This window comes from Neorhizobium tunisiense, from assembly GCF_039631515.1.
In the GTDB taxonomy this organism is placed as follows: Bacteria; Pseudomonadota; Alphaproteobacteria; order Rhizobiales; family Rhizobiaceae; genus Neorhizobium.
In genome coordinates, this window is record NZ_JBDIUU010000007.1 from 173015 (window position 1) to 230685 (window position 57671).

General features: G+C 62.1%; 50 protein-coding genes and 1 pseudogene (2 of these 51 running past the window's edge). 35 read left to right on the forward strand and 16 right to left on the reverse strand.

Annotation, left to right across the window (positions count from 1 at the left end; all coding sequences use genetic code 11):
• The 9 genes from ABCW43_RS20610 to ABCW43_RS20650 form a co-directional block, all read left to right on the forward strand.
• Positions 1-560: the 3' portion of a siderophore ABC transporter substrate-binding protein gene (locus ABCW43_RS20610; RefSeq protein WP_345927876.1), read on the forward strand. 340 nt of this gene lie to the left of the window's left edge; 560 of the gene's 900 nt are visible here — the last part of the coding sequence; its start codon lies beyond the left edge, outside the window; the stop codon is at positions 558-560.
• Positions 557-1534 carry an ABC transporter permease gene (locus tag ABCW43_RS20615; RefSeq protein WP_345927878.1) on the forward strand — a complete coding sequence of 326 codons (978 nt, stop codon included), beginning with the start codon at positions 557-559 and terminating at the stop codon, positions 1532-1534. Before ABCW43_RS20610 ends, ABCW43_RS20615 begins: the two co-directional genes overlap by 4 nt.
• A 10-nt stretch (positions 1535-1544) precedes the next feature.
• The gene (locus ABCW43_RS20620) at positions 1545-2486 is read left to right on the forward strand and encodes an iron chelate uptake ABC transporter family permease subunit (RefSeq protein WP_345928189.1); all 942 of its coding nucleotides are present in this window, start codon (positions 1545-1547) and stop codon (positions 2484-2486) included.
• Complete coding sequence (locus ABCW43_RS20625) at positions 2483-3241, forward strand: iron ABC transporter ATP-binding protein (protein WP_345927880.1); 759 nt, start codon at positions 2483-2485, stop codon at positions 3239-3241. The genes ABCW43_RS20620 and ABCW43_RS20625 overlap by 4 nt, the downstream gene beginning before the upstream one ends.
• Before the next feature lie 332 nt (positions 3242-3573).
• Positions 3574-5406, forward strand: coding sequence for an ABC transporter ATP-binding protein (locus ABCW43_RS20630; protein ID WP_345927882.1), 1833 nt, complete (start codon positions 3574-3576; stop codon positions 5404-5406).
• A gap of 37 nt (positions 5407-5443) precedes the next feature.
• Complete coding sequence (locus ABCW43_RS20635) at positions 5444-6979, forward strand: ABC transporter substrate-binding protein (RefSeq protein ID WP_345927884.1); 1536 nt, start codon at positions 5444-5446, stop codon at positions 6977-6979.
• Positions 6980-7043: 64 nt separating this feature from the next.
• Positions 7044-7967 (forward strand): ABC transporter permease, encoded by a 924-nt coding sequence (locus ABCW43_RS20640; RefSeq protein WP_345927886.1) that lies wholly within the window; start codon positions 7044-7046, stop codon positions 7965-7967.
• Positions 7968-7972: 5 nt separating this feature from the next.
• Positions 7973-8818 (forward strand): ABC transporter permease, encoded by an 846-nt coding sequence (locus ABCW43_RS20645; RefSeq protein WP_345927888.1) that lies wholly within the window; start codon positions 7973-7975, stop codon positions 8816-8818.
• Positions 8815-10551, forward strand: coding sequence for a M14 family metallopeptidase (locus tag ABCW43_RS20650; RefSeq protein ID WP_345927890.1), 1737 nt, complete (start codon positions 8815-8817; stop codon positions 10549-10551). The genes ABCW43_RS20645 and ABCW43_RS20650 overlap by 4 nt, the downstream gene beginning before the upstream one ends.
• A gap of 35 nt (positions 10552-10586) precedes the next feature.
• Here ABCW43_RS20650 and hutC read toward each other — a convergent pair whose 3' ends face one another.
• Positions 10587-11315 carry a histidine utilization transcriptional repressor HutC gene (gene hutC, locus ABCW43_RS20655; RefSeq protein ID WP_345927892.1) on the reverse strand — a complete coding sequence of 243 codons (729 nt, stop codon included), beginning with the start codon at positions 11313-11315 and terminating at the stop codon, positions 10587-10589.
• Complete coding sequence (locus ABCW43_RS20660) at positions 11312-12658, reverse strand: formimidoylglutamate deiminase (RefSeq protein WP_345927894.1); 1347 nt, start codon at positions 12656-12658, stop codon at positions 11312-11314. Before ABCW43_RS20660 ends, hutC begins: the two co-directional genes overlap by 4 nt.
• A gap of 97 nt (positions 12659-12755) precedes the next feature.
• Here ABCW43_RS20660 and hutI point away from each other — a divergent pair, with 97 nt between their 5' ends.
• The 5 genes from hutI to ABCW43_RS20685 are packed head-to-tail and all read left to right on the forward strand — an operon-like array spanning position 12756 to position 18640.
• Positions 12756-14009 carry an imidazolonepropionase gene (hutI, locus tag ABCW43_RS20665; protein ID WP_345927896.1) on the forward strand — a complete coding sequence of 418 codons (1254 nt, stop codon included), beginning with the start codon at positions 12756-12758 and terminating at the stop codon, positions 14007-14009.
• Positions 14006-15541, forward strand: a complete 1536-nt coding sequence (gene hutH / locus ABCW43_RS20670) for a histidine ammonia-lyase (protein ID WP_345927897.1) — start codon at positions 14006-14008, stop codon at positions 15539-15541. Before hutI ends, hutH begins: the two co-directional genes overlap by 4 nt.
• Positions 15542-16360, forward strand: coding sequence for an N-formylglutamate deformylase (gene hutG / locus ABCW43_RS20675; RefSeq protein ID WP_345927898.1), 819 nt, complete (start codon positions 15542-15544; stop codon positions 16358-16360).
• Positions 16361-16373: 13 nt separating this feature from the next.
• Positions 16374-18047 (forward strand): urocanate hydratase, encoded by a 1674-nt coding sequence (gene hutU / locus ABCW43_RS20680; protein WP_345927899.1) that lies wholly within the window; start codon positions 16374-16376, stop codon positions 18045-18047.
• Between the two features lie 5 nt (positions 18048-18052).
• Complete coding sequence (locus ABCW43_RS20685; RefSeq protein ID WP_345927900.1) at positions 18053-18640, forward strand: HutD/Ves family protein; 588 nt, start codon at positions 18053-18055, stop codon at positions 18638-18640.
• Between the two features lie 2 nt (positions 18641-18642).
• Here ABCW43_RS20685 and ABCW43_RS20690 read toward each other — a convergent pair whose 3' ends face one another.
• From ABCW43_RS20690 to ABCW43_RS20715, 6 genes are all read right to left on the reverse strand, one after another.
• Complete coding sequence (locus ABCW43_RS20690; protein ID WP_345927902.1) at positions 18643-19401, reverse strand: SDR family NAD(P)-dependent oxidoreductase; 759 nt, start codon at positions 19399-19401, stop codon at positions 18643-18645.
• Positions 19398-20417 (reverse strand): ketopantoate reductase family protein, encoded by a 1020-nt coding sequence (locus ABCW43_RS20695; protein WP_345927904.1) that lies wholly within the window; start codon positions 20415-20417, stop codon positions 19398-19400. The genes ABCW43_RS20690 and ABCW43_RS20695 overlap by 4 nt, the downstream gene beginning before the upstream one ends.
• 470 nt (positions 20418-20887) lie before the next feature.
• The gene (locus tag ABCW43_RS20700; protein WP_345927905.1) at positions 20888-21304 is read right to left on the reverse strand and encodes an organic hydroperoxide resistance protein; all 417 of its coding nucleotides are present in this window, start codon (positions 21302-21304) and stop codon (positions 20888-20890) included.
• Between the two features lie 175 nt (positions 21305-21479).
• On the reverse strand, positions 21480-22799 hold the full coding sequence (locus tag ABCW43_RS20705; protein WP_345927907.1) for an ATP-binding protein: 1320 nt from the start codon (positions 22797-22799) through the stop codon (positions 21480-21482).
• On the reverse strand, positions 22796-23536 hold the full coding sequence (locus ABCW43_RS20710; protein WP_345927909.1) for a response regulator: 741 nt from the start codon (positions 23534-23536) through the stop codon (positions 22796-22798). Before ABCW43_RS20710 ends, ABCW43_RS20705 begins: the two co-directional genes overlap by 4 nt.
• A gap of 114 nt (positions 23537-23650) precedes the next feature.
• Positions 23651-24703: an alpha/beta fold hydrolase gene (locus tag ABCW43_RS20715; RefSeq protein ID WP_345927911.1), complete on the reverse strand. Its 1053-nt coding sequence runs from the start codon at positions 24701-24703 to the stop codon at positions 23651-23653.
• Positions 24704-25037: 334 nt separating this feature from the next.
• Here ABCW43_RS20715 and ABCW43_RS20720 point away from each other — a divergent pair, with 334 nt between their 5' ends.
• Together ABCW43_RS20720 and ABCW43_RS20725 are read left to right on the forward strand one after the other, a co-directional pair.
• Entirely contained in the window at positions 25038-26813 is a 1776-nt protein-coding gene (locus ABCW43_RS20720; RefSeq protein WP_345927913.1) for a cytochrome c biogenesis protein DipZ, read from the forward strand.
• Between the two features lie 48 nt (positions 26814-26861).
• Entirely contained in the window at positions 26862-27617 is a 756-nt protein-coding gene (locus ABCW43_RS20725; RefSeq protein WP_345927915.1) for an alpha/beta fold hydrolase, read from the forward strand.
• A 157-nt stretch (positions 27618-27774) separates the two neighbouring features.
• Here ABCW43_RS20725 and ABCW43_RS20730 read toward each other — a convergent pair whose 3' ends face one another.
• Positions 27775-28683: a helix-turn-helix domain-containing protein gene (locus ABCW43_RS20730; protein ID WP_345927916.1), complete on the reverse strand. Its 909-nt coding sequence runs from the start codon at positions 28681-28683 to the stop codon at positions 27775-27777.
• Between the two features lie 165 nt (positions 28684-28848).
• Between ABCW43_RS20730 and ABCW43_RS20735 the strand changes: the two genes are divergently transcribed.
• From ABCW43_RS20735 to kduI, 9 genes are all read left to right on the forward strand, one after another.
• Positions 28849-29001, forward strand: coding sequence for a hypothetical protein (locus ABCW43_RS20735; RefSeq protein ID WP_345927918.1), 153 nt, complete (start codon positions 28849-28851; stop codon positions 28999-29001).
• Positions 28998-29882, forward strand: coding sequence for a carbohydrate ABC transporter permease (locus tag ABCW43_RS20740; protein ID WP_345927920.1), 885 nt, complete (start codon positions 28998-29000; stop codon positions 29880-29882). Before ABCW43_RS20735 ends, ABCW43_RS20740 begins: the two co-directional genes overlap by 4 nt.
• A gap of 2 nt (positions 29883-29884) precedes the next feature.
• Positions 29885-30793 carry a carbohydrate ABC transporter permease gene (locus ABCW43_RS20745; protein ID WP_345927922.1) on the forward strand — a complete coding sequence of 303 codons (909 nt, stop codon included), beginning with the start codon at positions 29885-29887 and terminating at the stop codon, positions 30791-30793.
• A gap of 4 nt (positions 30794-30797) precedes the next feature.
• On the forward strand, positions 30798-31907 hold the full coding sequence (locus ABCW43_RS20750) for an ABC transporter ATP-binding protein (protein WP_345927924.1): 1110 nt from the start codon (positions 30798-30800) through the stop codon (positions 31905-31907).
• Between the two features lie 32 nt (positions 31908-31939).
• On the forward strand, positions 31940-33196 hold the full coding sequence (locus ABCW43_RS20755) for an ABC transporter substrate-binding protein (RefSeq protein ID WP_345927926.1): 1257 nt from the start codon (positions 31940-31942) through the stop codon (positions 33194-33196).
• A 4-nt stretch (positions 33197-33200) separates the two neighbouring features.
• Positions 33201-34715 (forward strand): polygalacturonase PglA, encoded by a 1515-nt coding sequence (gene pglA, locus ABCW43_RS20760; protein WP_345927928.1) that lies wholly within the window; start codon positions 33201-33203, stop codon positions 34713-34715.
• 6 nt (positions 34716-34721) lie between these two features.
• Positions 34722-35870 carry a glycoside hydrolase family 88/105 protein gene (locus ABCW43_RS20765; RefSeq protein ID WP_345927930.1) on the forward strand — a complete coding sequence of 383 codons (1149 nt, stop codon included), beginning with the start codon at positions 34722-34724 and terminating at the stop codon, positions 35868-35870.
• Between the two features lie 143 nt (positions 35871-36013).
• On the forward strand, positions 36014-36640 hold the full coding sequence (locus ABCW43_RS20770) for a class I SAM-dependent methyltransferase (RefSeq protein ID WP_345927932.1): 627 nt from the start codon (positions 36014-36016) through the stop codon (positions 36638-36640).
• Between the two features lie 84 nt (positions 36641-36724).
• A complete protein-coding gene (gene kduI, locus ABCW43_RS20775) occupies positions 36725-37573 on the forward strand; it encodes a 5-dehydro-4-deoxy-D-glucuronate isomerase (RefSeq protein ID WP_345927934.1) in 849 nt (282 codons plus the stop codon).
• Between the two features lie 42 nt (positions 37574-37615).
• Here the strand turns inward: kduI and ABCW43_RS20780 are convergent, their stop codons facing one another.
• Positions 37616-38665, reverse strand: coding sequence for a LacI family DNA-binding transcriptional regulator (locus ABCW43_RS20780; protein ID WP_345927936.1), 1050 nt, complete (start codon positions 38663-38665; stop codon positions 37616-37618).
• A gap of 171 nt (positions 38666-38836) precedes the next feature.
• Here ABCW43_RS20780 and ABCW43_RS20785 point away from each other — a divergent pair, with 171 nt between their 5' ends.
• The 8 genes and pseudogenes from ABCW43_RS20785 to ABCW43_RS20820 form a co-directional block, all read left to right on the forward strand.
• Positions 38837-40762 (forward strand): ABC transporter substrate-binding protein, encoded by a 1926-nt coding sequence (locus ABCW43_RS20785; protein WP_345927939.1) that lies wholly within the window; start codon positions 38837-38839, stop codon positions 40760-40762.
• An 88-nt stretch (positions 40763-40850) separates the two neighbouring features.
• Entirely contained in the window at positions 40851-42959 is a 2109-nt protein-coding gene (locus ABCW43_RS20790) for a family 10 glycosylhydrolase (RefSeq protein WP_345928191.1), read from the forward strand.
• 106 nt (positions 42960-43065) lie between these two features.
• Positions 43066-44052 carry an ABC transporter permease gene (locus tag ABCW43_RS20795; RefSeq protein WP_105429641.1) on the forward strand — a complete coding sequence of 329 codons (987 nt, stop codon included), beginning with the start codon at positions 43066-43068 and terminating at the stop codon, positions 44050-44052.
• A 10-nt stretch (positions 44053-44062) separates the two neighbouring features.
• A complete protein-coding gene (locus ABCW43_RS20800) occupies positions 44063-45253 on the forward strand; it encodes an ABC transporter permease (RefSeq protein ID WP_345927942.1) in 1191 nt (396 codons plus the stop codon).
• A 10-nt stretch (positions 45254-45263) separates the two neighbouring features.
• Positions 45264-46970, forward strand: coding sequence for an ABC transporter ATP-binding protein (locus tag ABCW43_RS20805; protein WP_345927944.1), 1707 nt, complete (start codon positions 45264-45266; stop codon positions 46968-46970).
• 11 nt (positions 46971-46981) lie between these two features.
• The gene (otnI, locus tag ABCW43_RS20810; protein WP_345927946.1) at positions 46982-47773 is read left to right on the forward strand and encodes a 2-oxo-tetronate isomerase; all 792 of its coding nucleotides are present in this window, start codon (positions 46982-46984) and stop codon (positions 47771-47773) included.
• A 109-nt stretch (positions 47774-47882) separates the two neighbouring features.
• A complete protein-coding gene (locus tag ABCW43_RS20815) occupies positions 47883-49991 on the forward strand; it encodes a beta-galactosidase (protein WP_345927948.1) in 2109 nt (702 codons plus the stop codon).
• 269 nt (positions 49992-50260) lie between these two features.
• A pseudogene (locus tag ABCW43_RS20820) lies at positions 50261-50398 on the forward strand (nucleotidyltransferase); the annotation flags it as partial.
• An 817-nt stretch (positions 50399-51215) separates the two neighbouring features.
• On the opposite strand, the gene ABCW43_RS20825 reads toward ABCW43_RS20820, so the two are convergent.
• From ABCW43_RS20825 to ABCW43_RS20835, 3 genes are read right to left on the reverse strand one after another with little or no spacing between them, the layout of a single operon-like run.
• A complete protein-coding gene (locus ABCW43_RS20825; RefSeq protein WP_345927950.1) occupies positions 51216-52058 on the reverse strand; it encodes a type 1 glutamine amidotransferase domain-containing protein in 843 nt (280 codons plus the stop codon).
• A gap of 49 nt (positions 52059-52107) precedes the next feature.
• On the reverse strand, positions 52108-52410 hold the full coding sequence (locus tag ABCW43_RS20830) for a putative quinol monooxygenase (protein WP_345927952.1): 303 nt from the start codon (positions 52408-52410) through the stop codon (positions 52108-52110).
• A 13-nt stretch (positions 52411-52423) separates the two neighbouring features.
• A complete protein-coding gene (locus tag ABCW43_RS20835) occupies positions 52424-53215 on the reverse strand; it encodes an SDR family NAD(P)-dependent oxidoreductase (RefSeq protein ID WP_345927954.1) in 792 nt (263 codons plus the stop codon).
• Positions 53216-53312: 97 nt separating this feature from the next.
• On the opposite strand from ABCW43_RS20835, the gene ABCW43_RS20840 reads away from it, so the two are divergent.
• Entirely contained in the window at positions 53313-54233 is a 921-nt protein-coding gene (locus ABCW43_RS20840; protein ID WP_345927956.1) for a LysR family transcriptional regulator, read from the forward strand.
• 48 nt (positions 54234-54281) lie between these two features.
• Here the strand turns inward: ABCW43_RS20840 and ABCW43_RS20845 are convergent, their stop codons facing one another.
• On the reverse strand, positions 54282-55073 hold the full coding sequence (locus ABCW43_RS20845; protein ID WP_345927958.1) for an aldolase: 792 nt from the start codon (positions 55071-55073) through the stop codon (positions 54282-54284).
• A gap of 16 nt (positions 55074-55089) precedes the next feature.
• Positions 55090-55791 carry a haloacid dehalogenase type II gene (locus ABCW43_RS20850; protein WP_345927960.1) on the reverse strand — a complete coding sequence of 234 codons (702 nt, stop codon included), beginning with the start codon at positions 55789-55791 and terminating at the stop codon, positions 55090-55092.
• Between the two features lie 87 nt (positions 55792-55878).
• Here ABCW43_RS20850 and ABCW43_RS20855 point away from each other — a divergent pair, with 87 nt between their 5' ends.
• Positions 55879-56736, forward strand: a complete 858-nt coding sequence (locus ABCW43_RS20855; RefSeq protein WP_345927962.1) for a LysR substrate-binding domain-containing protein — start codon at positions 55879-55881, stop codon at positions 56734-56736.
• Between the two features lie 243 nt (positions 56737-56979).
• Here ABCW43_RS20855 and ABCW43_RS20860 read toward each other — a convergent pair whose 3' ends face one another.
• Positions 56980-57671 carry the 3' portion of a glutathione S-transferase family protein gene (locus tag ABCW43_RS20860; protein ID WP_345927964.1) on the reverse strand. Its footprint extends 358 nt past the window's final position, so 692 of the gene's 1050 nt are visible here — the last part of the coding sequence; its start codon lies off the right edge, out of view; the stop codon is at positions 56980-56982.

Below are 57671 nucleotides of genomic sequence, written 5' to 3' on the forward strand. Positions count from 1 at the left end.
AGGTTGCGCAGACCATCGACATGACCATGGATGGCGACAACCTCGTCGCCCAGGCCAAGGAGCGGCTGGCTGCCTATGGCGCGCTCTTCGGCAAGGCGGAGGAGGCCGCGTCTGCCCGAAAGGAACTGGATGCTCGCATAGAAGCCGCCAAGGCAGCGGTTGCCGGCAAAGGCAAGGGTCTGATCATCATGACCAACGGGCCGAAAGTCACGGCCTATGGTCCCGGCTCGCGTTTCGGCTGGGTGCATGCCGCGCTGAACCTACCGGCGGCGGTGCCGGATATCGAAGCCGCCAATCACGGCGAAGCGATCTCCTTCGAGTTCATCGCCAAGGTAAATCCCGACTGGCTTCTGGTGCTCGACCGCGCCGCCGCGATCGGTTCCGGCGAACAGAGCGCCAAAACGACGCTCGACAACGAATTGATCGCCGAGACAACGGCCTGGAAGAAGAACCAGGTGATCTATCTGCCGGCCGCAGAATTCTACATCGCCGCCGGCGGGGTACAGTCGATCCAGCGGGTCGTCGCGACCGTCGCTGAGGCATTCACCGCCGCCAGATGAGCATTGCGGCCGCCAAGCAATCGTCGAAAACGGGGTGGATCGCCGGCCTGATGCTCGCGATCCTTTTTGTTTCCAGCCTCTGTGTCGGGGTCGGCGACATGCCGGTCACCCTTCTGTTCTCGGACGGGCAGGTGCTGGAACTCCTGCTCGTCAGCCGCCTGCCCCGCACACTCGCGGCGATCCTTACCGGCGCCGGCCTGGCGATCGCCGGGCTCATCATGCAGACGCTTGCCCGCAACCGCTATGTAGAGCCCGCAACCGCCGGAACGGCGCAAAGCGCCGAACTTGGGATCCTGCTCGTTACCCTGCTCTTTCCCGCCACCAGCCTTCTGTTCAAAAGCCTGGCGGCGAGTGCCGCCGCTCTTCTCGGAACCTCGCTCTTCCTGATGACGGCGCACCGGCTTCCGCCGACGCAGCCCTTCCTCGTGCCGCTCTTCGGGCTCGTCTATGGCGGTGTGATCGGCGCGGCAGTCACCTTCGTCGCCTGGCAGGCCGACCTTCTGCAATATCTCTCGGTCTGGACCAATGGCGACTTTTCCGGCGTCCTGCGCGGGCGATACGAACTGCTATGGCTCGGGGCACTGATGGTGGTGGTCGCCTGGATCGTCGCCGACCGGCTGACGATCATGGCGCTCGGCCGCGACGCCAGCATCGGGCTCGGCCTTGACTATGCGCGCATGCTGCAGCTCGGGCTGATCATCGTTTCTGTCATTTCGGCCCTGAGCGTCGTGGTGGTCGGCATGATCCCCTTCGTCGGGCTCGTGGTGCCGAACATTGTCTCGAGGTTAATGGGCGACAATATGCGCGGCACGCTGCCTTTCGTGGCAGCGAGCGGCGCGATCCTGGTGCTCGGCTGCGACATCCTCGGGCGATTGATCCGCTATCCCTACGAAATCCCGGTTGGAACGGTGATGGGTTGCGTCGGCGGGCTGATCTTCCTTTGGCTTCTGTTCCGGCGGCCCTCCCATGTCTGAGCGTCGGCACATGCCCGATCGTCGGCTTTTCTTTCTTGCCGGGGCGGCCCTCCTCTGCATCGTCGCCTTCATGACGATCGGGCTGCGCGGCAATATCGGCTTCGTGCTCGCCCTGCGCGCCATGAAGCTTGCCGCCCTTCTGCAGGTGAGCGTGGCGATCGCCGTCTCGACGGTGATCTTCCAGACAGTCACCAACAACCGTATCCTGACCCCATCGATCATGGGTCTCGACGCGCTTTACCTGTTCGGCCAGATGCTGCTCGTCTTCCTGCTCGGCGGCCTCGGTTATGCGGCGCTCGACGCGCAGCTCAAGTTCGGCGGCGAGATCGTTGTACTGATGGCACTGGCAACCGGCCTTCTCTTGCCGACGCTCCGCCGCCGCGCCGACATGGGTCTGATGCTGCTCGCCGGCATCATCTTCGGCATCCTGTTCCGCAGCCTGCATTCGCTGCTGGCACGCCTGGTCGATCCCAATGACTTCGCCGTCGTCCAGGGCGCGAGTTTCGCCAATTTCAACGACGTCCGCACCGACCTTCTCGCCTTTGCCTCCGTCCTGACAATCGCCGGCATCGTGATTGCCTGGAGGACGCGGCATGTGCTCGATGTCATTGCACTCGGCGCCGATACGGCGACCGGGCTTGGGATCAGCTGGTCGCGCACCGTCACCGGGCTGTTGCTGCTCGTCTCGGCGCTTGTCGCCGTTTCGACGGCGCTGGTGGGGCCTGTCGCATTTTTCGGCCTCCTGGTCGTGGCGCTCGCCGAACGCCTCGTCGATACGCGTCGTCACGCGGTTCTGCTGCCGGCCGCCATGTTGACGGCCGTCATCATACTCGTCGGCGGACAGGCGCTGTTTCAGCATGCGCTGGGCAGCAGTTCGACACTCGGCGTCGTCATCGAGTTCGTCGGAGGCCTCGCCTTTCTTGTTCTGCTCGTTTTCGGGAGCCGCAAATGATCCGGATAGAAAATGTCTCCCTGCGGCACGGCAAGACGCAGATCCTCCACGACATTTCCCTGACGATCGCGAAGGGCGGCATCACCGCTCTGGTCGGCCCGAACGGCGCAGGCAAATCCTCGCTCCTGTCGCTCATCGCCAGGCTGCAGCCGTTGCAGGCCGGAAGGATCAGCGTCGACGGTTTCCCTGTCGACACGACACCGAACCGCGATCTCGCCCGGATCCTCGCCATCCTGCGGCAGGATTCGATCGTCACCAGCCGGCTGCGCGTGCGCGAACTCGTGGGCTTCGGCCGCTTTCCGCATGGACGCGGACGCCTGACGCCCGCCGACTACGCGATCATCGACCAGTCGCTGCGGCAGTTCGACCTGACGGACCTCGCCGACCGCTTTCTCGAAACCCTTTCCGGCGGCCAGCGGCAGCGATCCCTGGTGGCGATGGCATTTGCCCAGGAGACCGACTACCTGCTGCTCGACGAACCGCTCAACAATCTCGACATGTATTTCGCGCGGGAACTGATGCGTTCGCTCCGCAGGATCGCCGACGAAAACGGAAAAACCATCGTCATCGTATTGCACGACATTAACCAGGCGGGTGCCCATGCCGACCGGATCGTGGCCATGAAGTCCGGCCGAATTGTCGCCGATGGCGCACCTTCCGACTTGCTGACGCCCAAAACCCTGCAAGCAATCTTCGGCTTCGAGATGCAGGTGGAAACGGTCGACGATATGCCGGTTGTCCTGCATTTCCGCTAGCCTGGGGTCCTCAACGGGGCCGAGACAAGTGAACTTCCCTGCGTCGAGACCATCTGAACCTTCTCCGTCCGACCGTCGGGAATATCAGCTCGTTGCGCCGTTGACAAATTGTCGACAAAGTGATGACATATTCTTATCAAGGCAGGGATGAGGCATTTGACGGAAAGACCGAAAGAAATTCGGAGCCGCCATAGACGGGAGAGCAACCGGATACCGATGGGGGTGGCTGCCAGCAGCCGCCACGCCAGACGTCGCGCGCATCTCGTGGATTCCGCTGCCGATGCCTTCAATCAGGCGGTCTGCGCCGCCGCCATCGGTAGGGAGTTTCCCGCGTGACGCCAACCGCCTCCACCCCTCTTCTGGCCGTGGACGACCTGTCGGTCGAGTTCGGCGCCTCGCGCGTCATCGAGAACCTGAGTTTCTCCGTCTCGGCCGGCCAGACGGTCGCAATCGTCGGCGAATCCGGTTCGGGCAAGTCGGTGACCTCGCTGTCGATCATGCGGCTTGCCGACATGCTCGGTGCCAGCTATCCGACCGGTCGCATCCTGTTCCAGACCGCAGGCGGCGAGATCGATCTCCTGAAACTCGACCAGAAGAGGATGCGCAGCATCCGCGGCAAGGAGATCTCGATGATCTTCCAGGAGCCGATGACCTCGCTCAACCCGGTCTTCACGATCGGCGACCAGGTGGCCGAAATTTTGAAGCTGCACGAGGGCAAGTCGAACAGCGCAGCACTCGCCGAGGCAAAGCGCCTGCTCGACATGGTCCGTCTGCCCGATGCCGCGGAACTGCTGACCCGTTATCCGCACCAGCTTTCCGGCGGCATGCGCCAGCGGGTGATGATCGCCATGGCGCTCGCCTGCCGGCCGCGGCTGTTGATCGCCGACGAGCCGACGACGGCGCTCGACGTCACCATCCAGGCGCAGATCCTCAATATCCTGCGCGACCTGCAGAAGGAACTCGGCGCCGCCGTCATCTTCATCACCCACGACATGGGCGTCGTCGCCGAGATGGCGGACGACGTCGTGGTCATGTGGAAGGGCAAGGCGGTGGAAAAGGGCAAGGCGCTCGATGTTTTCGAAAGGCCAACCAATGCCTATACGCGCACGCTCCTCGCAGCCGTGCCGAAGCTCGGCAGCATGACCGGCGAGGAGTTTCCCAAGCGCCTGCCGTTGACGGTGCTCGAAGACGGAGAACCGAAGCTCTCCGGCATCGAGCGCATCCAGGATACCGCCCGCTACGACGCCCCTCCGCTGCTCTCGGTGCGAGATCTCGTGGTGCGTTTCGACATCAAGAAGGGCCTGCTCGGCAAGGTCACCCACCGCGTCCACGCGGTGGAAAAGGTGTCTTTCGACATCCATCCGGGCGAGACGCTGGCGCTGGTCGGCGAATCCGGATCGGGCAAGTCGACGATCGGCCGCACCATCCAGCAGCTTCAGAAGGCGACGGCCGGCAATATCACATTCTCGGGCAAGCCCTTGTCGGCGATGAGCATGGCCGAGCGGCACAACCTGCGCCGGGACGTGCAGTATATCTTCCAGGATCCGTTCGCCTCGCTCGATCCGCGCAAGACGGTCGGTTTTTCGATCGCCGAGCCGATCCGCACCCACGGCCTTCTCGACAGTGAGAAGGAAATCGCAAAAACCGTCGATGCCCTGCTCGAACGGGTCGGCCTCACCTCCGCGCATGCCCGCCGATATCCGCACGAGTTTTCCGGCGGCCAGCGCCAGCGCGTCTGCATCGCCCGGGCGCTCGCCTCGAAGCCGAAGCTCATCATCGCCGACGAGGCGCTTTCGGCACTCGACGTCTCGATCCAGGCACAGATCATCAACCTTTTCATGGACCTGCAGGAAGAGCGCGGCCTCGCCTATCTCTTCATCAGCCATGACATGGCCGTGGTTGAGAAGATGAGCCACCGGGTGGCGGTCCTCTATCTCGGGCAGATCATGGAATTCGGCAATCGCCGCCAGATCTTCGAAACGCCGTCGCACGACTATACCCGCCGGCTTCTGTCGGCTGTGCCGGTCGCCGATCCGCGCCGGCGCAAGCCGCTGGCGATGATCGAGGGAGACATCCCAAGCCCGGTCCGGGCTGTCGGTAACGAACCGGCGCTTCTCGCCCGCGAGGAAATCGCGCCCGGACATTACGTGGCGCGCGGCGCGTGACGATTTGACATTCGGTTTTTCAACAGGAGCAAAAAAGATGATAAAAATGCAGAGGGGTTTGCGGACGGCATTCGTGGCGCTGGCGCTGGCAGGCGCGGCGTTCGCGCCGGTCTCGGCTCTCGCCGCCGGCAAGCTGACGGTGTCCTCGCCACAGGATCCGGGCAGCTGGGATCCGATCGACACTTTCCTGGTCAACTGGGCCTCGGTCTCGACCAACATCTTTGACGGCCTCACTTATCGCGGCCCCGACCTGAAGCTCGTCCCGGGTCTCGCGACTTCCTGGGAAGTGCTCGACAACGGCATGCGCATCCGCTTCAAGCTGCGTGAAGGCGTGAGATTCCACAACGGCGAGGCCTTCGACGCCGAAGCGGTGAAGTTCACCTTCGACCGCCTGCTCGGTCCGGAAGGAGCAAAGGGGCCGCAACAGTCCAACTACAATTCGATCGGCAGCGTCGAGATCATCGACGCCAACACGGTCGAATTCAAGATGAAGGTCGCCGATCCGGTCATCCTCACCAAGCTCGCCGGTTACGGCGGCATGATCGTTCCGCCGAAATACATCGCCGAAAAGGGCGACGCCTATTTCAACGCCCATCCGGTCGGCACCGGCGCCTTCAAGTTCGTCTCCTATGAGCCGAAGGTGAACATCGTTCTTTCCGCCAACCCGGATTACTTCGGCGGTGCTCCGAAGATTTCGGATCTTGAATACAAGTTCATCTCCGAGCCGGCGACCGCCGTTGCCGAACTGCAGGCAGGCCGCGTCGATCTCGTTATCCCGCCGACCATTCCGATCGGCATGATCCCGACCATCCAGGGCAATGCCAAGCTCGCCGTGGTCACTTCTCCCGGCCCGACGGTCTATGCATTGCGCTTCAACACCCGCGACGGCATCACCAAGGACCCGAAAGTCCGCCAGGCGCTGATCATGGGCGTCGACCGCGATGCGATCATCAAGTCGATCCTCGGCGGCCAGGCACAACCGATCGCCAGTTTCCAGGGGCCGCTGTCCTTCGGCTTCGACAAGGCCATGAAGCCGCTTCTCTACGATCCGGCCAAGGCCCAGGCTCTTCTGAAAGAAGCCGGCGTCGCTCCGGGCACGGCCCTGCAGATCGACCTTCGCGGCAATGAGGCGACCTTCATCGAAGTCGCCCAGGCGATCTCCGCCTACCTGCAGACGATCGGCATCACCGCGACGATCAAACCCTATGAGACCAACGTTCTGCTGAACGACATCATCCCGAATGGCAAGACGGGCGCGATGTTCCAGCAGTCCTGGGGCGGTTGGACACTCGACTACGACAACACTGCGGTCGCGATGTACAAGACCAAGGAAAAGTGGAACCCCTACGACAGCGACCCGAAAATGGACGAACTGCTCGCCAAGCAGCGCACCATCACCAATGTCGCCGAGCGCGAAAAGGTGCTGCAGGAAATCGCCCGTTACGCAGCCGACCGGGCGCTGGAAATGCCGCTCTACAACTTGAACGCCATCTTCGGCATCAACAAGCGCGTGAAGAATTTTACGCCCGTGCCGGACAGCCGTCTGAAGTTCACCGACGTCACCGTCGACTAAAATTTCGCGGCCGCCGCCTTCGTCTGAAGGCGGCGGCTCGAACAAGAACAAGGGAACGAGAGATTTGGCCGCATTCCTGATTAAACGCCTGGCTCAGGCGGTTTTCGTCGTGATCGCCGTGACGCTGACGGTTGCCTTCGCGATCCGCCTTACCGGCGATCCGGCGCTGATGCTGACGCAGGGTGCCGGCAGCGTCACCGAGGCTGATCTCGTGAAAATCCGCGAGGGATTGGGGCTCAACGAACCGTTCCTCGTCCAGTATTTCAATTTCCTGAAGGGCATCTTCACGCTCGATTTCGGCAACAGCTTCCTCGGCGGCACGCCGGTGTCGCTGCTGATCGGCAAGGCGCTGCCCGCGACGCTTGCGCTCGCCTTCACCTCACTGATCGTCTCGATCGTGATTTCCATTCCGCTCGGCATCAAGGCCGCCACCGCGCGCGGCAAGTGGGCCGACCAGATGATCCGCATCCTGTCACTCGTCGGCCTGTCATTCCCGAATTTCTGGCTGGCGACCATGCTGGTGCTGCTGTTCGCGATTGCCGTGCCCCTGCTGCCGCCAAGCGGCATGGACGGATTTGAAAGCTTCATCCTGCCGGCAGTCACCATGGGCATCATCCTGACGGCGACCAATGTCCGCCTGGTGCGCACCACCATGCTGGAGACGCTGCGCTCGCAATATATCATGGTCGCCCGCGCCAAGGGCCTCAGCGAAAACGCAGTGCTCTACAAACACGCGCTGCGAAACTGCGCCATCCCGCTGATCACCTATTTCGGCTTGCAGTTCGGTGGCCTGCTGGGTGGTATCGTCGTCGTCGAGCGCGTCTTCAACTGGCCGGGCCTCGGCACGCTCGCCTTCGACGCCGTCGGCGCCCGGGACTATCCGGTGCTGCAGGCGGTCATCACCGTCCTGTCGCTGATGATCATCGGCATCAACCTTCTGGTCGACATCGCCTACGGCCTCGTCGATCCCCGCATCCGGACGGAGTGAGAGCCATGGCTTCGCGTGCTGCTTCCTCGAATTTCCTGAAGCTCGAATTCGTCCTCGGCGCATTGCTCGTCGGCGTCATCGCGCTGGCGGTCATCTTCTCCGGCGTGATCTTTCCCGGCGGCGCGGAAAAGATCGACCTGATGTCGCGGCTGGTGCCGCCATTCACGAAGCCGGCACATGTCCTCGGCACCGACCCGCTCGGCCGCGACGTGCTGGCGCGTGTCATGGCCGGCGGCAAGATCTCGCTGCTGGTCGGCTTCGTGTCGGTGGCAGGCGGCGTTGTCTTCGGAACCGTCATGGGCCTGGTCGCCGGTTACTACCGCGGCATCTGGGACATGCTGGTGATGCGCTTTGCCGATATCCAGCTGGCAATGCCCTTCATCCTGCTCGCCATCACCTTCATCGCCATCGTCGGCGGCGGGCTGGCGAACACCATCATCCTGCTGATCGTCTCGCAATGGGTGCAATATGCCCGCCTGGTGCGCGGGTCGGTGCTGACGCTACGCGAGCGCGAATTCATCCTTTCGGCGCGCGCCATCGGGGTCAAGGACTGGCGCATCATCGTCCAGCACCTGCTGCCCAACCTGATCGGCCCGGTCATCGTGCTGATGACGCTCAATGTCGCCACCAATATCCTGCTCGAATCGAGCCTCACCTTCCTTGGTCTCGGCATCGACCCAACCATTCCGAGCTGGGGCGGCATGCTGGCCGAAGGCCGCACCTATCTGCAGACCGCCTGGTGGGTCAGCGTCTTCCCGGGCCTTGCCATCCTCCTCACCGTCCTTGGCCTTAACCTCCTCGGCGACTGGCTGCGCGACAGTCTCGATCCCACAGGCAGAACCTCCGCATGACACTGATCCACGAACGGCAGGTCGAGCGCACGCTCGACACCCTCATCGCACGTTTTTCCGGCGCCAAGGGTACCAAGCTCGAAGCCTGGGTCTTCGACGACGAGAAGAGCCGCAGGCAAGCCGAGGCGATACTCGCCGCCACAGGCGTCGATGCGAAGTTCCGGAGCGCCTACAAGCCGTTGCTGCATTTCCTTCTCGAAGAGGTCGATTTCGAGGACCTTTCGACTCTGCATATCGTCTACCCCGTTCATCAGGCTTGCCCGAAAAACCGTTTCCTGCTGGAAGCCTATCCTCTGGCCGGCCTCGCCGGCGAAGCACAGCTGACCTTCGAAGCGGGGAACGAGGATGCCTTCTACACGGTGACGCTGACCGCCAAGGGCGGGGGCACCGAAACGCACAAGGTCTTCGCGCCGAACCGGCTCCATACGGATTTCATCGGCGAAACCCTGCTCTCGCCGACCGGCTGGCTGAACCTCGACGGCGGCACCGGCGAACGGCTGGAGACCGACTACGAACTCATGTTCTCTTCGGCCGTCGAAGCCGTCGCGGCCCATGACTGGGGGGCGAAGGAGCCTTATTTCGACGAGATCAACATCGCTGTCACCCTGCCGGCCGAAGATCGGCGCCTGGCCGTGGGCGAGGAGGTCGTCAGCCTGCGCGAGGCGCTGCACGAGGATTTCTATTTCACGCTTCTGGAAATCTTCCAGAAAAAGTCCGGCCGGCCGATCGGCGACCGCGGCCTGCAACCCGGCCAGATCATCCCGGAAATCCGCCAAGGGGAGACCATCTCTGTCCGCATCGAAACGCGGCCGTTCTGGACCTCTGAGGCGGTGGCCGAACGGCAGCGCCTCGCCTCAGCGGTGTCGCCGGTCTCGACGGCGCAGATCCGCCGGGAACTTGCAGCCATAAAAGGCGTCGCATTCGAAGCCCGCTCCCGGAGCGGTCGAGCCATCGAAGCCCGTTATCACGCCGGCGCCGACAGGCCCGTCATCATCAGCGGCGGCCAGCATGCCAACGAGACCACCGGCATCGTCGGCGCATTGCGCGCCGCACAGACGCTCGCCGCCAGATCGGGCGCGCATTTCGTCATATCTCCGCTCGAAAACCCGGACGGTTACCAGGTGCATTGGCGCCTTCGCGCCGACAACCCGCTGCACATGCACCATGCGGCGCGCTACACCGCGCTCGGCGACGATCTTGAATATCGCTCCGGCAAGGACCTCTTCGAAAAAGCGATCCGCATCGAGGCCGAGAGGCTGAGCGGCGCCAAGCTGCACGTCAACCTGCACGGCTACCCTTCGCATGAATGGACGCGGCCGCTCTCCGGCTACGTGCCGCGCACGTTTGCGATGTGGACGGTGCCGAAGGGCTTTTTCCTCATCATGCGCCATCACGCCGAGTGGACCGCGCAGGCCGAAATCCTGATCGACCGCGTCAGCCGCCACCTCGCCGCCATTCCGGGCCTCGTCGCCTACAATGCTGCGCAGATCAGGCTGTTCGAAACCCATGCCGGCGAAACCGGTTTCCGCATCATCAACGGCTTCCCCTGCCTGATCTCGATCGACGACCGCCATACGGTTCCGCTGACGCTGATTACCGAATATCCGGACGAAACCATCTACGGCCCGGCCTTCATCCAGGGCCACACGGCCCAGATGGAAACAGTGCTTGCCGCCTATGAGGCGATGCAGACGATCGAGGAGCCGGCTCCGATCTCGAAACTCGGGGTATAGGCGCCCAGGGTCTGCACCCCTAGCCATCCAGCGCCCTAACTCTGTCCCCCAGGCGTGAAGCGGGCGACCAGCGCATGCCGGTCGCCCGGATAGGTGAAGCGCACGAATGTCACCGGGCCGCCGCTGCCCCAGGTCCGCCGTTCGATGACGAGGCAAGCCGCGTTCCTGGAAATGTCGAGCATCTTTGCAACCTCCGCACTGGCTGACAGCGCATAGATCCGATGTTCCGCGGTGCTCCACGGGATCTGGCTGATAAGCCAGGTCCCCGGAGCCGATTTCGAAAAATCCTCGCCTGTCGCTTCGGGCACGGTCGCAAGGTTGATCAATCGCTCTTCAAGGCAGAATGGCCGCTCACCGGCATGGTGAAGGCAGACGAGATCGAGGATCGGAGCCGTTTCCGAAAGCTCCAGATGCCGCCGGTCGATGGGGCTTGCCTCGCGTAGAAACCGCTTTTCCAGCCGGTAGGAATAGGGAAGTTTGAGGGAACGGACTTCCGCCTCGATACTATGGATTTCGAGCACGGCGGCCTGCGTCGCCGGTTGCGCCACGAAACTGCCGGACTTCTTGCGCCGTTCGATCAGCCCGGCCCTTGCCAGATGCGTCAGCACCTTGTTGGCGGTCATCCGGGAGCAGCCATATTGTACGGCAAGATCGACCTCGAAAGGCAGGCGATACCCGGGAGGCCATTCGCCGGAGACGATCCGCCCCTCTATGTCGCTCAAAATGCGATGGTGGAGGGTGGCTTCCTTGCCGCCATTGGTCATAGTGTCAGCAATTCCTGCATTACCGTCCTGAACCGCCGGCCGATCAGATCCCGCCGGATATGCCGTCCGCCTTCGACCTGTTTGCGGCCAAGCGCCCAGACACAATCCACCGCAATGCCTCCCGAAAATATCCAATGATCGAGAATCTGATCGGCCGCAAGGTAGGGAACCTGCTCGACATCGAGCGAAACGATGTCGGCGTAATTGCCCTGAGCCAAGCCGGGGGCCGCCTTGAGCGCCATTCCGCCGCCCGAAAGCGTCGCTTCGAACAGCCGCCGCCCTGTCGAACCCTCCGGCTTTGCCAGGACGTTGCGCCTCTTCAGGCCGAGGCGCTGGGAGTATTCAAGCTGACGCAGCTCCTGCGCCACGGAAATCAGTATGTTCGAATCCGAGCCGATGCCGACGCTGCCGTTCTGGCCGAGGAAAAGATCACCGGGGAATATCCCATCGCCAAGATTGGACTCGGTGATGGGGCAAAGCCCGGCGACGGCACCGCTGTCGGCCATGCGGCGCGTTTCATCCTCCGTCATGTGCGTTGCATGGATGAGACACCAGCGTTCGGTGACCGGCATGTTCGCCAGCAGCCATTCGACAGGGCGGGCACCGGACCAGGCAAGGCAGTCCTCGACCTCTTTCACCTGCTCGGCGACATGGATATGCACAGGCCCGTCACCTGCCATCGGCACGACCTGCTTGAGCTCCTGCGGGGTTACGGCTCGGAGGCTGTGGGGAGCAACGCCAAGTTCCGCACCGGGCATGGAGTCGGTCAAGCGACGGCAGCCTTCCATCGTCTTTGCGAAATCGTCCACCGAATGAATGAACCGGCGCTGGCCTTGGATCGGCGCAGCACCGCCGAAGCCCGAATGGGCATAGAAGACCGGCAGCAGGGTCAGGCCAATTCCCGCCTCCGCGCTTGCAGCCGCGATGTGTTCGGCCATCTCGGCGATATTGGCGTAATGCCCGCCATCCCTGTCGTGGTGGAGGTAGTGAAATTCGCCGACCCGCGAAAAGCCGGCTTCCAGCATTTCCGTGTAGAGCTGTAAAGCGACCGCCTCCACCTGCTCCGGCGTGATCGAGAGCGCGAATTTGTACATCAGCGTCCGCCAGCTCCAGAAGCTGTCGTCGCCGGGACCACGAACTTCCGTAAGGCCCGCCATGGCGCGCTGGAAGGCATGGCTGTGCAGGTTCGGCATCGCCGGCACCAGCACCTTGTGACGCTCATCTTCTGCCGCGGCCTCGACACCAATCTCCACCCGGGCGAGCCGGTCGGCCTCGATCGTCAGCCTTACATTCTGCCTCCAGCCTTCCGGCAACAGAGCCAATTGCGCATGAAGCGTGGCCATGGGCGCCTTCCCTTTTCCTCGCGGAGACCAAAATTCTTCTTGTCACTCGAATTATTATGTATATACATGTTCCTCCATAAGGAAAGGCAAAAAGCTTATGGATGGGGAAGAATCTTCAAAAGCTGCAGCGGGTTCCGCATCGCTTTGGCGCAATGCGCGGATCGCTACTTTCGCTCCCACGGCATCCGGCCTCGGCGTAATCGAAACCGGCGCGCTCGCCGTGCGCAACGGGCGGATAGCCTTCGTCGGCACACTGGCCGACCTGCCTGCCGAATTCAAAGATTCCAAAAACCAAACCGATTGCGAAGGGCGGTGGATTACCCCGGCTTTGATCGACTGCCACACCCATCTGGTATTTGGCGGCGACCGTGCGATGGAATTCGAAATGCGCCTTGCGGGATCGACCTACGAGGAGATCGCACGGGCGGGCGGCGGCATCATCTCGTCCGTGAAAGCAACCAATGCGCTTTCGGAAGACGAGCTTCTGGAGCAGGCACTTCGCAGGCTGGACGCACTGCTGGCCGAAGGTATCTGCACGGTCGAAATCAAGTCCGGCTATGCGCTGAATATCGAGGGCGAGCTGAAGATGCTGCGGGTTGCCCGCAGGCTCGGCGACGTCAGGCCGGTGCGGATCGTCACAAGCTGGCTTGCCGCACATGCGACACCGCCCGAATACAAGGGCCGTAACGGCGACTACATTACCGACGTGGTCCTGCCGGGTCTTGAGGCTGCCCATTCGCACGGGTTGGTCGACGCGGTCGACGGTTTCTGCGAAGGCATCGCCTTCTCGCCCGCCGAAATCGGCCGGGTTTTCGACAAGGCGAAGGTGCTTGGCCTTCCCGTCAAACTTCACGCGGAACAGCTCTCCGATCTTGGTGGCGCGCGCCTTGCCTCCTCCTATGGCGCATTGTCGGCCGACCACCTCGAATATCTTTCCGCACAAGACGCCAAGAGCATGGCTGAAGCCGGCACGGTCGCCGTGCTGCTGCCGGGTGCCTTCTATACGCTTCGGGAAAAGCAGGCGCCGCCTATCCAGGCGTTGCGCAACGCCGGCACCCGTATTGCGCTGGCGACCGACAGCAATCCCGGCACATCACCACTGACCTCACTGCTCATGACCATGAACATGGGCGCGACCCTGTTCGGCCTGACGGTCGAGGAATGCCTTGCCGGCGTTACGCGGGAGGCCGCGTACGCCCTCGGTCTTCAGGCCGAAACCGGCACGCTTGAGGTCGGCAAATCCGCCGACTTTGCGATCTGGGATATCGAGCGGCCGGCTGAGCTTGTCTATCGCATCGGCTTCAACCCGCTGATGGCACGAATCTTCAAGGGCGAGAGGGTTTTCGCATGAGCATCGTTCTGACACCTGGCTCGGTGAGCCTTCGCGAGCTCCAGGACATCTACTGGAACGGCACGCCGGTACGGATCGATCCTTCGTTCGACGCCAGGATCGAGAAGGCAGCGGCCCGGATCGCCCAGATTGCCGCAGGCAACGAGCCGGTCTACGGCATCAATACCGGCTTCGGAAAACTGGCCTCGATCAAGATCGACAGTGCCGACGTCGCCACACTCCAGCGCAACCTGATCCTGTCGCATTGCTGCGGCGTCGGCGCACCGCTTGCCGAGAATATCGTTCGCCTGGTCATGGCGCTGAAGCTCATCTCGCTCGGGCGCGGCGCATCCGGCGTCCGTCTCGAACTGGTGCGCCTGATCGAGGCGATGCTGGAGAAAGGGGTGATCCCGCTTATTCCGGAAAAGGGTTCAGTCGGTGCCTCGGGCGATCTCGCGCCGCTCGCTCATATGGCGGCCGTGATGATGGGCGAAGGCGAGGTCTTTTATCAAGGCAATCTGCTACCGGCTGCCGAGGCTCTTGCGAAGGCCGAATTGAAACCGGTCGTGCTTGCCGCCAAGGAAGGCCTTGCGCTGATCAACGGCACCCAGACCTCCACGGCATTGGCATTGGCCGGCCTGTTCCGTGCTCATCGGGCCGCCCAGGCCGCGCTGGTGACCGGTGCGATGTCGACGGATGCCGCCATGGGCTCGTCCGCGCCTTTCCATCCGGATATCCACACACTTCGCGGCCACAAGGGCCAAATCGATGCGGCCGCGGCTCTGCGCGCCCTGCTGTCGGGTTCGGTCATCCGCGAAAGCCATCTGCAAGGCGACGAACGGGTGCAGGATCCCTATTGCATCCGCTGCCAGCCCCAGGTGGACGGCGCGTGCCTTGACCTCCTGCGCTCGGTCGCCCGCACGCTCGAGATCGAAGCCAATGCGGTGACCGACAATCCGCTGGTGCTTTCGGACGAAACCGTCGTTTCGGGCGGCAATTTCCACGCCGAGCCGGTGGCCTTTGCCGCCGACCAGATCGCGCTCGCCATTTGCGAAATCGGCGCGATCTCCCAGCGCCGCATCGCGCTGCTCGTGGACCCGACCCTCTCCTATGGGTTGCCGGCCTTTCTCGCCAAGAAGCCGGGGCTGAATTCCGGGCTGATGATCGCGGAAGTCACCTCCGCGGCCCTGATGTCGGAAAACAAGCAGATGTCGCATCCGGCCTCGGTCGATTCCACGCCCACCTCCGCCAATCAGGAAGACCACGTTTCTATGGCCTGCCATGGCGCGCGCCGGCTTCTCCAGATGACCGACAACCTTGCGACCATCATCGGCATCGAAGCGCTGACGGCAGCTCAAGGCGTGGAACTGCGCAAGCCGCTGACGACCAGCCCGGAACTTCAGAAGGTGATCGCTACCATCCGCGCCGCCGTTCCGACCTTGGAAGAGGACCGCTACATGGCAAACGACCTCAAGGCCGCCACCGATCTCGTCGCCACGGGCGCGCTCGCCGCCTCCGTTTCACCCGATATCCTGCCGGCTCTGGAGGCTTGAATGGCTGTGTTCGAAGTCAGACAGGGCACCTCCCCTGTCATTCTCGGCTTTCCGCATACGGGAACCGACATGCCCTCGGCGATCTGGGACCGGCTGAACGACAACGGGCGCCTGCTCGCCGATACGGACTGGCACATCCATGAACTCTATGACGGACTTCTGGCGGATGCGACGACGGTGCGCGCCACCTTCCACCGCTACGTGATCGACGCCAACCGCGATCCGCAGGGTACGAGCCTCTATCCCGGCCAGAACACTACCGGCCTGATCCCGGAGACGGATTTCGACGGCAGAAGCATCTGGAAGTCTGGCGCCGCGCCAACCGAGGCCGACACCGCCGACCGGCTGCGCGATTTCCATGTGCCCTATCACGCGATGCTTGCAGCCGAAATCGGACGGGTAAAATCCATTCATGGCATTGCCGTGCTCTACGATTGCCACTCGATCCGTTCGTATATCCCGTTCCTCTTCGAAAGCACCCTGCCCGATTTCAATATCGGCACGGACATGGGCCGAACCTGCGCTCCGACGATCGAACAGGCGGTGCTCGATGTCGCGGCCGCGGCGTCGGACTACACCAGCATCCTCAACGGCCGCTTCAAGGGCGGCTGGACGACGCGGCATTACGGCAAGCCGGAAACCGGCGTCCACGCCATCCAAATGGAACTTGCACAGGCCACCCATCTCGCCACGGAGACCCTGCCCTTTGCCTACGACGCGGCCAAGGCAGAGCGACTGCGCGTCCATCTGAAAGATATCCTGACGCGGATCGAGCGCATCGCCCTCGACCTCGCTTCAGAGAACAACAACAACCGATAAAGGGAACGTTCCGATGACCAATCCCCGCCACAATATCCGCGAAATTCGCGTCCCCCGCGGCAACCAGCTCAACGCCAAAAGCTGGATGACGGAAGCGCCGTTGCGCATGCTGATGAACAATCTCGACCCGGACGTGGCGGAAAATCCCAACGAACTGGTCGTTTATGGCGGCATCGGGCGCGCTGCCCGCACCTGGGACGATTTCGACCGGATCGTTGCGACGCTGAAGACGCTCACAGAGGAGGAAACGCTGCTGGTGCAGTCGGGCAAGCCGGTCGGCGTCTTCCGGACCCATAAGGATGCGCCGCGCGTTCTCATCGCCAACTCCAACCTCGTGCCGCACTGGGCGACCTGGGACCATTTCAACGAACTCGACAAAAAGGGCCTTGCCATGTACGGCCAGATGACCGCCGGTTCGTGGATCTATATCGGCACGCAGGGCATCGTGCAGGGCACCTATGAGACGTTCGTCGAGGCCGGACGCCAGCATTACGGCGGCAATCTCAAGGGCAAATGGATCCTGACCGGTGGTCTTGGCGGCATGGGCGGCGCCCAGCCGCTTGCCGCCGTCATGGCCGGCGCCTGCTGCCTGGCGGTCGAATGCAATCCGGACAGTATCGATTTTCGGCTGCGCACCCGCTATGTCGACGCGAAGGCGGAAACGCTCGACGAAGCCATGGAGATGATCACGCGCTGGACGGAAGCGGGCGAGGCAAAGTCTGTCGGCCTGCTCGGCAATGCCGCGGAAATCCTCCCCGAAATGGTCCGTCGCGGCATCCGTCCGGACATGGTCACCGACCAGACGTCGGCCCACGATCCGATCAACGGCTATCTGCCGAAGGGCTGGACGATCGCCGAATGGAAGGCGAAACGCGAAAGCGATCCAAAGGCGGTGGAAAAAGCCGCCCGCGCCTCGATGCGCGAACATGTGGAGGCAATGATCGCCTTCTGGAACGCCGGCATCCCGACACTCGACTACGGCAACAATATCCGCCAGGTCGCCAAGGACGAAGGGCTGGAAAACGCCTTCGCCTTCCCGGGCTTCGTACCGGCCTATATCCGCCCGCTGTTCTGCCGCGGCATCGGCCCATTCCGCTGGGCAGCCCTTTCCGGCGATCCGGAAGACATCTACCGTACCGACGCCAAGGTGAAGGAGCTGCTGCTGGACAACACGCATCTCCACAACTGGCTCGACATGGCGCGCGAGCGGATTTCCTTCCAGGGCCTGCCGGCGCGCATCTGCTGGGTGGGCCTCGGCGTCCGCCACAAGCTCGGCCTCGCCTTCAACGAGATGGTTCGCAATGGCGAGCTGAAAGCGCCGATCGTGATCGGCCGCGACCACCTGGACTCCGGATCGGTCGCCTCTCCCAACCGGGAGACGGAAGCGATGAGGGACGGTTCGGATGCGGTGTCCGACTGGCCGCTGCTGAATGCGCTCCTCAACACTGCGTCCGGTGCGACCTGGGTATCGCTTCATCACGGCGGCGGCGTCGGCATGGGTTATTCGCAGCATTCCGGCATGGTCATCTGCTGCGACGGCAGCGAGGACGCCGACCGCCGGATCGAACGCGTGCTCTGGAACGACCCTGCCACGGGCGTCATGCGCCACGCGGATGCCGGTTACGAAATCGCCGTGGATTGCGCCAAGGAAAACGGACTTCGCCTGCCCGGCATTCTCGGAAACTGATCCCCATGAAAATTCTGCGCGCGTCCGACTACAGGCGAATGCCGTGGAAAAACGGCGGCGGCGAGACGGTGGAAATCGCCGTCTTTCCCGTCGGCGCGTCGATAGAGGACTTCGACTGGCGCGTCAGCATGGCGACCATCGCTTCAGACGGGGCTTTCTCGACTTTTCCGGATGTGGATCGCACCCTGTCGATCCTTTCGGGCGGCGGGATAGAGCTGACGATCGAGGGCCGCAGGCCCGTTTCTCTCGATCTTCGTTGCGAGCCCTATCCGTTTCCTGCCGACACGGTGGCTGCGGCCAAGCTGCTCAATGGCGAGACAACGGACCTCAACGTGATGACGCGGCGCGGCCGGTTTTCCCACCGCGTCATCAAGCATCCGACGCCCGTGTCGCTGCCGGCATCCTCGGATCTGAGATTGGTTCTTGCCACCGCGGGACACACGATCGCGTTCGGTTCGGAGAAAGCAGATCTCGGACCGCTTGATTGCCTGGTCTGCGGTGCCGAGGTGACGAGCGACCTCGTTATCTCCGGTGGTTCAGCGGTTCTCGTGATTGAGCTCAATCCGGAAAGTGGGATATCCCCCTCTGCCTGAACTCACTTGCCGCCGTCCACGCTGATGACCTGCCCGGAAATCCAGCCGGCGAAGTCGGATGCGAAGAACATCACCATCGCCGCAATGTCGTCAGGTGTACCAAGGCGTTTCAGGGCAATATTCTGCAGGAGCCGCGCCTGCCCCTCCTCGCCCATCGCCTCCCATTGTCGTTCGGTCGCCGGGTTCGAGCGCACGAAGCCGGGCGCGACATTGTTGACGGTGATGCCCCACGGTCCCAGTTCATGGGCGAGCTGACGCGTCAGCCCGATCTGGCCGGCCTTGGCGCTGGCATAGGCCTGGATGCCGGTCAGCGAAATCCCGAGACCGGCACCGCTGGAAATATTGATGATGCGCCCGGCATTTTTCCTCTTCATGCCCGGCGCGACCGCCTGGGCCATGAAGAATGCGCCGGACAGGTTGACGTCGAAGATCGTCTGCCAGTCGCTTTCGGATATCTCCTCGATCGGCCGGCCCACCTGCCCACGCACGCCGCCGGCATTGTTGATCAGGACGTCCGGCGCGCCGGAGGCTGCCTCGATCGCCCGGACGGTCTCCTGTACGGCACTGCGATTGCCGACATCCAGTACATGCGCTTCGGCCCTGGGCCCGCAGAGCCCGACGGTTTCATCGAGCCCCGCCGCATCGACGTCGCAGAGATGGACCGCCGCGCCGCGGCTCGCGAACCCTTTCGCGATCGCCCGTCCGAAGCCGTGGGCGGCACCCGTGACAATCACCACTTTGCCGTCAAACGAAATGTTCATGCCGTCACCGTCGCCAGTTCTTCGAGATTGGCCATGGCGAGCGGCCGTTTGCCATCCTCGATCTCGTGGATCATGGCGATCAGGCGGGCGGCAAGCGGCGTCGGAACACGCGATTCCATGCCGATCTCGACGACCGGCATCACCTGCGCGTCCACCTCGGTCTTGCGCTTGCGCACGGCAAGATCGCGCCAGATGCCTGAATGCGATTTTGCCGACCTGCGGTTATGCGCCACCATGTCGTCGAACGACTTGTCAGTCTGTTCCGGTGAGGCCAGCGGCCCGAAGGCGGCTGGATCGAACCCGTCGAAGGCTTCCGGCTGGATGTTGTTGATAGCCGCCACCGTCGCCACTTCCAGCGCAAGCCGGCGCAGAACCGGGCGGGCGATTGGACTTTCGAGCACATCGGCGATGCTGTCATTGGTGAGAGCCGTGCCGAACAGCAGCGCGCCATAGATGAGCTTGCCCCACAAGAAGCCCCAGATATTGCTGGTGATCAAAGCCTTCGGCTCGACCTGCCGCATCAGCTGATAGATATCCTCGGCCCGATCGGTGAAAAGCCCGTCGAGCTCGCCGATCACTACGGCGCCATGGCCACTATACTGCACGACGCCCGGCTCCAGATAATCCGCCCCGAAATTGACGAAGCAGCCGATGACGCGATGTTCTCCGACGATGCGGGCAATCACCCGTTCGTTGAGCCCGTTCTGGGCGGAAACCACATATCCGTCGGCGGGGAGATGCTGGACGAGAGACCTTGCCGCGGCCTCCGTATGATGGGCTTTGACGCAGAGAAAAGTCCGCCGATATTCGCCTTCCAGCTCTTCCGGCAGATACGCTCTGGCTTTGACGACGTCCTCGAAGATCGGACCGACGATCTTCAGTCCCCTCTCGTTGATCGCATCGACATGTTCCTTGACGTTATCGACGAAGATCACATTCTCGCCCGCACGTATGAAAGCCGCACCCAGCGTGCCGCCGATCGCGCCGGCGCCCCAGATCAGAATTGGCTGGCTCATGCCCAAGATCCCTCCAAAAACGCCCGCATCCCTGCGAGCGCAACATGCCACATTGCCTAACGTGCGCTCGTTGCAGTTTGCTTAAAACTACAGGGCTCCGGCATGACGATATTCGACCATCGGCATGCCGGACTACGCGCATTCAAGGAGTAGACCACTACGGTCGCGTGGTCGAGTACGGGTCGAGATCGAGAAAGCGTGGGGCGACGGCGACCGGGTTCGTGCCTACGGTCGCCGCTTTTCCGAATGGGATTTCAGAACGAGGAACCTGCGGCCAGGAGGCCTGCCAACGCCGAAGGCTCCAGTGAGGTTAGGTCGTATATGCAGGGCGCCGCAAAGACGGCCGCCCCCAGGATGCAGATGATCACCAATTTCATGGGGTTCTCCGGGGACGAGGCCCCTGCCTCGTCCTGTTAGCAGTTCTTACCTGTCGTCGCGGCCGATCCGGCGCGAGGCGCAATCGCGATTCCTCAGGCGAGGATCAGCTCGACATTGATGTTGCCGCGGGTCGCCTTCGAATAGGGGCAGGTCTGGTGAGCTTCTTCGACAAGCGCCCTGGCAAGTTCCGGATCGATGCCCGGCAGACTGATGTTAAGGCGGGCCTGCAGGAAGTATGCGCCCGCGGTGGTTCCGAGGTCCACCTCGGCATCGACCGCCGTCTCAGCGGGAAGCTTGATCTTCCGCTTGCCCGCGGCGATGCCCATCGCGCCGATGAAGCAGGCCGACCATCCGGCTGCGAAGAGCTGCTCGGGATTTGTGCCGGCATGGGCGCTGCCGGGAGGCGAGAGCTTGACGTCGAGCTGCGCATCGTCGCTGCGCGAGAACCCATCGCGCCCGCCGGTCGTGTGCGTCTTGCCGGTATAGAGAACCTTGTCGATCGTGGTCATGGAACACTCCTTTGTTCGTGTCGCCGATTGCGACATCCGTTGACAGGGAGTGGTTTGACGAGGCGACGTATCCGGCATGTTTCCGAAATCGCAGGAAATGTATCGAAGCGTAGCGCAGGCCTCGCCGGACATTCTCTCTTACAAACGCTTCGATAATTTCAGCGGCTTTCGGATATCAGCGGATAGTGATTTCGGCAGCCAGCCCGCCGCCGGCGCGATTGTAGAGCCTCACCGAACCGCCGATGGCCGCAGCCAGTTGCTGGGCGATGGCAAGACCAAGCCCCGTGCCGCCGGTTTCGCGGTTGCGGGATTGCTCCAGCCTGAAGAACGGCTGCATGGCCGGCTCCAGCATGTCTTCCGGAATCCCCGGCCCGCGATCGAGGACCGTAATGACGATGTCGCCCTCGCCCCTTCGCTCGACGCTGATCTCGGCGCCGCCGGCGAATTTCACGGCATTGTCGATGAAGTTCGAGAGGATACGGCGCAGTGCGTGCGGTTTGGTGGACGCGGTTCCCTGGACAATACCGAGGACCGTCACCGACTTGCCGGTGTCCTGGTAATCATAGGCAATGCTGTCGATGAACGAGGCAAGGTCGATCCGGGAAACCTTCTCGCCATTGCCATGCGCGCTGCGCGCATAGGCGATCCCGTCCTGCACCAGCCGCTCGATTTCACCGAGGTCATGCACCAGCTTGTCCCTCTCGGGCGAGTCGTCCGCCATGTCGGCGCGCAGCCGCATGCGGGTGATCGGCGTCTGGAGATCGTGGGAGATGGCGGCGAGAATCTGCACCCGTTCCTCGAGATAGTGGGCGATCCTGTCGCGCATGGCGTTGAAGGCCCGCGCGGCATGGGCGACTTCGCTCGGGCCGGTCTCGCTCAACGGCGGGCTTTTCCTGTTGGGGTCGAGCGCATCGGCGGCAGCCGCGAGGTCTCCGAGCGGGCGGATCGCCTGCCGGACCGCAAACCAGGTACAGACCACCAGAAGCGCCATCTGGATGGCGAACACATAAGGAAGCCATTCCGCAATCGGCATGACACCGGTCGGCGTGACGTCGATGGTGAGTGGAGAGCCGTCGGAGAGCGTCAGATGACCCTGCAGCCGCCTGACGTCACCGGGGATGGACTCCACCCGCAGCGGGAACCGATGCCCCACCGCCTCCTGAATCTTGCCGGTAATCTCGGCGCCCCGGCCCGAGACTTCCGGCACGCCGGCAATTCCCGGGCCGAGCACCAGGCGGTAGTTGCCGCGGCTCAACCGATCCAGCCAATCGGCCCGCTCGCCGGCCGGCAGCCGATCGAGGATGGCGATCGATGTCGCAAGATCGTTTTCAAGCGTGCCGAGCATGACGGCCTTTGCCGACATGTAACGTTCGATAAAGAGGATGCTGAAGGAGAGCCCGTAGGCGATCGCGAGGCCTGTAAACAGGATGAGGAAAAGCCGGTCACGCAGCGTGCTCGGCCACCATTTGCCGGAACGGGCGACGCTGGCACTCACGGCTTGGGCTCCGATATCTCGACGGGAACCGAGAAGACGTAACCTTCGCTGCGCACGGTCTTGATATAGGTCGGCTCGCGCGCATCGTCGCCGAGCCGCTGGCGAAGCCGGCTCACCAGAAGGTCGATCGACCGGTCGAACAGATCCGCATCGCGGCCTTGCGTGAGGTTGAGGATCTGGTCGCGATTGAGCACGCGCTGCGGATGGTCGATGAAGACACGCAGCAGCCGGTATTCGGCACCGCTCAGCGCGATTTCCGTACCCTGTCCGTCGAGCAGATGGCGGCCCACCGTATCGAGCCGCCAATCGCCGAAGCTCAGCAACTGGCCTGCCTCGCTGATCTGCAGGTTGGGCGGCAGCATGCGCGTCCGGCGCAGGACGGCCTTGATGCGCGCCAGCAACTCACGCGCGGCAAACGGCTTCGGCAGATAGTCGTCGGCACCCATTTCGAGCCCGATGATCCGGTCCATCTCGTCGCTGCGGGCAGTCAGCATGAGGATGGGCGTCGCCTTGTGCTTGCCGGCCCTGAGTTCGCGGCAAAGAACGAGCCCGTCATCGCCCGGCATCATCACGTCGAGCACGATCAGGTCCACCGTATTGGCCTCGAGAAAACTGCGCATCTGGCGGCCATCGGCGGCCACCGTCGCCCGAAGACCGTTCTTCTTCAGATAACTCGACACCAGTTCGCGGATTTCGCGGTCGTCATCGACGATCAGGATATGGTCGACATGATCCATTTTCGGGCTTCAAATCCTTGTCCGATGAGAACGGTATCGCACCGCCCTTTCTTCTTTAAACCGCAGGATGGCTGCCGCGAAGCCAAGAAATATCTCCGCGGCAGCCATTGGGGCTCAAAACCGGTCGACGTCCAGAACAGCCTGGGCAAAAGCCTGCGGTGCCTCCTGCGGCAGGTTGTGACCGATGCCGCCGGTGATGGTGCGATGCTCGTATTTTCCGGAGAACTTGCCCGCATAGGCGGAAGGGTCGGCATGCGGCGCGCCGTTGGCATCGCCTTCCATGGTGATCGTCGGCACCGAGATCATCGGCCCCATGGCAAGCTGCTGTTCGAAGGCATCGAACCGGGCCTCGCCTTCGACAAGACCCAGCCGCCAGCGGTAGTTATGGACAACGATCTCGACGTGGTCGGGATTGTCGAATGCGGCGGCCGATCTTTCAAAGGTCGCGTCGTCGAATTGCCAGGTGGGCGACGCCGTCTGCCAGATAAGCCTGTTGAAATCGCGCCGGTTCTGCTCGTAGCCCAACCGGCCGCGCTCGGTGGCGAAATAGAACTGGTACCACCATGCAAGCTCGGCTTTCGGCGGCAGAGGTTTTTTGTTGATTTCCGGGCTGCCGATCAGGTAGCCGCTCACCGACACCATCGCCTTGCAGCGTTCCGGCCAGAGCGCCGCCATGATGTTGGCGGTCCTGGCGCCCCAATCGAAGGCTGCGACGATCGCCTTGTCTATCCCGAGCGCGTCGAGGAGCGCGATCATATCGGCCGCAATGGCCGACTGCTGGCCGTTGCGTGGCGTATCCTTCGACAGAAAGCGTGTCGTGCCGTAGCCCCTGAGATACGGCGCGATGACCCGGTAACCGGCAGAGGCGAGCAGCGGCGCGACATCCATGAAGCTGTAGATGTCGTAGGGCCAGCCATGCAGCAACAGGACGACGGGGCCGTCTGCCGGACCGGCCTCGGCATAACCCACATCGAGCACGCCCGCTCTGACTTGCTTCAGCGTTTCGAAGGACGTGTTCGTGCCGGCCTTGACGGCGGTCAATGGCGTCGCGGCAGGCGACGAAGACTGGGCGCCGGCGGTGCCGGTCATTCCGAATTCGACAGCTGCAACGGTCATGGCGGCAACGCCGAAGAAGCGGCGACGCTGGTGGTTGATTGGGTCGGACATCGATCTCTCCAATTCGTGTTGATCACGATCGGAAGGAAGCCGCAGCCATGTATCCCCGATATGTCCCGAGCCGCGGGTTTTGAATGCGGATGTAGCATCCGGCCGCCGGGATACGTTCTGATACAATTCAGGCAGCGCCGATCCGAGCACCTTTCGTAGCGGCTGGCGATTTGTGTCGCTCTGTAGCGCACCGGGCGGTTTCCTACACTTCGGTACATTTTCCCTCCAACCCGGACACATCCTGGATACGTCGCGCCGACCAGATTGGCTCCGTTGCTGGTCGAGCCGCACCGCCGCCCAGGACCCCCAACATCCGGTGTCAAAGGAAACGACGATGACGCTTCTTATCATTGCCTATCTCGGAGGCGCGCTGACGATCCTCAGCCCGTGCATCCTGCCCATCCTTCCCTTCGTTTTTGCCCGCGCCGGACAACCGTTCGTCCGCAGCACATTGCCGATGCTCATCGGCATGGCCGCCACCTTTGCGCTCGTCGCCACGCTTGCGGCCGTCGGCGGCAGCTGGGCGATCCATGCCAACGAATACGGCCGGCTCGCCGCCATCGTCCTGCTTGCCGTCTTCGGCGTCAGCCTCCTTTCGCCGCGTGTCGCAAGCTTCGTCACCCGTCCGGTGGTTGATTTCGGCAACCGGCTCCTGAATGTCTCGGGCACACCCGGGACGGTACCCACGGTAACGAGCTCGTTCGTCCTCGGCGTCGCGACCGGCCTGCTCTGGGCTCCCTGCGCCGGCCCCATTCTCGGCCTGGTCCTCACCGGTGCCGCACTGCAGGGCGCGAACCTTGAAACGACATTCCTGCTTGTCGCCTATGCCGCAGGCGCTGCTACTTCGCTTGCCGTTGCGCTCATCGTCGGCGGAAAGGTTTTTGCCGGAATGAAGCGTTCGCTGGGGGTCAGCGAACGGATTCGCCAGGTCCTGGGTGCCGCCGTACTTGCCGGCGTCGCAGTCATTGCGCTTGGCCTGGATACCGGCCTGCTCGCCCGTCTGTCCTATGCCAGCACCGCCTCCTTCGAACAGGCTGTGCTCGACCGGCTGCATTCCAAGCCTTCAACCGCCTCGCCTTCGGAAATCGCCGGCAATGGCATGGCGAGCGCCGCGGCCGATACCGCCCGGCCGTTCCGCAGCAACCTTCCGGTCGAGGGGCGCGCACCTTCGCTCGACGGCGCGGTCGAATGGCTGAACTCGCCGCCACTGACCTCGGAGCAGCTCCGTGGCAAGGTCGTCCTCGTGGATTTCTGGACCTATTCCTGCATCAACTGTATCCGCACCGTCCCTTACGTCCGCGCCTGGGCTGAGAAATACAAGGACCAGGGTCTCGTGGTGATCGGCGTGCACGCTCCGGAATTTGCCTTCGAGAAGAAGGTCGACAATGTCAGAAAGGCCGTCGGCGACTTCAAGATCGGCTACCCGGTCGCCATCGACAACGACTACAAGATCTGGCGCGCCTTCGAGAACAGCTATTGGCCCGCCCAGTACCTGATCGATGCCAAGGGCCAGATCCGCTACCATCACTTCGGCGAGGGTAACTACAAGCAGTCCGAGCAGGCCATCCAGGATCTGCTGCGCGAAGCAGGAAGCGAGACGGCGACCAGCGCGCCGGTCGTGCCCGATGTCAAGGGCGCGGAGATTAGCCCGGACCTCAGCAATGTCCGCTCCGGCGAAACCTATCTCGGCTACAAGCGCGCCACGAATTTCGCCTCTCGGGAAATCCTGAGCGCCGACGCCGCCCGCGACTATTCGGTCGCTGAACCCGGCCTCAACGAATGGGGCCTCTCGGGTACCTGGACCGTCGGGGCGGAACAGGCGACGCTCAGCCAGCCGGATGGCAGCATCGCCTATCGGTTCAGCGCCCGCGATCTGCATCTCGTCCTCGGTCCCGGGACCGCCGGCAAGCCGGTGCGCTTTCAGGTGACGATCGACGGCAAGGCTCCGGGAACGGACCACGGCGCTGACATCGACGCCGATGGTAACGGCATGGTGACTACGACAAAGCTCTACCAGCTCGTCCGCCAGGCCGGCGATGTCGAGGCACGCAATTTCGAGATCCGCTTCCTCGATCCCGGCGTCGAAGCCTATGCCTTCACCTTCGGCTAGACCTCATCCAAAAACCTAATCCTACATCAACTGACAGGAGTTAAGCTCATGAAAAGACGTATTTCCACCTTCGCACTTGCCTTCGCCACCAGCGTCATCGCGTTTGCGGCGCAAGCCGCGGAAGTCAAGAACATCGTCATCGTCCATGGCGCATTGGCCGATGGCTCAAGCTGGCGCAAGGCAACCGAGATTCTCGAAAAGCGCGGCTTCAACGTGACGATCGTTCAGCAACCGATCACCTCGCTTGCCGATGATATCGCCGCCACCAACCGTGTACTGGACCTTCAGGACGGCCCGACCCTGCTCGTCGGACACAGCTATGGCGGCATGGTGATTACCGAAGCCGGCCACAGCCCGCATGTCGCCGGCCTCGTCTACGTGGCGGCGTTCCAGCCGGACAAGGGCGAAAGCCTGCTCAGCCTCGCCAGCTCCAAGCCGGCGGGCGGCATGAACATCCGCGAGACGAAGGACGGCAAATATCTCTATATCGACCCCGCCGCGTTTCCGGGCGATTTCGCGGCGGACCTGCCGAAGGACGAAGCACGGTTCCTTGCCCGGTCGCAGGTGTTTGCCGCCAAGGAGGCTTTCTCCGCCAAGGTTGGAGATCCTGCCTGGCATGCCAGGAAGAGCTGGTCGATCGTCGCCACAGAAGACCGCTCCATTAATCCGGAACTGGAACGGGACATGGCCCGGCGGGCCGGCAGCGACATCACCGAGATCAAGGCAAGCCACGCCGTCTTCGCCTCCCAGCCGGAGAAGGTCGCCGACGTCATCGAGCGTGCGGCAAGGCAGGCGGGCAAATAGCTCGCGGGAACGATCACCCGGCGCCGGGAGAAATTCCGGCGCCGGTCTACCAATCGGCGAATGAGCTCCCACGGCCAGGCAAGGTGCGTGGAAATCCACGGGAGCCGGCCTTTAAAGCCGTGCGAATACAGATGACTGATTTTCGTTTGACGGCTATTCAGCGGGTGAGCGGATAGATCAGCTGGCCGTCCTCCTCGCCTCTCGGGAAGGCGCCCTCGCGACTGCGCTTTTCCGATTGCTGATAGCCCTGCGGGCTGATGCCGATATAGCGCTTGAACATGCGGGAAAAGTAATAGGCGTCCGTATAGCCGGAAAGCTCGGCGGCGCGCTTCACCGTGCAGCCGCCGGCCATTAGGCCCATGGCCCGTTCCATCCGCTTGAATTCCTGGAATTTGTCCGGCGTCCAGCCGACGCGCTTGCGGAATTCCCGTTTGAAATAATCCGGATTATAGGGCACCGAATTGATCGTTCTTCCGACGATCTCCTCGTCGAGCGGATCGGCCGCGATCTGGCTCGCCGCCACCATGACCGAGAAGGACAGCGCATCCGGATTGTTGACATTGCCGACCGACTGCTCCTTCCAGCCGATATGCGCCTGTTCGATGAATTCGATCAACAGGAACATGAAGAGGTGATGCTGAAGCAGCGTCGTCGAATAGGGCGGCGAGTTGTCATGATAATAACGCGTCAGCGGCTCCATCATCTCCCAGCGGGCGAGCGTGACGGCGTGCTTCAGGTTCATCTGGGCGATCAGGTCGAGGCGCCCGAAGAGGTCGAGGGTGAAATGCTGGGCAATGCCGGTATAGGCTTCCCGCGAGGTGGAATGGCCGGAAAACCACGTATTCGCAGGCAGAAGCATCGCCCTGCCTGGCGCCATGTCGATCGTCTCGCCTGCGACTTCATATCGTGCCGAGCCCGTCAGGCAGATGATCAGGTCATGCACGCTGTTCGATTTGTCCACGCCCCAGGTATGCGAGTGCTGCATCCTTATGGTTGAACGCGTCAGCGTCAACGCCATCGCATTCATCGGAATTGCAGACAGAACGCTACCTTCAATTTTCTCCATCCTTTTCCCCGAATTCGTCGATTTGATCTGACCGGCAAAGCGAGAATATCAGCCTGGGAGCTAATATCTCAACACGTCAGAGACGGAAATGGGAGGAAATGGCGCTTCTTTCTCGGAAACCTGATGGATCAGGTGTGTCCGGAGATCGAAGTGCCAGAGGTTGCGATGCATAATAAAGGAAGTGCCTCTTCGTACAATACCGCCTATGTCGACGGCGGCACGCTCAACTGGGCGACGAAACTCATGGGTGGCGTTGCCTATGACCGAACCGTCGCTGCCCATGGCCGGCTTCCCGCCAGATTGGGGCGGACGGAATGAGCGGCGACAACAAGTTTCTGGGGCTCTTCTACCTGTCGCCCTTCGTCATCGGGCTCCTGGTCTTCACCGCCCTTCCCTTCCTCGCGTCGCTCTATCTGAGCTTCACCAACTATAACCTGATGAACGAGCCGGTCTTCACAGGCCTGCAGAACTATATCCGGCTGTTCACCAACGACCGGACGTTCCGGAAATCGCTTTGGGTCACCCTGATCTACGTGTTCACCACGGTGCCGCTGAAGCTCGTCTTCGCGCTCTTCATGGCGGTGATCCTCAATTACAAGCTGAAGTTCATCAACGTTTTCCGGACGGCCTATTATGTGCCGTCGATCCTCGGCGGCTCGATCGCCATCGCGGTCCTGTGGCGCTATATCTTCGCCGATGTCGGCCTCGTCAACATGGGCCTCACCATGCTCGGCTTCGAGCCAGTCAACTGGTTTGGCGACCCGACCAATGCGCTGTTCACCATCACGCTCCTACGCCTGTGGCAGTTCGGCTCGGCCATGGTGATTTTCCTCGCAGCCCTCCAGAGCATCGACAAGACGCTCTACGAGGCAGCCTCGATCGACGGCGCCGGCAAGTGGACGAGTTTCGTCTACATCACCCTGCCGCTGATCACGCCTGTCATCTTCTTCAACCTGATCATGCAGATGGTCCAGGCCTTCCAGGAGTTCAACGGACCTTACATCATCACCCAAGGGGGACCTTTGAAATCCACCTATCTCCTGCCGATCTACATCTATGACGAGGCCTTCAAGCGGTTCGACATGGGTTATGCCTCGGCGATCGCCTGGGTCCTGTTCCTGATCATCATGGCCCTCACCCTCATCGCCTTCTGGTCCTCGCGCCACTGGGTCTATTACGCCGGCGACAAGAGGAGCTGACCATGACCGATCACATCCTCTCCCAGAATTCCCCCACCGCGCGCGATATCGATATCATCCGCACCCGTGAAACGCGCCGCCATGGCCTCAATGCCGTCCTGCGTTATGCGCTGCTGACCGTCGTCGGCTTGCTGATGCTCTATCCGCTGATCTGGCTGATCGGCGCGTCCTTCAAGACCAACTCGGAAATCTTCTCCAATCCCGGCTTCTGGCCAGAGAACCCGACGCTGGACGGCTATATCAAGGGCTGGAAGACCTCGACGCCCTATTCCTTCGGCACGTTCTTCGTAAACACGCTGTGGATCGTCATCCCGAAGGTGATCGGCACGGCGATCTCCTGCACGGCGGTCGCCTACGGCTTCGCCCGCTTCGATTTCCCGTACAAGAAGGTGCTGTTTTCCGCGCTGATCGCGACGCTGCTCTTGCCGAACGTCGTCACCCGCATTCCGCAATACCTGATCTTCCGCGATCTCGGCTGGCTCGACAGCTACCTGCCGCTCTGGGTGCCCTCGGCGCTTGCCGGTGATGCCTTCTTCGTCTTCATGCTGGTGCAGTTCCTGCGCGCCATCCCGCGCGACATGGAGGAGGCTGCCCGCGTCGACGGAGCCAATACCATCCAGACGCTGATCTTCATCGTCGTGCCGCTTCTGATGCCCGCGCTGATCTCGGTCTGCCTGTTCCAGTTCATGTGGACGATGAACGACTTCCTCGGCCCGCTGATCTACATCTCCTCGGTCGACAAGTACCCGATTTCGCTGGCGCTGAAACTGTCGATCGACACCACCGAAGCCTTCGAATGGAACCGGGTGCTCGCCATGTCTGTCCTGTCGCTGGCACCGGCACTCGCGGTCTTCTTCCTCGCCCAGAAATATTTCATCGACGGCATCTCCTCCGGCGGGATCAAAGGATAGTCACATGGCGCGTCTTCAACTGAGAAACCTCGAAAAGGACTACGGTTCGTTCCGCGCCGTGCATGGCATCAACCTCGATGTCGAGGATGGCGAGTTCATGGTGCTGGTCGGCCCGTCCGGCTGCGCCAAGTCCACCACCCTTCGGATGATCGCCGGGCTGGAACGCGTCACCGGCGGCGAGATCCGCATCGGCGGCGAACTGGTCAACGACAAGACACCGGGTGATCGCGGCATATCTATGGTCTTCCAGAACTACGCGCTTTATCCGCATATGAAGGTGCGCAAGAACCTCTCCTTCAGCATGCGGCTGAAGCGCCGCCCGGGCGCCGAGATCGAACAGGCCACCCAGCACGTTTCCCATCTTCTCGAGATTGACCCTTTGCTCGACAGGCTTCCTAAACAGCTTTCCGGTGGTCAGGCGCAGCGCGTCGCCGTCGGCCGGGCGCTGATCAAGAAACCGCAGGTCTTCCTGTTCGACGAGCCGCTCTCCAACCTTGACGCCAAGCTGCGCGCTTCTATGCGGGTACGCATCACCGACCTGCACAAGCGGCTGAAGGCGGACGGCCAGCAGGCCACTGTCATCTACGTCACACACGACCAAACGGAAGCCATGACCATGGGCGACCGGATCTGCGTCATGCGGGATGGCCACATCATGCAAGTTGCCGATCCGGTCACGCTCTACAGCCGCCCGGCCAACACATTTGTCGCGGGCTTCATCGGCAGCCCGGAAATGAATTTCCTCGGCGGCACGTTCGAGGGAGAGAACGGCGTGCGCGCAGCGGAGCAAGTGATCGTGCTCGGCGATGAGTTCACCAAACGGATCTCCGGACGCAGCGAGCACGTCACGCTCGGCATCCGGCCGCAGCACCTGCGCATCGTCGCGGCCGAAACGCCCGGCACCATCAAGGGCAAGGTTGCCCATATCGAGTTCATGGGCCACGAAGTCTACCTCTATGTCGACATCGGCCCGAAACGCCTCATCGCCGTCGTGCCGTCCGCGTCCTACGACCGCGGCGCGCTTCGCGACGACTGGGTCTGGCTGAGCCCGGACCCGAAGGGCGTGCACCTGTTCGACCGCCAGTCCGGGGAGAACATCAGCCTGGCGGTTTGAAACTTCATCGTTCCAACTTGGGAGGAGCCAAAATGAGAACCATGTTCATGACGGCGGCTTTGTTTGCCGCCACCAGCCTTTCGACCGCATTCGCTTCGGATCTGCGCATGTCCTGGTGGGGCAGCGACGACCGCCATGTCGCGACCCAGCAGGCCCTGAAGGTCTGCGGCGCGAAATTCGGCCACACGATCGCGCCTGAATTTACCGGCTTCCAGGGCCATCAGGAAAAGATCGCCACGCAGCTCGCCGGCCGCACCGAGGCCGACATCATGCAGGTGAACTGGCCCTGGCTGCCCCTATTCACCAAGAACGGCGACGGCTTTGCCGACCTGAACCAGTACAAGGACATCATCGACCTCAGCCAGTGGTCGAAGTCGGATCTCGACAGCGGCACCGTCAAGGGCAAGCTGAACGGCATTTCGGTCTCCACCACCGGCCGCGTCTTCATGTTCAACAAGACGACCTATGACAAGGCCGGCATTCCGATCCCGAAGACCTGGGAAGAGCTGATCGCCGCAGCCCCGAAGATGAAGGAAAAGCTCGGCAAGGAGTATTTCCCGTTTGAGGGTGCGGCCCTGGATGCCCGCCTGATGGTGATCCTTCGCACCACCCAGAAGACCGGCAAGGACCTGATCGATCCCGCCACAAACAAGGTCGCCTGGAGCGAAGCCGAGCTCGCCGAAGGCCTCGAATTCTACAAGACCCTGGTCGACAAGGGCGTCATCGAGAGCTGGAAACAGGTAGCAGCCGGCGGCAACACGCCGCTGCATGAAAACCAGAAATGGGCCAAGGGGCAGATCGCCGGCACGTATCAGTGGGACAGCACCTACGGCAAGATCGCCACGCCTATGGAAAAGGGCCAGGAACTGGTTCCCGTCAAGCTGTTGACGATCGAGGGCGCCAAGACCGACGGCGTCTATCGCAAGCCCTCCATGCTGTTCTCGATCTCCAGGAACAGCAAGGACCCGAAGGCTGCGGCCCAGGTGCTCAACTGCCTGCTCAACGACCCGGAAGCGGTCAAGATCATGGGGGCGACGCGCGGCATTCCGTCCAGCAAGGCGGCGCTCGATACGCTGACCAAGGAAGGCAAGATCAAGCCGGTGCAACTGGAAGCCTACAAGCGGGTGATGGAGCCGACCAGCCCCGGCGTCTCGCCGCTCAACGAACATCCGCGCGTCACCGAGGTCTTCGACACCAATTTCGAAGCCTTCGCCTATGGCCAGCAATCCTCCAAGGACGCCGCGACCGAGATCATCGCCGGCATCAACCAGGCACTGACGGGGATCTGAGAACGTGACGGACGTCGCCATCGAACTCCTGATCACCGGGCCCCGCAGCGCGACCTTCAGCGTCGATGCCGAAAGGCGTCTCCACACCCGCGACGACGCGCTTGCCTGGCAGGTTCGGGAGATCGGTGGCGCGTTGGCGGCCGAGGGGGTGACGCACGCTGTCGCCTTCACGGTCACCCAACTGGAGCCGGGCACAACCTACTTCTTCCATGCAGGTGATGCCCGGCTCGAATTCGCCACACGGCGGGAAACCGCCCTGATCGACATCCGCGATTTCGGTGCCACGCGGGAGGCGCCGGACAATGCACAAGCGATCCAACGGGCCATCGCGGCACTCACCCCCGGAGGCACGTTGAGGATACCCGCCGGTCGTTGGCTGAGCGGTCCCCTCTTCCTCAAAAGCCACATGACTCTTCTCATCGACGACGGCGCGGAGCTCGCAGCAATCGCCAACAGGGAAGACTTTCCGATCCTGCCAGCGCATCATCCGGACAGCCGCATTCTCGGCACATGGGAAGGCGCGGCGGAGGCCTGTTACGCCAGCCTGATCAATGCGATCGACTGCCGCGACGTGCATCTTGCCGGCGCCGGCACCATCGACGGCGGCGGCGACCGTGGTGATTGGTGGTCCTGGCCGAAGGAAACACGCCAGGGCGCCAGGCGCCCCCGCACCATATTCCTTTCGGCTTGCGAGGACGTCTCGCTTTCCGGCCTCACCATCCGCAATTCGCCGTCATGGACCGTCCATCCGGTTCTCTGCAAACGGCTCATCGCCGCGAATCTCACGATAGAGAACGATCCGGATTCCCCGAATACGGACGGGTTCAACCCCGAAAGCAGCTCCGACATCCGTCTTATCGGCCTGCACATCTCGGTCGGCGATGATTGCATTGCCCTGAAGGCCGGCAAACGCAGCCCGCGCGGCGGACCGGACCGCGCGACCGAGCATGTGCGGATCGAGAACTGCCAGATGGAGCGCGGCCACGGCGCAGTCGTCATCGGCAGCGAGATGAGTGCCGGCATCCGCGACATCGCCATCCGCAACTGCCACTTCAAGGGCACCGACCGCGGGCTGCGCATCAAGACGCGCAGAGGACGCGGCGGCACGGTCGCCGACATCCGGCTTGCCGACAGCTTCATGGAGGACGTGGCGACGCCGGTCGCCGTCAATTCCTTCTATTTCTGTGATACCGATGGCCGATCGGACTATGTCCAGTCCCGCCTGCCGCTGCCGGTTTCCGTGGAAACGCCGAGCATAAGGTCGATCTCCGTCGAGAATGTCACAGTCTCCGGCGCACGAACGGCTGCCGCGGTTTTTTACGGTCTGCCGGAAGCAGCGATCCGTGACATCTCGTTTGAAAACTACACCGTCTCCTTCGCGCCGGATGCCGAGGCCGAGGTGCCGGAAATGGCGTCTCTTCTCCTGCCGCTCCGGCATGCCGGGATCGTTGCGGAGAACACTGTTTTCAGCCGTCTCGCGCGTCTCTCTCCCGTTTCGATTCATCCAGCCCAAGACTGAAATCCGATGCTTCAAGACTATTTCGAAACCTACGCACGCGATTATGAATATTATAAAGGCGGAGCCTGGTGTTACGAGGACGGCTGCCTCTATCGCGGCCTGATCGCGCTTTACGAAGCGACCGGCGAGCGCCAATGGCTGGATCATCTGATCCGTCTGGTGAGCAAGCAGATCGATGCACGGGGCCGGCTGGTCGGCTACGAGATCGACGAGTTCAACATCGACAATATCCTGCCCGGCCGCGCCCTCGTGTTTCTTTATCGGCTGACGGGCGAAAGCCGCTGGCTCGATGCCGCCGCACCCTTGGCGCGGCAGCTCGAAACGCATCCGCGCACCGGCAGCGACGTCTATTGGCACAAGCTGCGTTACCCGCATCAGATCTGGCTGGACGGGCTCTACATGGCGCTGCCCTTCAAGGTGGAACACGCCCAGGCGGCCTCAAGGCCCCAGGCCGTCGAGGAAGCGCTCCGGCAATTCACCACGGCGCTCGACCTGACCCACGACAGGCAGGCGGATCTCTATCGCCACGGCTACGACGAGGCCCGACAACAGGCTTGGGCGGATGCCGAAAGCGGCCTCTCCCCGGCCCATTGGGCAAGATCGATCGGCTGGCTCGCGATGGCCTTCGTGGATATCATCGAAAACCTGCCCCCTGGCGCGTCGCGACGGGAGTTGACCGATCGCGCTGTGGCGCTGGCATCCCGGCTGATCGCCCTTCGCACCGCCGATCACCGCTGGCTGCAGGTGATCGACCGGCCGGACGAGGTGCAGAACTATCCCGAAAGTTCCGCCACGGCGATGTTTTCGTACTTTCTCCAGAAACTCGCGCGGCTCGGCGGCCCCGCGGCCGTTTCCGAGGCCGGTCGTGCGAGCCTTCAATCGCTGACCGGACAGGAGCTGCGGCAGGATGCGGATGGCAGGCGCAGGCTCCACAATATCTGTTGCGTGGCAGGTCTCGGAGGCTTCAACGGCCGCTATCGCGACGGCACCGTCGGCTACTACCTCTCCGAGGAAATCCGCCCCGACGACATCAAGGGTGTCGGACCTCTGATGATGGCCTATGCGGAAACGCTGCTGGACACGCAATCGATGATGTCCCAGTCTGCGCGGCTGGGGGATCAGGTCGAGCTTAGCGCAGCCGTCAAGCGATATTAGTTCGGTAGTGTCCCATACCGAACTTCTGCTATGGGTGGGAAGCAAAACGCCCGCGTTGTCACCAGCCGCCAGAAGTGAGAAGCGCAACCGGCTGACGGGCTTCCCGCTCGATGAGGTCGTTGCCTTGAGGGAGGAGCGCTACGATGAGCACCGACAGGGAGACTGTGCTGTCCTATGATGCGGTCGCGGCGCGGTACGCTGCTGAAGCCGCAGCGATGCCCGAATGGGTCGCGGCGGAAATCGATGCGTTCGTGACCGAGCTGCATGGCTCGGGTAGGGTGCTGGAGATCGGAAGCGGCGGCGGGCGAGATGCGCTTGAGCTTGAGAAGCGGGGAATTAGCGTACGGCGCACCGACATTTCGAGGGGTTTCGTCGAACTGCTTCGCGAGAGTGGCTTCGAGGCCGACTTGCTGGACCCGCTGACCGACGACCTGGCCGACCCGCAGCGTCCCAGCACTCCGTACGACGGGATCTGGGCCTGTGCCTGCCTGATTCACGTCGCCCGCGAAGATTTCGGTGCGGTGCTTGGACGACTTGCCGAGGCGACCCGGACCGGTGGCCGACTGCACGCCTCGGTCAGAGAGGGTGATGGCGAGGATGTGTCCACACACGGCAGCGCTGCAACGCCTCGGCGCTACGTCGAAACGTACTGGCGCGAGCCTGCCCTGCGATCCGCACTCACAGACGCCGGCTGGATTGTCAGTGAGATACGTCAGTGTGTCGGAAGCCCTGATGATCGGTGGCTGAGCGTTCGGGCCGGTCGGGCATGACGGAACTTCCCGTTCGGTTGGAAGCCGAATCAAACTGAGATACCACCCAGCGCGCTCGCGCCGAGAAACAGGAGAAAACAGACCATGACGATCGATGTCCGGACGCGCCATGCCGTTCACTACAGCCAGTCGGAGCGCATGACGAGTGCGGACTTGCGCGAGAATTTCGTGATCGAGAATCTGTTTGTCGCGGGGACGCTGCAGGCTGTCTATACCCACTATGACCGCATGCTGGTAGCCGGCGTCACGCCGACACAGGAAGGCCTCAGCGTCGGCAGCGAGCTGGCGAAACTTGTCGGCGCGGATTACCTCTTGGAACGCCGCGAACTTGGCCTCATCAATATCGGCGGATCGGGCCGCGTCATCGCCGACGGCCTGACTTACGCGCTCCAGCCGATGGACGGGCTCTATCTCGGCATGGGAACGAAGGAAATCTTCTTCGAGAGCGACAACCCGTTTGCGCCCGCGAAATTCTATATCAACAGTGCGCCGGCGCACGCCACCTTACCCTCGCGGTTCATCGGCAGCGCGGACGCGATCGAGAACAATCTCGGTGACAGTGCCACGTCGAACAAGCGCAAGCTCTACCAGTATCTGCATCCGAAAGTGCTCCCGACCTGCCAGCTGCTGATGGGGCTGACGCGGCTGGAAACCGGCAGCGTCTGGAATACCATGCCGGCACATCTGCATGACCGGCGGATGGAAGCCTATCTCTATTTCGAACTGCCGGAGAATGCCTTCGTCGTTCACCTGATGGGCCGGCCGGCGGCCACTAACCATCTGATCATCCGCAACGAACAGGCCGTGCTCTCGCCGCCCTGGTCCATCCATTGCGGCGCCGGCACCGGCGCCTACGCCTTCATCTGGAGCATGGCCGGTGACAACCAGTCCTTCACCGATATGGACATGGTGGACATGAAGAGCCTCAAATAGGCCCTCGAAGTCGGTTCGCTACCACGGCATCGATCTGCTCCGTCAGACGGACACGATGCGCGGTTCCTGCCGAGGCGTCGCGCGATCGCTTGGATGCACCGGGTCCCTGCATGGCCCGGTGGAGCGGCGCTCGATGATCCTCGACGCGACCTGGACCCTGCGGGCAGGGGTTCCCGGCTGGCGCGGGTTCTCGATCCGCTCGAGCAGGAGCCGCAGGCCGACGGCTCCACATTCCTGGCCCTCCATGCGCACCGTCGTCAGCGCCGGCGAAATCTGCTTTGCCGGCGAAAAATCGCCAAAACCGACCACCGAGACGTCATCGGGAATGCGATAACCCTGGCCCAGGAGTTCGGAAACCACGGTGAGCGCCAAGCCGTCATGCGCGCAGAAGAAGGCGGTCGGCCGGTCGCCCTTGTCCTTCAGTAGGCGATAGGCCTCGGCAAAACCATTCTCCTCCTCGAACTGCAAGACGTGCAACGTGACATCCGGATGACGTTCGGCAATTTCGCGGGCGCCATAAAAACGCTCGCGGCGGCCGCGATAGCCGGGGGTGCCATGGACATAGGCGATGGAACGGTGACCGAGGTCCACCAGGTATTGGATCACCGCCTGCCCCGCTTCGTGGTCTGTCCCGGAGACCTGATCGGCATCCTCCAGCGGATCGACCCAGCCGAACCGGATGATCGGAGTGCCCGTCGCCATCGCGGCGCGGATCGCCTCGCGATCGTGCGGCCCGACCAGCAGCAGCCCGGCGCAGGTGCGCGCCAGTTCTTCAAGCTGGCCCTGGCTGTGGGTCCATAACATCCGGAGAGCCATGCCGAGCCTGTGCGCCTCTGCCTGGACCCCGTTCTGGATCTGCATGTGCAGCTCGCTATTGACCGGATCGAGATCGTGAAACACCACTGCGATATCGCCCGGCGCTGCCTGGCCGGCAGGCTTGCTATAGCCGAGGCGCAGGGCCGCTTCGCGGATCCGTTCGCGGGTTTCCTCGCTGACGCCGCTCTTGCCGGACAACGATCTGGACACCGCATATTTCGAAAGGCCGACCTCGCGTGCGATGGTCTGTAAGGTAACCCGCCCCCTGCTCTTCATTTCCCATCCCTCCGCAGCTGCCGCCTGATTACGCTGCTGCACTGCAAAACGCAATTTTCCCAAACAACTCTACATAACACTTTACCTAACAGTATTCGAATGCAAACTTTTCGTTATCCACGCCCAAGGGAAATAATAGGTAACGGCGGGGACTGTGTGGAGGAGACACTCATGATCAAGCTGAAGCGTCGTGCGTTTCTGGCCGGGAGTTCGGCCGTTTTGATTTTGCCGGCCCTGCCGGCCTTAGCCCTCGACTACAAGGAGGCAGGCCTCTTGAAGGACAAGGTCGCCGGTGGCGCCCTGCCTCCCGTCAAGGATCGGCTGCCCGCCAACCCCCTTGTCGTCAAACCTCTTGAAAGCGTTGGGAAATACGGAGGCGATTGGAAGCTGGCGCTGGTCGGAGGCGGTTCACTCTCCATGCTGTTCCGCTACCAGGCCTATGAGCCTCTCCTGCGTTACACGCCCGACTGGTCAGGGGTGACGCTCAATGTCGCGGAAGCCTTTGAAGGCAATGCGGACTCGACCGTCTACACCATCCGCCTGCGCAAGGGCATGAAGTGGTCCGATGGACATCCCTACACCACCGCCGACGTCAAGTTCTGGTACGACACCGTGCTGACCGACAAGCGCGTCGCCGTCACCAGCCAGGGCCACTGGAAAACCGCCGGCAAGCCCGCCAAGCTGGAAGTGGTCGACGAACAGACTTTCAAGGTGATCTTCGAGAAGCCTAACGGTATGTTCCCGCTGCAAGTCGCCTGGTCCAACTGGGATCACACGACCCGCTGCCCAAAGCATTATCTCGAGCAGTTCCACATCGACTACAATCCAAAGGCAGACGAGCTTGCCAAGAGCCGCGGTTTCCAGAGCTGGATCGCCGCGTTCCAGTCGGCCTCCGGCTTCCAGGACGACAACGCCTTCTTCCTCAATTCCTCGAAGAAGCCCTGCCTCAACGCGTGGTATTTCACGATCGCACCGGGCGAGAATACCGAGCGGGTAGTGGCCGAACGCAACCCTTATTATTGGAAGGTCGATACCGAGGGCAATCAGCTGCCCTATATGGATCGCATCGTCTACCAGATGGTCGCCGACCCGCAGGTCCTGCTCTTGAAATGCATGCAGGGCGAAATCGACCTGATGGACCAGTATATCGCCACGCCGAACAACAAGTCGGTGCTCTACGACGCGCGCAAGCAGGGCGACTATGATTTCTACACGCTGACCTCCACCGAGGCCAACGTCATGAACTTCATCTTCAACCTCAACCACAATGACGAGACGAAACGAAAGCTCTTCCGCAACAAGACGTTCCGCGCAGCTCTTTCAACGGCGCTTGACCGTCAGACGCTGATCGATGCGGTGCTGGTCGGCCAGGGTGCGTCCGCCCAGCCGTCGATCAAGGAAGGCGATCCGCTCTACAACGACCAGCTCGCCAAGCAGTTCACTGAGTACAGCGTCGACAAGGCGAATGCCATGCTGGACGAACTGGTGCCGAAGCGCGACAGCCAGAATTTCCGTCTCGACGAAAAGGGCCGGCGGCTGACGATCATCTTCGAGATCGACCAGGCCCGCCCGATCTTTCTGGATCTCTTCCAGCTGGCGATCCCGATGTTCCAGGCGGTCGGCATCGATGCGCAGATGCGCACCATGGATCGTTCTCTCTGGGAAACACGCGTCCGGCAGGGCCGCGACTTCGACGCGACCGCGCATCAGTTCGGCGCCAATGGCGGCGTCGCGGCGATGCTCGATCCGCGCTACTACGTGCCGACCGACAGCAACGCGATGTATGCCCCGGCGTGGCAGCTCTGGTATCTCGATCCCAAGAACGCCAATGCCGAGGAACCGCCGGAGGACACGAAAAAGCTGCTTGCGCTCTACGACAAGCTGAAGGCGACATCCGACCAGGCGGGCCAGCGCGAGATCATGAAACAGATCCTGCAGGGGGCCGCCGACAACTTCTATGTCTTCGGCATTTCGCAGCCCCCGGACGGCTACGGCATCGTCAAGAACAACATGAAGAACATCACCAAGACCATGCCGAATTCGTTCGGCTGGCCGACCCCTGCCCCGACCATGCCGGAGCAGTTCTACAAGGTCTGAAGGCCTCGCACATTCCGATGTTTTCCAGGCGCCGGCGCAAGCTGGCCGGCGCCACGGAGTCCCTTTTTCCGACAACTGGATGCCTATCATGCTCGAGGCGAGACGACAGAACACCGACACCTTGCGAACTCCCGACTGGTACAGGACCGCGACGCGCTGGACTCAGCTGACCTTCGTCGAGGACGATCCGGAAAAATACGACCCCGCCTTCTGGATCGACGTCTTCAAGCGCACGAAATCCAACGCCCTATGCCTTAGTGCCGGCGGTTACATCGCCTACTATCCAAGCAAGGTCCCCTATCACTACGTCAGCCAATATCTCGGCGACAAGGACATTTTCGGCGCGCTCGTCGATGCGGCCCGCAAGCTCGACATGCATGTCATGGCCCGCGTCGATCCGCATGCCATCCATGACGATGCAGCCAAGGCGCATCCGGAATGGGTGATGATCAATGCCGACGGCACGCCCCGCCGCCACTGGGCCTATCCGGATGTCTGGGTCACCAATGCCTATGGCGACTACAATTCGGTGTTCATGCCGGAGGTGGTGAAGGAGACCGTCCGGGAATACGATATTGACGCGATCTTTGCCAATCGCTGGCAAGGGCATGGTGTCGACTACAGCGAGAACAGCGCCCGCCGCTTCAAGGACATGTCCGGTTTCGCCCTGCCGAAAAAGGCGGATGCCGAAGACCCGGCCTGGCAGGCCTGGCTGCAATGGCGCCGCCGCGTGCTGACCGACGTGATCGCTCAGTGGGACGACGCGGTCAAAGCCATCCGGCCGCATGCGAGCTTCATCCCGAACATGAGCGGCGCGTCGCTGATGGAGTTCGACCTCTCCGTCATCACCAGACATTGCCCCTTCCTCGTCGTCGACCACCAGGGCCGCAAGGGTCTGGAGCTCGGCTGGTCGGCGGGGCGCAACGGCAAGCGCATCCGCGCTACCTTTGCCGATCGCCCCGTGGTGCTGATCACCTCGATCGGCCCGGAGGAGGAATACCGCTGGAAGGATGCGGTGACCTCGGGCGAGGAAATGCAGCTGTGGATCAACAACGGCACGGCCCACGGGCTTTTCGCCTGGTTCACGAAATTCAACGGCGTGGTGCCCGACAAGCGTTGGGTGGAGCCGGTCGCCGAGGCTTTCGTGCTGCAGTCGGCCGTCGAGCCGGTGATCGAAACCATGACGCCGACGGCGGAAATCGCCGTGATCGACCCCTCCACCACCTTGCGCCACTGGGCGCCGGAAGACCGCCACGCGGCGGAAAAACACGATCTCGGCATCTACCACGCCCTGGTCGAGGCGCGCCTGCCCTTCGAGCTTTTGTCCGATCAGGTGCTGACCAAGGACAATCTCGACCGCTTCAAGGTCATCATCCTTGCCAATGCCGCCTGCCTTTCGGATGCCCAGAACGAGGCGATCCGCGCCTATGTGGCACGCGGCGGCAGCGTCGTCGCCTCCTACGAGACCTCGCTTCGCGACGAGTTCGGCAAGACGCGGCCCGAATTCGGCCTGTCGGACGTGCTCGGCGCAAAATTCGTCTCAGGCCCGCGCGGCATCGTCAAGAACACCTATGTGGCGCTGTCCGGCGACCATCCGGTCAACAAGGGTTTTGACGGCGCCGAGCGGATCATGGGCGGCACGCGCCTGATCCATGTCGAGCCGGTTGCGGGCGCCGAAACACCCGTTCTCTACGTTCCCGATTTCCCGGACCTTCCCATGGAGGAAGTCTACCCGCGCAAGGCTCCGGAAGGGGCAGCGGTCATCGCCCGCGAAACCGGCAAGGGCGGCCGCACCGTCTATATTCCCTGGAATATCGGCGAAATCTTCTGGGAAGTCTTTGCGGTGGATCACGCCCGCTTGCTGTCCAACGCCGTTCATTGGGCGCTCGGCAAGACCCCGCGCGTCACCGTCAAGGGCCCCGGCGTCATCGACCTTGCCCTGCGCGAAAACACCGAAGGTATCGCCCTCAGCCTCTTCAACCTCACCAACCCGATGATGATGAAAGGCCCGATACGCGAAAATTATCCTCTGGCGACCCAGGCCGTTTCGGTGGAAGTTCCAAGCGGCAAATCGGTTGCGAAGGCCTGGCTGGTCGTTGCGGACAGGGCGGCAGGCTTCGTCGTCAAGGACGGGCGCGCGGAGGTGGACGTGCCGGGAATAGAGAGGCTGGAAGTGCTGCATCTCACCTGGAAATAAGGTGGGAGACAAATGGAGGAACGCTTTCGGCCTGGAGAGGCCGAGGGCGGATGGAGATCCGAAGGGGCGCCCAAGCGACGCTCTCAACGGGAGGAGAACTATTCCGATGCTTGGCTATATCTTCAAGCGCGTGCTCTACATGATCCCGACCCTGTTCGGCATGTCGCTGATATCGTTCCTGATCATCCAGCTGCCGCCGGGTGACTACCTGACGTCGATGATCGCCACGATGAGCGACAGCGGCCAGGCCGTCGATCCGGCCCAGATCGAGCGGCTGAAGGAAATCTACGGCTTCGACGATCCCTTCTATATCCAGTATCTCAAGTGGATCTGGGGCATCGTCAGCCGCGGCGACTTCGGTCATTCGTTCGAATGGAACCAGCCCGTCTCCGGCCTGATCTGGGGCCGAATGGGTTCGACGCTGGTCATCTCGCTCTTAAGCCTGCTGTTCGTCTGGATCGTCGCACTGCCGATCGGCATCTATTCCGCCGTCCGGCGCCATTCCATCAGCGACCACGTCTTTACCTTTTTGGGCTTTATCGGGCTTGCCGTGCCGAACTTCATCCTGGCGCTGGTGCTGATGTATGTCGCCTACCGCTATCTTGGCCAAAGCGTCGGCGGCCTCAACTCTCCCGAATATGCCGAAGCGCCCTGGAGCCTTGCCAAGGTCGGCGATTTCCTCGCCCATCTGTGGATCCCGATCATCATCATCGGCGCTTCGGGAACGGCGGCGCTGATCCGGGTCCTGCGCGCCAACCTGACCGACGAGCTTCACAAACCCTATGTGATCACCGCTCGCGCCAAGGGCCTGCCGGAATACAAGGTCATCCTCAAATATCCGGTGCGAATCGCCCTCAACCCGTTCGTCTCGGCGATCGGCTGGGTGCTGCCGCATCTGGTGTCCGGTGTGACGATCACCGCCATCGTGCTCAACCTGCCGACCGCCGGGCCGCTGCTGTTCAGGGCGCTGGTGTCGCAGGACATGTATCTCGCCGGCAGTTTCATCCTGCTTTTAAGTGCCCTCACCCTTGTCGGCATGCTGCTTTCGGATCTGCTGCTCGCGCTGCTCGATCCGCGCATCCGGTTCAATTGAGGGAGGCCGCATGAGCACGCACGAGACATTCGGAACCTATTCCGGCCCCGTTCACACAGTCGCCGACGGCCCTTCGATCAGTCCGCTGAAGGCCGGCAAGACCGTTTCGACCGCAACCGTCGGCCCCTGGAGGCTGATCGCCGGCAAGCTGGTCCGGCAGAAGGTGGCGATGTTCGCGGGTGCGGTCATCCTGATCCTCTATCTGATCGGCCTGTTTGCCGAATTCCTGGCGCCCAGCCTGCCTTCGACCTCGCGGCCGCAATATACCTACGCGCCACCGCAGGGCTTGAGTTTCTTCGTCACCAAGCCGGATGGCAGTTCCGAGTTCAATTTCCATGTGAAGGGCTACAAGGTGGAGATCGAGAAGGTGGCGCTGCGGCGCACCTTTGTCGTGGATGAAACAAAGGTCGTCCCGGTCGGCCTGTTCGTCAAAGGCGCCCGCTACGAACTCTGGGGCCTGATCTCGATGGACCGCCACCTGATCGGCCCGATCAACCCCAACGACCCGATGTATCTGCTCGGCGCCGACCGCCTCGGGCGCGACGTCTTCTCGCGGCTGGTCTACGGCACGCGGATTTCCATGTCGATCGGCCTCGTCGGCGTCGTCCTGTCGCTCGTTCTCGGCGTCGTGCTCGGCTCGATATCGGGTTTTTACGGCGGCTGGGTCGATACGGTGATCCAGCGCATGATCGAGGTGGTCAGCGCCATGCCGACCATCCCGCTCTGGCTTGGCCTTGCGGCGGCGATCCCGCTGACATGGTCGCCGGTCAACGTCTATTTCGTCATCACCATCATTGTCTCGCTGCTCGGCTGGACCAGCCTTGCGCGCGAGGTGCGCGGCCGTTTCCTGGCGCTGCGAAGCGAGGATTTCGTGACCGCCGCCATGCTCGACGGATCGAGCGAAAAGCGGCTGATCTTCCGCCATATCCTGCCGTCGCTGACGAGCCATATTCTGGCCGTCGTGACGCTCGCCGTGCCGACCATGATCGTTGCCGAAACCTCGCTTTCCTTCCTCGGCATCGGCCTGAAACCGCCGGTCGTCAGTTGGGGCGTTCTGCTGCAGGACGCCCAGAACATCCGAACGGTCGCGACCGCGCCATGGTTGTTGATCTGGCCTTCGCTTGCGGTGATCGTCGCCGTGCTGTCCTTCAATTTCTTCGGCGACGGCCTTCGCGATGCCGCCGATCCCTATGACAATTGACGAGGAAACCATGACCGATCCTGCCGAAGACGTCGTCCTCTCCGTCGAAAACCTCTCGATCGATTTCCGGTTGAGAACCCATATCCTGCATGCCGTCGAGAATGTCAGTTTCGACCTGAAGCGCGGCCAGACGCTCTGCCTCGTCGGCGAAAGCGGCTCGGGCAAGAGCGTCACCGCCCGCGCGCTGCTGCAGATCGTCGATCGCCCCGGGAGCATCGTCGGCGGGCGCATCCTGTTGCGCGACAGCAGTGAGATCACCGATATCGTCAGGCTCGATCCGGATGGCCAGGCCATGCGCGCCATCCGCGGCCGCAGGATCGGTTTGATCTTCCAGGAACCGATGAGTTCGCTATCACCGGTCCATACGATCGGCTCGCAGATCATCGAAGCCGTGCGCCTGCACAGCGATCTCGACAAGCGCGCCGCACGGGCGAAAACGGTCGAACTGCTGCGCCAGGTGGAAATCCCCAATCCGGAACAGATGGCGGACCGCTACACGTTCGAATTTTCCGGCGGCATGCGGCAGCGTGCGATGATCGCCATGGCGCTTGCCGGCAATCCCGATATCCTGATCGCCGACGAACCGACGACGGCGCTCGACGTCACCACCCAGGCCGAGATCCTCGACCTGATCAAGCGGCTGCAGGTGGAACGCGGCATGGCGATGCTGTTGATCACCCACGACATGGGCATCGTCGCCGAAGTGGCGGATGAGGTCGCCGTCATGCGTTTCGGCCGTATCGTTGAGCGCGGCCCGGTCGATGCGATCTACCATGAGGCTCAACATCCCTATACGCGGCAGCTTCTCGCCTCGACGGTGAAGCTGACCCGCCATGTCGAAGGCCGGATGCCGGCGGTGGCCGCGTCGTCGCAGCCGCGGCAGCCGATCCTTTCGGTCCGCAATCTCGGCAAGACCTTCGGCTGGCACGGCAAGGCAAGTTCGCTACGCGCGGTCGACGACGCCAATTTCGATCTCTATACTGGTGAAAACCTCGGCATCGTCGGCGAAAGCGGCTCGGGCAAGACGACGCTCGGCCGGCTGATCCTGCGCACCGTCGAGCCGACGACGGGCAGCGTCATCTACCGCAACAAGGACGGCGGCGAGGTCGAAGTCACCAGCCTGACCAAGAAGGAGCTGCGCGGCTTCCACCGGGAAGTCCGCCTCGTCTTCCAGGATCCGTTCGCCTCGCTCAACCCGCGCATGACGGTCAAGGAAGTGATCGGCGACCCGCTGATCGTCAACCGCCTCGCCAAGGGCAAGGCGCTCGAAGAGCGCGTCGCCGAACTGATGCGTCTCGTCGGGCTCGATCCGATGGGCATGGAACGGTATCCGCATGCCTTTTCCGGCGGCCAGCGGCAGCGCATCGGCATTGCCCGGGCGCTGGCGCTCGACCCGCGCATCATCATCGCCGATGAGGCGACATCGGCGCTCGACGTGTCGATCCGCAGCCAGATCCTCGACCTGCTGCTGGATATCCGCCAGCGTCTGAACCTCAGCTTCATCTTCATCTCACACGACATTTCGGTGGTGCGCTATTTCTGCGACCGCGTCGCCGTCATGCATCGCGGCAAGATCGTCGAACTCGGCGAGGCCGAGCAGATCTGCACCGCGCCGCAGGAGGCCTATACCAAGAGCCTGATTTCCGCCGTTCCCAATCCTGACCCCCGCGACAAGCGCATGCTGCACCGGCACCGCTTTGTCGCACCCGTTCTCTAAAGGACAGTGCAGTGCCGAAATTCTCCGCCAATCTCTCCTTCCTCTACCAGGACCTCCCCTTCCTCGATCGTTTCGCGGCCGCCGCGAACGATGGTTTCGGCGGGCTCGAATATCTCGGTCCCTATGCCGAGCCAAAAGAGAAGGTCGTCGATGCATTGAAGGCAAGCGGCCTCGTCCAGGCGCTCTTCAACGTACCTTCGGGCGACTGGGCCGGCGGCGAGCGCGGCATCGCCTGCCTGCCGGACCGTGTCCAGGAATTCCGCGATGGCGTGGCGCTCGCGCTGGATTATGCCAAGGCGCTCGGCTGCGGCCAAGTCAACGTCATCTCCGGCCTCGTGGCAAAGGGTGTGGATGTCGAGGCTCTGGAAAAAGTGCTGGTCGACAACCTGAAATACGCCGCCCCGCGCTGCGCCGATGCCGGCGTCAAGCTGCTGATCGAGCCGATCAACCTGCGCGATATCCCCGGATTCTTCCTGTCAACGACCGACCACGCGGAGCGCATCCTCGACAAGGTCGGCTCCGATAATCTCTATATCCAGTACGATTTCTACCACATGCAGATCATGCAGGGCGACCTCATCCCGACCTTCATCCGCCTGAAGGACAGGATCGCTCATGTGCAGATCGCCGATAATCCCGGCCGCAACGAGCCTGGCATGGGCGAAATCAACTACGATTTCATTCTCCCCGAACTCGACCGCCTCGGCTACGACGGCTGGGTCGGCTGCGAATATCGACCGAAGGCCGGCACCAGCGACGGCCTGACGTGGATGAAGCCCCATCTCGCCGGAGGGCCTCGCTAAGATCAAAGCTTTTCCGAACTAACCGGACACCATCTTCGCCGCTTCCAGACCGGGGCCTTTCTCCGGAGGGCGGAGCCATGTCCGAACATCGATGAAGAAGGACAGGACCATGCTCAGACACGATATCAAATTCCCCTACGGCGCCGTTTATTTCCGCAAGTCCAACCCGCCCCGCGAAGACTGGGAGCGCGATTACACGACGGCCGGCGAGGACGGCCTCAACATCTTCCGCCACTGGTTCATGTGGAGTGCGATCGAGACCGCGCCCGGTGTCTACGACTGGGAAGAATACGACCGACAGATGGACCTCGCTGCCAAGAACGGCATCAAGACGGTCATCGCCGAGCTCATTCACGCCGTGCCCGACTGGGCGGTGCGCAAATATGCCGATGCACTGCAGGTCAATGCCGACGGCACCAGGCTCGGCTCCTATATGGGCGTGTCGGCGGCAACCGGTGGGTTTTCGAACAACGGCGGCGGTGCCGGCGCGCTGACGCTCAACTGCCCTGAAGTGAAGGAGGCGGCCGGCAGGTTCCTCACCGCGCTTGCCACCCGCTACAAGGACCATCCGGCGATCTACGGCTACGACGTCTGGAACGAGTGCAATTATTCCGCCGATGTCGATTACAGCAGCTATGCGAAGTCCGCCTTCCACACCTGGCTGGAGAAGAAATACGGCACGCTGAAAGTGCTCGCCAAGGCCTGGCACCGCTACAGCTATGCGGAATGGGAGGATGTCGAACCGCCGGTGCACATGGCGCCCTATCCCGAATGCATCGACTGGCTGCAGTTCAAGCGCGACAACTTTTACGACCAGATGCAATGGCGCATCGACACCATCCGCGCCGTCGACCCGAAGAACACCATCGCCGCCCACGGCATATCAGGTGCGATCCCCAACATGGCGGCCAACGGCTGCGACGACTGGCTGGCCGCCTCCAAGGTCGAGATCTACGGCTTTACCTGGATCCAGGCCCGCAAGGGGTCGGAGGCCTGGAAGAACTGGTACGGCGTTGACATCAACCGCGCCGCCGCCCGAGGAAAACCCTTCTGGCATGCCGAGCGACAGGGTGGGCCGCTCTGGCTGCAGCCGCAGGTTATCGGCCGCGACAAGGACGACGGCCGCGTCGCCGAGCCCGAGGATATTCGCCTTTGGAGCATGACCTCGTTTGCGGGCGGCGCCCGCGGCGTGCTGAACCTGCGCTGGCGGCCGCTGCTCGACGGGCCGCTTTTCGGCGCGTTCGGCGCATATGGCATGGACGGTTCCCGCACGCCGCGCTCGACGATGCAGAGCGACATGGCGAGATGGGCGAACGATCCGGCACAGGCCGCCCTCTGGGAGGCAAAGCCGGTGCGCGGCGAAATCGGCATCCTGGTCATTCCCGAGACCCAGGAATGGGATTACCTCCTGAACTACGACCGCAAGGAAAAGCCCTATCCGGAAGCCATGTGGGGGGCATATCGCGCCTTCCTCGAAAACGGCGTCCAGCCGGACTGGGTGCATATCGACGATATCGACGCCTATGACCGCCTCTATTTCCCCTATCCGATCATGTTCACCGCCGAGCAGGCAAAACGTCTCGCCGCCTGGGTGGAAAAGGGCGGCACGCTGATTGCCGAGGCCTGCCCCGGCTATTTTGGCGACCGCGGCCATGTCGGCCAGGTGCAGCCGAACATGGGCTTGGACAAGGTTTTTGGCGCCCGGGAGGATCAGGTCGAGTTCATGCCGGATCTCGGCGACCGCATCCATTTCGAGCTGGACGGGGCGGCGGTCGATGGGGGAGGTTTCCTGCAATCCTATGTGCTCACCGGCGGCACCGCGCGCGGCAATTTCGACGACGGTCGGCTCGCCGTGGTCGAAAGCACCTATGGCAAGGGCCGCACGCTGCTGATCGGCACCAACCCGTCGGTCGCCTATTACAAGTCGCAGGGCAAGGCGAACGGCGCCTTCTTTGCCGAATTGCTGCGCTGGAGCGGCTGCGCGCCGCATGCGACCCTGTCGAACAAGGCGCTGTTCGCGCGTATCCACCGCAGCGAGAAGGGTAGCTTCCTCTGGCTCGTCAATCCGACCCGCTCGGCGCAGCTGACCGAAGTCAAGCTCGCCGAAGGCCATGGGCGTCTTGCCCCCGGCAAGGCCGTCTGGCCCGTCGGACACGACCATGGCGGCGGCATGATCGAGGTGCCGGCCCGCGACGTCCTGATCCTGCCGCTCGAATGACATCGGTCCGCGCCTCACCTTGCTCAAACCTTACGTTACAGGGAGAACGGCCAGTAAGGGCATGGTCGATCCGGAATTTAAGGGGATGTTCGATCATGCGCAGGGGGCGATGAAAGCCTACCGCCTGACCCTGTCTTCTTTGCCGATCCCTGCTTCCGTGCGCCGTGCCGTGTGTGTAGAAGCAAACGACGCAACCATTCGTATTGCAAAAGCAGCTCCTGTCCTTTCTGAGGATCATCGCCGTCCATGTGAAGTCATCCCTCGATCATATGCCACTGCGCAAACAGCGAGAACTCAACCGGGCTCTGGACATCCTCCTTGAGGAATTCGAGGACGCCCTGAAGGAGGGGACGGCCGACTTCAAGAAGCGTGGCCGGATCCTGAAGATCATCCTGTTCGGTTCCTATGGTGCGCCGTGAAGGCACGGGAGGTTATCATGCAAGAAAGATAGCCTCCTAACCTGGCTGGTTCTTGACCGGTGACTGGAATGTCATCCCTCTACAGAGAGTAGTAGACGGAAGGGGATCGAAAAGCTCGGCCGGGCGTCGCCGGCGGGGTGTCATCAGCAGATCGGTCTTAAATGAAACGGATACGGCCCATCAGCCGTAGGCCGGGCTACCGCAGTGTCTATGGTGAGGCAACGAAGTGAGTGCTGGAAGCCTCTGTCTTTACCGAACCACGCCCTCAAATCATGATGGCGAGAGGGCCAAGCAATCTGAAGCGGCGGGGCTTGTAATTCTTCGCTGCTGGGTGCGCCGAAAGCGCACTCGAGGAAGGGGCACTCTCCATTGCCTTTCCTCCCGAATTGTCTGGGGTAGAGCTCACCACCTACCGACACCAAGGTTAGGAACCGGAACACGGGAACTCGGATCGCCCGCCCAGCAGGAACTGGGCTAGCTGCGACGGCCGGAGAAGAACGAACCCGAGGGCGGAGCTTCCGTTGTAGTCGGGGGACGGGAAAGCCGTGCACAGGGCGAAGGGAAGCAGGAAGACGTTTAGGCTTGCATGACGGAGGAATGATCTGTGGACATGGATCGCCGGGCCGACGCGGCTTGAATACTTTTCCTACGGGTTTCGACCCGATCGAAGCATGCATGGCGCCTTGGAGAATACCCAAGGGTGGATGGGTCGACGAGCCGTTCACGATGAAGGGTTATGGGGGCTGATCCACATATGCGATAGAGCCCTGGCCGATATCCCCCGATGAAGCGGCGGCGACAGATATTACTTCAATCGGTCCAGTAGCTCTTGTGCCACAGCCGGGGCGGAGGCGGGGTTCTGACCGGTGATCAGTTCCCGATCAGTCACGACATGTGCGGAGAAAGCTGCATCAGCCCGACTGAATTGACCGCCCGCCTGTGTGAGCGCATCCTGCGGATAGAATTTCATTTCGCCGCCACCCAGCAGTCCCTTGGCCATTTCCTCTTCCTGGTTGCTGAAGACCGTGAGCTTGTAGCCGGCATAGATCCAGTCCGTTTGCGCCTTTGCGGTTCCCGCCGTCTCGAACGTCTTGACGAACTCTTGTGCGTCCGGCAGCGTGGACAAAAGCGCGATCGGTCCGTGGCAGGCGAGCGCCGTCGTCTTGCCGTTTTCATGAAAATGCGTCAGCAGCTTGCCGAGTTCGGAGCTCACCAGAAGATCCTGCATAGGCGCGTGACCGCCCGGCACATAGACAGCGTCGAAATGGTCGTAGCCGATCTGTTCGACCCGAGCGAGGCTGATGACAGGCGATTTCTCGCGCGACATCAGGCCCAGTTCCGACAGCTGCGCTTCGCTGGCTTTCATCGCCGCTTCATCACCGCCAAAATACATCCTGTCGATGGAGGTCACGTCAACGGAAGGCGCGGTGCCTTTCGGAGTGGCGAAAGTGATCTCATGGCCGGCGTCGCGCAGCGCCTGAACCGGCTGCATCAGTTCATTGAGGTAGAAGCCGGTTTTGAACACCTTGCCGTCCTTCAGGTCGAGGCGGTCGGAATCGGACAGGACGATCAGCACGTTTCCGGCGTGGGCGCTGATGGTGCTTGCCCCGAGCGCGAGGGCAATGGCGAGGCTGCGCAGAGGCTTCATGGGTTTGTCTCCTAACGCTAAATTTGATTGGGAATGAAGAGGTGGATGCTCAGCCAGCGACCTTGGTCAGCCGGTGCAGGGCGAAATCGGCGAAATATTCACCGACGCCACTCGCCTGAAACCGCTGCATGGCGGCGCCCTGCATGTGTGCGCGCCACTGGTCCTCACTTGCCCAGGTTTCGACGAAGATGCGCACGCGTCCATCATCGAGCGACTGATGCAACTCGTAACGAAGGCAGCCGTCTTCGGCCAAAGTCTCGGTGACCAGCTTTTCCTGGGCGGCGCCAAGGGCCGCTTCCTTGCCGGGCTTGGCGGTGGTGATGGCGATGATGGTCAAAGGCTTGTTTGACATGGGTAGCACCTTCTCAAGCGATGGTGTTGACGAGACCGCCTTCGGCACGAAGGGCTGCACCGTTCGTGGCGGATGAGCGGGGGCTAGCAAGATAGGCAACGAGGTTTGCAACCTCCTCCGCTTCCACCATGCGCTGAAGGATAGAAGCTGCGCGGGCGTTGGCGAAGAATTCGGCCTCGATCTCTTTGATGGGCGCGGACGGGTTGCTTGCCTGACTGCGCAGGAAGTCCTCGATGCCCTCCGAACGGGTCGGTCCAGGCAGCACGGAATTGACCGTGACATTGGTACCGCGCGTCAGTTGCGCCAATCCACGCGAGATCGACAATTGCGCCGTCTTACTTGTTGCGTAGTGGATCATGTCCTCAGGGATGGCGAGGCCTGACTCACTCGAGATGAAGATAATCCGGCCCCAGCTGCGCTCCAGCATGCCGGGAAGATAGGTCCGTGACAGGCGCACGCCACTCATGACATTGACGTCGAACAGATGGCTCCAATCGGCGTCGGTGATGTCGCCAAAGGCCTTGCTCTCGTAGATGCCGAGATTGTTGACGAGGATATCGACCGAAGGTTCGGCCTTCGCGATGTTCGCGGCACCCTCGACGCTGGCGGCGTCTGCCAGAATGCCAGAGATGTCCGATCCGCCGGATGCCTTAATGGCCGCAATCGCGCTGTCGAGCTTGGCGCGGTCGCGCCCGGTGATGACGACACGCGCGCCTTCGTTGGCGAGCGCGCGGGCGATTTCAAGGCCAATGCCGGCGGTGGCACCGGTCACGAGGGCGGTCTTTCCATTCAGTTGCAGATCCATGACGTGTCTCCAGATTGTTGCTGGGGACAATTTATGATTTATCAGCCAGAGGTACTATTGCCTGGGAAAGACATGCACCTGTGAACTAGGATCATCAATGCCACGTATCCTGATGGAACGCTCCGGCGAAATGGAAGTATTTGCCCGCGTTGTTCAGGATGGGGGATTCTCCGCCGCCGCCCGCAACCTGGACATCACGCCATCGGCGGTCAGCAAATTGATCGCACGTCTGGAAGCCAGGCTTGGCACGCGCCTCCTGGTGCGAACGACCCGTGCTCTGACGCTGACGGAAGAGGGCGAGGCCTATCACCATGCGGCCCTGAGGATCCTGCAGGACCTGAATGATGCGGATCAGGAGGCTGCGGGAGGAGCGGTTCGCGGACGGCTCAGAATCAACACCACAATACCCTTTGGAACAATGTTCGTCGCACCGGCTATTCCGGAGTTCATTGCGCGCAATCCCGATCTGATCGTTGACCTCAGTTTCACCGACGGCATTGTCGACCTGGTCGCTGAGAAAACCGATGTCGCCATCCGCATGGGAAATCTGCCGGATAGCGGACTGATCGCACGCAAACTTGGTCAAAGCCGGCGGGTGGTCTGTGCGTCACCCGACTACTTGGCGCGCCGGCGTTCGCCGGAAACGCCCGAGGACATCGCGCAGCACGACTGCCTGACCTTCAATTTTCGGCGAGCAAGGCCGTCCTGGCCGTTTCGTGACCATGACCGGGACATCGCGCAACCGGTCAAAGGCAGCATCGTCGTCAATAACGGCGAGACGATGAAGCAAATGGCGTTGGCCGGCGCGGGCGTTGCCCGCGTCGGCCTGTTCCATGTGGCCGACGACATCGCGGCAGGGCGGCTGATCCCACTGCTCGAAGACTTCAATCCAGGCGATCTTGAACTGGTGCATGCCGTCTACGTTGGTGGTGGTCCCCTCCCCCACCGCGTCCGTGCCTTCATCGAGCATATGGTCGCGACACTTGGCAAGTCACCGCTGCTGAACGGCACATCCTGACCCGGAGAGAAGGAGGAATGCGAGCTTCAAGTTACCTCGCAATTCTCTTCAATCGCGATACTCTGGCTCTTGCCGGTCAAGCACTCGCCGGATGCTCTCAAGATGCATCCTGGCGCTTTCCGGGTCCCCTTCCCGCATCTGTCGCGCCGCTTCAGCCGCGACAGCAGGCAAGACCGGCAGGAGGCGGCGACCAGTGCACATCGCCTTCAACTGAACCTCGGCGGCGCGCTCCAGATAGTAGAGGTCATCCCAGGCCTCGGCAATGTTCGGCGCGCAGACCATCACACCATGGTTTTTCATGAACAGGATATCCTTGTCTCCGAGCACGGCGGCGATCCTGTCGCCTTCGCTTTCGTCCAGAGCAAGGCCGTTGTAGTTCTCATCGACCGCGACGCGGCCATAGAACTTGAGTGCGGTCTGGCCTGCCCAGACCAATGGCTCGCCTTCCACCATGCTGAGCGCGGTGGCGTTCGGCATATGAGTGTGAAACGCAGCTCCCACGCGCGGCGCGATCTTGTGCAGCCGCGCATGGATATAGAATGCGGTTGCTTCCGGCACCCCATCGCCGGCAACCACATTGCCCTCGAAATCGCAGATCAGCAGCGACGAGGCTGTCGCCTCCTGAAACGCCCAGCCCAGGCGATTGACGATGAAGAGGTCGGGATGGCCGGGCACGACGGAGGAGAAATGATTGCAGATACCCTCTTCAAGACCAAGACGCGCCGCCATGCGAAGGCAAGCGGCAAGATCGACACGTGCTTGCCATATCTCGCCGGTATCCAGCGACATATTGCGCCGAAGTGCAGAGTTCGCCTTCGAAACATTCAGCTCATGCGCCATGCTTGTCTCCTTATTGTTACATCCAGCCTGCTTCGGCAAGGATGGTAGGTACCGTGTCGAGCGTCGGGACGATTCCATTTGGTCGGTAATCTTCCAGGGGTATGCGACCAGTGCCACGATCGACCCAAACAGCACGAAAGCCAAGTTCGCGCGCCGCTGCAAGATCCAGATGCGGGCTGGCGCAGATATGCAGGAGGTCGTCCATACCGATGCCAAGACTTTTCCATGCGTGATGGAATGTCTGGCTGGAAGGCTTGTAGGCACCGGCCTGCTCAGCCGTGATGACGCGGTCGATGTGGCCACCAAGCTGGACCACGTTTCCAGCAATGATGGCATCATCGGTGTTGGAGATGATCGCTAGGCGGAAACCTGCGTCTTTCAACTTTCCAAGGGATGCAACCACCTCAGGAAACGGCGGCATCTTGCCGATCGAGGATGTCAGGATTTCGGCATCCGCAGCCTCAAACGGAAGGCCGAATTCGGCCATCGCCCGTTCCAGGGCAAGGGCGCTGACCTCGGCAAAAGTTCGGTGGGGACGCTCCGCTTCCAGTGCATGTTCCTGCCGGTCATAAACCGCGATGAAGGCCCTCTGATCGATATCGCCACCTTTTGCGGACAGGATCCTGTCCATTGCTGCAAGCAGTCCTTCGTCCCATTGAATCAGGGTTCCGTAGCAATCAAAGGTCAGCCAAGTCGGCTTGGGGCCAGTCAGGGTCATATGTCTTCTCCTAGATTTTCCCGAGATTGACAAAGCCCCAGCAGATTGAGAAATTAAATCTCCTTATACAAATCATTAGGAAAGCAAATGAGCTTTGGTTTCGATCTGGATCTCCTGAAGACATTTGTCGCGGTCATCGACTGCGGCGGCTTCACCAGGGCGGCCGAACGGGTACACCTGACACAATCGACGGTGAGCCAGCAGATCAAGAAGCTGGAGGTCAATTTGGCCACCTTGCTGCTGCATCGGGATAAATCGACCGGAACTGTTGAAACGACGGAAGCCGGCGAGTTGCTGCTGAGCTATGCGCGTAAATTACTTGCCATGGCGGATGAGGCCGCCGAGGTCATGCGAAAACCTTCGGCTCCGCGCACGGTCCGTCTTGGCGTACCAGAAGATTTCGCCGGGCCGCGTCTTATCGATCTGCTGTCGGGATTCTCTGCGGCGTCTCCTCATATCAGGCTTGACACGGTCAGCGGATGGAGCACCGAACTTCGCCGCCTGCTAGATGCGGGCGAGATCGATCTGGCGCTGATCAAGCGCGAGCCCGGAGATGGGGCCTGTCTCGCGAGCTGGAAAGAAGAACTGATCTGGGTGGAAAGTGCCACGCGTTCTGTCGAGGCGGATCCGGTTCCACTCGCGGTGTTTCCCGTCGGCTGCATCTACCGGGATCGCGCCATCCGTGCGATCGAGCGCAGCGGTCGCCGCTGGCGAATCGCCTATACCAGCCAGGGCCTGATGGGTGTGCAGGCGGCGGTCGCCTCTGGCCTCGGGATCAGTCTCCTTCCTTCCGACGCAGTGCTTGCCGAACACCGACGACTCGGACTGTTGGATGGGTTTGGTGATCAGCCCGCGTCCGAGATGGCGCTGGTGAAAGGACGGGCGAGCCTCTCTGCAGAAGCCCAGTCCGTCGGGCAATTTCTGGCGGATAATCTGGGCTCATAGTGTCCCCGACGATGGCGTGCAGGTGGTCTTGCCGCCGACTCAAGAGCGACGAAGCGCCGCCTTCAAACCTTCGATCTGCAGCTCGAGCCAGACAGCAAACGCTGATCAGCGTTGCTGTGGCACTCTCTCCCATTGCGATCGAAGCCATTGGCAGCTTTGATTCCAGAGATGCCCATCTATGCCGAAGGTTAGACAGGCTGGCGGAGAGCTCGTATGAGGTATCATCTGTCGGCGCGGAGGCACTCACCCCTCGTGTGCCTGGCTACGGCCTGCAAGCCGTTCATGAACTGCGCCAAGCAGGGCGCTCACCGGGCGCACGTCACCGCAAATGGAAACCCGCTTTTCCGATAGTTGCCAGGCCCTGAACGCATCGAGTTCGGGGCCTGCGTGCATCAGGGCGGCGCGCTGGGCGTCTTCCCATTCACACACGATTTCGATGTCGTTCTCACGACCGCTTGACCCGAAACATGCCACGTCGGCATGATCATTCTCAACGCCGATGAACAGCCTCGCCTCGCCGCCTCGGCAGCAAGCCAGATTCGTTGGCGCGTTACGCAGGCGCTCCAGTATCCGGACGGTACCCTGGCGGAGGCTCGGTGCGTCGATCAGGCTCGCCTGCAACATCTCCCGGGCCAGTGCCATCCAGTTTGCCGACATGAAAGGTAGTCGATCGGGATATCTGAATGGCAGTTGCGCTGCCCCCTCCAGTCCGGGTATCTCAACATATCCGGGGAGTGCCCTGATCCGGTTGATCCAGGCGCGGACTGCCGGGTAGGCAGACAACGAGATCTGCGCCTCATGCGAAAGCGCCACATAGGGAAAGCAGGCGATATCGGCCACGCTCGGAAGGCCCTCGACAAGCCACGACTGGTTTTGCAAATGCATTTCCAGAATAAACAGCACCCGCTCACTCGCGCGTGCCGCTGTCTCGATAT

Coding starts and splice junctions, on each gene's coding strand:
- ABCW43_RS20720 (WP_345927913.1), top strand. CDS start 25,038: ATGACGCTTCTTATCATTGCCTATCTCGGAGGCGCGCTGACGATCCTC.
- ABCW43_RS20770 (WP_345927932.1), top strand. CDS start 36,014: ATGAGCACCGACAGGGAGACTGTGCTGTCCTATGATGCGGTCGCGGCG.
- ABCW43_RS20795 (WP_105429641.1), top strand. CDS start 43,066: ATGCTTGGCTATATCTTCAAGCGCGTGCTCTACATGATCCCGACCCTG.
- ABCW43_RS20710 (WP_345927909.1), bottom strand. CDS start 23,536: ATGGATCATGTCGACCATATCCTGATCGTCGATGACGACCGCGAAATC.
- hutI (WP_345927896.1), top strand. CDS start 12,756: ATGGATGGGGAAGAATCTTCAAAAGCTGCAGCGGGTTCCGCATCGCTT.
- ABCW43_RS20765 (WP_345927930.1), top strand. CDS start 34,722: ATGCTTCAAGACTATTTCGAAACCTACGCACGCGATTATGAATATTAT.
- ABCW43_RS20715 (WP_345927911.1), bottom strand. CDS start 24,703: ATGTCCGACCCAATCAACCACCAGCGTCGCCGCTTCTTCGGCGTTGCC.
- hutU (WP_345927899.1), top strand. CDS start 16,374: ATGACCAATCCCCGCCACAATATCCGCGAAATTCGCGTCCCCCGCGGC.
- ABCW43_RS20690 (WP_345927902.1), bottom strand. CDS start 19,401: ATGAACATTTCGTTTGACGGCAAAGTGGTGATTGTCACGGGTGCCGCC.
- ABCW43_RS20840 (WP_345927956.1), top strand. CDS start 53,313: ATGCCACGTATCCTGATGGAACGCTCCGGCGAAATGGAAGTATTTGCC.
- ABCW43_RS20830 (WP_345927952.1), bottom strand. CDS start 52,410: ATGTCAAACAAGCCTTTGACCATCATCGCCATCACCACCGCCAAGCCC.
- ABCW43_RS20735 (WP_345927918.1), top strand. CDS start 28,849: ATGCATAATAAAGGAAGTGCCTCTTCGTACAATACCGCCTATGTCGAC.
- ABCW43_RS20785 (WP_345927939.1), top strand. CDS start 38,837: ATGATCAAGCTGAAGCGTCGTGCGTTTCTGGCCGGGAGTTCGGCCGTT.
- ABCW43_RS20620 (WP_345928189.1), top strand. CDS start 1,545: ATGCCCGATCGTCGGCTTTTCTTTCTTGCCGGGGCGGCCCTCCTCTGC.
- ABCW43_RS20835 (WP_345927954.1), bottom strand. CDS start 53,215: ATGGATCTGCAACTGAATGGAAAGACCGCCCTCGTGACCGGTGCCACC.
- ABCW43_RS20725 (WP_345927915.1), top strand. CDS start 26,862: ATGAAAAGACGTATTTCCACCTTCGCACTTGCCTTCGCCACCAGCGTC.
- ABCW43_RS20845 (WP_345927958.1), bottom strand. CDS start 55,073: ATGGCGCATGAGCTGAATGTTTCGAAGGCGAACTCTGCACTTCGGCGC.
- ABCW43_RS20660 (WP_345927894.1), bottom strand. CDS start 12,658: ATGGCCACGCTTCATGCGCAATTGGCTCTGTTGCCGGAAGGCTGGAGG.
- ABCW43_RS20780 (WP_345927936.1), bottom strand. CDS start 38,665: ATGAAGAGCAGGGGGCGGGTTACCTTACAGACCATCGCACGCGAGGTC.
- ABCW43_RS20745 (WP_345927922.1), top strand. CDS start 29,885: ATGACCGATCACATCCTCTCCCAGAATTCCCCCACCGCGCGCGATATC.
- ABCW43_RS20730 (WP_345927916.1), bottom strand. CDS start 28,683: ATGGAGAAAATTGAAGGTAGCGTTCTGTCTGCAATTCCGATGAATGCG.
- ABCW43_RS20700 (WP_345927905.1), bottom strand. CDS start 21,304: ATGACCACGATCGACAAGGTTCTCTATACCGGCAAGACGCACACGACC.
- ABCW43_RS20625 (WP_345927880.1), top strand. CDS start 2,483: ATGATCCGGATAGAAAATGTCTCCCTGCGGCACGGCAAGACGCAGATC.
- ABCW43_RS20695 (WP_345927904.1), bottom strand. CDS start 20,417: ATGAGCCAGCCAATTCTGATCTGGGGCGCCGGCGCGATCGGCGGCACG.
- ABCW43_RS20790 (WP_345928191.1), top strand. CDS start 40,851: ATGCTCGAGGCGAGACGACAGAACACCGACACCTTGCGAACTCCCGAC.
- ABCW43_RS20650 (WP_345927890.1), top strand. CDS start 8,815: ATGACACTGATCCACGAACGGCAGGTCGAGCGCACGCTCGACACCCTC.
- ABCW43_RS20800 (WP_345927942.1), top strand. CDS start 44,063: ATGAGCACGCACGAGACATTCGGAACCTATTCCGGCCCCGTTCACACA.
- ABCW43_RS20635 (WP_345927884.1), top strand. CDS start 5,444: ATGATAAAAATGCAGAGGGGTTTGCGGACGGCATTCGTGGCGCTGGCG.
- ABCW43_RS20615 (WP_345927878.1), top strand. CDS start 557: ATGAGCATTGCGGCCGCCAAGCAATCGTCGAAAACGGGGTGGATCGCC.
- ABCW43_RS20645 (WP_345927888.1), top strand. CDS start 7,973: ATGGCTTCGCGTGCTGCTTCCTCGAATTTCCTGAAGCTCGAATTCGTC.
- kduI (WP_345927934.1), top strand. CDS start 36,725: ATGACGATCGATGTCCGGACGCGCCATGCCGTTCACTACAGCCAGTCG.
- ABCW43_RS20740 (WP_345927920.1), top strand. CDS start 28,998: ATGAGCGGCGACAACAAGTTTCTGGGGCTCTTCTACCTGTCGCCCTTC.
- hutC (WP_345927892.1), bottom strand. CDS start 11,315: ATGACCAATGGCGGCAAGGAAGCCACCCTCCACCATCGCATTTTGAGC.
- hutH (WP_345927897.1), top strand. CDS start 14,006: ATGAGCATCGTTCTGACACCTGGCTCGGTGAGCCTTCGCGAGCTCCAG.
- ABCW43_RS20805 (WP_345927944.1), top strand. CDS start 45,264: ATGACCGATCCTGCCGAAGACGTCGTCCTCTCCGTCGAAAACCTCTCG.
- ABCW43_RS20855 (WP_345927962.1), top strand. CDS start 55,879: ATGAGCTTTGGTTTCGATCTGGATCTCCTGAAGACATTTGTCGCGGTC.
- ABCW43_RS20825 (WP_345927950.1), bottom strand. CDS start 52,058: ATGAAGCCTCTGCGCAGCCTCGCCATTGCCCTCGCGCTCGGGGCAAGC.
- ABCW43_RS20850 (WP_345927960.1), bottom strand. CDS start 55,791: ATGACCCTGACTGGCCCCAAGCCGACTTGGCTGACCTTTGATTGCTAC.
- ABCW43_RS20750 (WP_345927924.1), top strand. CDS start 30,798: ATGGCGCGTCTTCAACTGAGAAACCTCGAAAAGGACTACGGTTCGTTC.
- ABCW43_RS20815 (WP_345927948.1), top strand. CDS start 47,883: ATGCTCAGACACGATATCAAATTCCCCTACGGCGCCGTTTATTTCCGC.
- hutG (WP_345927898.1), top strand. CDS start 15,542: ATGGCTGTGTTCGAAGTCAGACAGGGCACCTCCCCTGTCATTCTCGGC.
- ABCW43_RS20755 (WP_345927926.1), top strand. CDS start 31,940: ATGAGAACCATGTTCATGACGGCGGCTTTGTTTGCCGCCACCAGCCTT.
- ABCW43_RS20685 (WP_345927900.1), top strand. CDS start 18,053: ATGAAAATTCTGCGCGCGTCCGACTACAGGCGAATGCCGTGGAAAAAC.